At 51.2% G+C, this 57,671-nt stretch carries 52 protein-coding genes (2 of these 52 running past the window's edge); 12 read left to right on the top strand and 40 right to left on the bottom strand.

Annotation, left to right across the window (positions count from 1 at the left end):
- Window positions 1-21: the 5' portion of an ABC transporter substrate-binding protein gene (locus ACO0LM_RS08370; RefSeq protein ID WP_423036037.1), read on the bottom strand. 1,179 nt of this gene lie to the left of the window's left edge; the window shows 21 of its 1,200 coding nt (coding positions 1-21); the start codon lies at window positions 19-21; its stop codon lies off the left edge, out of view.
- 138 nt (window positions 22-159) lie between these two features.
- Complete coding sequence (locus tag ACO0LM_RS08375) at window positions 160-1,794, bottom strand: benzoate-CoA ligase family protein (protein WP_423036039.1); 1,635 nt, start codon at window positions 1,792-1,794, stop codon at window positions 160-162.
- A 219-nt stretch (window positions 1,795-2,013) separates the two neighbouring features.
- Here ACO0LM_RS08375 and ACO0LM_RS08380 point away from each other — a divergent pair, with 219 nt between their 5' ends.
- Genes ACO0LM_RS08380 through ACO0LM_RS08395 form a run of 4 tightly spaced genes read left to right on the top strand, consistent with a single transcriptional unit; the run spans window position 2,014 to window position 5,426 of the window.
- Entirely contained in the window at window positions 2,014-2,934 is a 921-nt protein-coding gene (locus tag ACO0LM_RS08380) for a branched-chain amino acid ABC transporter permease (protein ID WP_423036041.1), read from the top strand.
- 19 nt (window positions 2,935-2,953) lie between these two features.
- The gene (locus ACO0LM_RS08385) at window positions 2,954-3,925 is read left to right on the top strand and encodes a branched-chain amino acid ABC transporter permease (protein WP_423036043.1); all 972 of its coding nucleotides are present in this window, start codon (window positions 2,954-2,956) and stop codon (window positions 3,923-3,925) included.
- Window positions 3,922-4,719 carry an ABC transporter ATP-binding protein gene (locus tag ACO0LM_RS08390; protein WP_423036045.1) on the top strand — a complete coding sequence of 266 codons (798 nt, stop codon included), beginning with the start codon at window positions 3,922-3,924 and terminating at the stop codon, window positions 4,717-4,719. The genes ACO0LM_RS08385 and ACO0LM_RS08390 overlap by 4 nt, the downstream gene beginning before the upstream one ends.
- Complete coding sequence (locus ACO0LM_RS08395; RefSeq protein WP_423036047.1) at window positions 4,716-5,426, top strand: ABC transporter ATP-binding protein; 711 nt, start codon at window positions 4,716-4,718, stop codon at window positions 5,424-5,426. Before ACO0LM_RS08390 ends, ACO0LM_RS08395 begins: the two co-directional genes overlap by 4 nt.
- Window positions 5,427-5,461: 35 nt before the next feature.
- Here ACO0LM_RS08395 and ACO0LM_RS08400 read toward each other — a convergent pair whose 3' ends face one another.
- From ACO0LM_RS08400 to ACO0LM_RS08435, 8 genes are all read right to left on the bottom strand, one after another.
- Window positions 5,462-6,574 (bottom strand): hypothetical protein, encoded by a 1,113-nt coding sequence (locus ACO0LM_RS08400; RefSeq protein ID WP_423036049.1) that lies wholly within the window; start codon window positions 6,572-6,574, stop codon window positions 5,462-5,464.
- A 61-nt stretch (window positions 6,575-6,635) separates the two neighbouring features.
- A complete protein-coding gene (locus tag ACO0LM_RS08405; protein WP_423036051.1) occupies window positions 6,636-9,017 on the bottom strand; it encodes a hypothetical protein in 2,382 nt (793 codons plus the stop codon).
- Window positions 9,018-9,264: 247 nt separating this feature from the next.
- Complete coding sequence (ftsB, locus tag ACO0LM_RS08410) at window positions 9,265-9,591, bottom strand: cell division protein FtsB (protein ID WP_423036053.1); 327 nt, start codon at window positions 9,589-9,591, stop codon at window positions 9,265-9,267.
- 80 nt (window positions 9,592-9,671) lie between these two features.
- Entirely contained in the window at window positions 9,672-10,955 is a 1,284-nt protein-coding gene (eno, locus tag ACO0LM_RS08415; protein ID WP_423036055.1) for a phosphopyruvate hydratase, read from the bottom strand.
- 367 nt (window positions 10,956-11,322) lie between these two features.
- A complete protein-coding gene (locus tag ACO0LM_RS08420; protein WP_423036057.1) occupies window positions 11,323-12,966 on the bottom strand; it encodes a CTP synthase in 1,644 nt (547 codons plus the stop codon).
- A gap of 107 nt (window positions 12,967-13,073) precedes the next feature.
- On the bottom strand, window positions 13,074-14,024 hold the full coding sequence (locus ACO0LM_RS08425) for a lipid A-modifier LpxR family protein (protein ID WP_423036059.1): 951 nt from the start codon (window positions 14,022-14,024) through the stop codon (window positions 13,074-13,076).
- 73 nt (window positions 14,025-14,097) lie between these two features.
- The gene (locus tag ACO0LM_RS08430) at window positions 14,098-14,907 is read right to left on the bottom strand and encodes an alpha/beta fold hydrolase (protein WP_423036061.1); all 810 of its coding nucleotides are present in this window, start codon (window positions 14,905-14,907) and stop codon (window positions 14,098-14,100) included.
- A gap of 12 nt (window positions 14,908-14,919) precedes the next feature.
- Window positions 14,920-15,216, bottom strand: a complete 297-nt coding sequence (locus ACO0LM_RS08435; protein ID WP_423036063.1) for a hypothetical protein — start codon at window positions 15,214-15,216, stop codon at window positions 14,920-14,922.
- 82 nt (window positions 15,217-15,298) lie between these two features.
- Between ACO0LM_RS08435 and ACO0LM_RS08440 the strand changes: the two genes are divergently transcribed.
- From ACO0LM_RS08440 to ACO0LM_RS08450, 3 genes are read left to right on the top strand one after another with little or no spacing between them, the layout of a single operon-like run.
- Entirely contained in the window at window positions 15,299-17,188 is a 1,890-nt protein-coding gene (locus tag ACO0LM_RS08440; RefSeq protein ID WP_423036065.1) for an ATP-binding protein, read from the top strand.
- Window positions 17,189-17,240: 52 nt separating this feature from the next.
- Complete coding sequence (locus ACO0LM_RS08445; protein WP_423036067.1) at window positions 17,241-17,927, top strand: potassium channel family protein; 687 nt, start codon at window positions 17,241-17,243, stop codon at window positions 17,925-17,927.
- Between the two features lie 43 nt (window positions 17,928-17,970).
- Window positions 17,971-18,432 carry a hypothetical protein gene (locus tag ACO0LM_RS08450; protein ID WP_423036069.1) on the top strand — a complete coding sequence of 154 codons (462 nt, stop codon included), beginning with the start codon at window positions 17,971-17,973 and terminating at the stop codon, window positions 18,430-18,432.
- 201 nt (window positions 18,433-18,633) lie between these two features.
- On the opposite strand, the gene ACO0LM_RS08455 is transcribed toward ACO0LM_RS08450, so the two are convergent.
- From ACO0LM_RS08455 to ACO0LM_RS08465, 3 genes are all read right to left on the bottom strand, one after another.
- Window positions 18,634-21,174, bottom strand: a complete 2,541-nt coding sequence (locus ACO0LM_RS08455) for a DNA internalization-related competence protein ComEC/Rec2 (protein WP_423036071.1) — start codon at window positions 21,172-21,174, stop codon at window positions 18,634-18,636.
- Between the two features lie 15 nt (window positions 21,175-21,189).
- Window positions 21,190-21,996, bottom strand: coding sequence for a TatD family hydrolase (locus tag ACO0LM_RS08460; protein WP_423036073.1), 807 nt, complete (start codon window positions 21,994-21,996; stop codon window positions 21,190-21,192).
- Window positions 21,997-22,072: 76 nt separating this feature from the next.
- Window positions 22,073-22,912 carry a hypothetical protein gene (locus tag ACO0LM_RS08465; protein ID WP_423036075.1) on the bottom strand — a complete coding sequence of 280 codons (840 nt, stop codon included), beginning with the start codon at window positions 22,910-22,912 and terminating at the stop codon, window positions 22,073-22,075.
- 146 nt (window positions 22,913-23,058) lie between these two features.
- Here ACO0LM_RS08465 and ACO0LM_RS08470 point away from each other — a divergent pair, with 146 nt between their 5' ends.
- A complete protein-coding gene (locus tag ACO0LM_RS08470) occupies window positions 23,059-23,805 on the top strand; it encodes a transcriptional regulator (protein WP_423036077.1) in 747 nt (248 codons plus the stop codon).
- Window positions 23,806-23,815: 10 nt separating this feature from the next.
- On the opposite strand, the gene ACO0LM_RS08475 is transcribed toward ACO0LM_RS08470, so the two are convergent.
- The 3 genes from ACO0LM_RS08475 to ACO0LM_RS08485 all read right to left on the bottom strand — a co-directional run bounded on the left by ACO0LM_RS08475 (window position 23,816) and on the right by ACO0LM_RS08485 (window position 26,796).
- The gene (locus ACO0LM_RS08475; RefSeq protein WP_423036079.1) at window positions 23,816-24,778 is read right to left on the bottom strand and encodes an N-acetylmuramoyl-L-alanine amidase-like domain-containing protein; all 963 of its coding nucleotides are present in this window, start codon (window positions 24,776-24,778) and stop codon (window positions 23,816-23,818) included.
- Between the two features lie 241 nt (window positions 24,779-25,019).
- Window positions 25,020-25,514 (bottom strand): ribonuclease E activity regulator RraA, encoded by a 495-nt coding sequence (gene rraA, locus ACO0LM_RS08480; RefSeq protein WP_423036081.1) that lies wholly within the window; start codon window positions 25,512-25,514, stop codon window positions 25,020-25,022.
- A 55-nt stretch (window positions 25,515-25,569) separates the two neighbouring features.
- Entirely contained in the window at window positions 25,570-26,796 is a 1,227-nt protein-coding gene (locus tag ACO0LM_RS08485; protein WP_423036083.1) for an MFS transporter, read from the bottom strand.
- Between the two features lie 181 nt (window positions 26,797-26,977).
- On the opposite strand from ACO0LM_RS08485, the gene ACO0LM_RS08490 reads away from it, so the two are divergent.
- Window positions 26,978-27,763 (top strand): AraC family transcriptional regulator, encoded by a 786-nt coding sequence (locus ACO0LM_RS08490; protein ID WP_423036085.1) that lies wholly within the window; start codon window positions 26,978-26,980, stop codon window positions 27,761-27,763.
- A 90-nt stretch (window positions 27,764-27,853) separates the two neighbouring features.
- On the opposite strand, the gene clpB is transcribed toward ACO0LM_RS08490, so the two are convergent.
- Window positions 27,854-30,451 (bottom strand): ATP-dependent chaperone ClpB, encoded by a 2,598-nt coding sequence (gene clpB / locus ACO0LM_RS08495; RefSeq protein WP_423036087.1) that lies wholly within the window; start codon window positions 30,449-30,451, stop codon window positions 27,854-27,856.
- Window positions 30,452-30,561: 110 nt separating this feature from the next.
- Between clpB and ACO0LM_RS08500 the strand changes: the two genes are divergently transcribed.
- Complete coding sequence (locus tag ACO0LM_RS08500) at window positions 30,562-31,110, top strand: hypothetical protein (protein WP_423036089.1); 549 nt, start codon at window positions 30,562-30,564, stop codon at window positions 31,108-31,110.
- Window positions 31,111-31,152: 42 nt separating this feature from the next.
- Here the strand turns inward: ACO0LM_RS08500 and pip are convergent, their stop codons facing one another.
- Window positions 31,153-32,118 (bottom strand): prolyl aminopeptidase, encoded by a 966-nt coding sequence (pip, locus tag ACO0LM_RS08505; RefSeq protein WP_423036091.1) that lies wholly within the window; start codon window positions 32,116-32,118, stop codon window positions 31,153-31,155.
- 331 nt (window positions 32,119-32,449) lie between these two features.
- Here pip and ACO0LM_RS08510 point away from each other — a divergent pair, with 331 nt between their 5' ends.
- Complete coding sequence (locus ACO0LM_RS08510; protein ID WP_423036093.1) at window positions 32,450-33,487, top strand: phytanoyl-CoA dioxygenase family protein; 1,038 nt, start codon at window positions 32,450-32,452, stop codon at window positions 33,485-33,487.
- A gap of 22 nt (window positions 33,488-33,509) precedes the next feature.
- Here ACO0LM_RS08510 and crcB read toward each other — a convergent pair whose 3' ends face one another.
- The 16 genes from crcB to ACO0LM_RS08590 form a co-directional block, all read right to left on the bottom strand.
- Window positions 33,510-33,893 (bottom strand): fluoride efflux transporter CrcB, encoded by a 384-nt coding sequence (crcB, locus tag ACO0LM_RS08515; protein WP_423036095.1) that lies wholly within the window; start codon window positions 33,891-33,893, stop codon window positions 33,510-33,512.
- Window positions 33,890-34,378, bottom strand: coding sequence for a molybdopterin synthase catalytic subunit MoaE (gene moaE, locus ACO0LM_RS08520; protein ID WP_423036097.1), 489 nt, complete (start codon window positions 34,376-34,378; stop codon window positions 33,890-33,892). The genes crcB and moaE overlap by 4 nt, the downstream gene beginning before the upstream one ends.
- Before the next feature lie 3 nt (window positions 34,379-34,381).
- The gene (gene moaD / locus ACO0LM_RS08525) at window positions 34,382-34,639 is read right to left on the bottom strand and encodes a molybdopterin converting factor subunit 1 (RefSeq protein ID WP_423036099.1); all 258 of its coding nucleotides are present in this window, start codon (window positions 34,637-34,639) and stop codon (window positions 34,382-34,384) included.
- A gap of 18 nt (window positions 34,640-34,657) precedes the next feature.
- Complete coding sequence (glp, locus tag ACO0LM_RS08530) at window positions 34,658-35,863, bottom strand: gephyrin-like molybdotransferase Glp (RefSeq protein ID WP_423036101.1); 1,206 nt, start codon at window positions 35,861-35,863, stop codon at window positions 34,658-34,660.
- A 258-nt stretch (window positions 35,864-36,121) separates the two neighbouring features.
- Complete coding sequence (locus tag ACO0LM_RS08535; RefSeq protein ID WP_423036103.1) at window positions 36,122-36,652, bottom strand: glycine zipper 2TM domain-containing protein; 531 nt, start codon at window positions 36,650-36,652, stop codon at window positions 36,122-36,124.
- Between the two features lie 188 nt (window positions 36,653-36,840).
- Window positions 36,841-38,190: a DUF3422 family protein gene (locus tag ACO0LM_RS08540; RefSeq protein ID WP_422980964.1), complete on the bottom strand. Its 1,350-nt coding sequence runs from the start codon at window positions 38,188-38,190 to the stop codon at window positions 36,841-36,843.
- A 57-nt stretch (window positions 38,191-38,247) separates the two neighbouring features.
- On the bottom strand, window positions 38,248-39,189 hold the full coding sequence (locus ACO0LM_RS08545) for a LysR family transcriptional regulator (RefSeq protein ID WP_423036105.1): 942 nt from the start codon (window positions 39,187-39,189) through the stop codon (window positions 38,248-38,250).
- 249 nt (window positions 39,190-39,438) lie between these two features.
- Window positions 39,439-40,455 carry a galactofuranose ABC transporter, permease protein YjfF gene (gene yjfF / locus ACO0LM_RS08550; protein WP_423036107.1) on the bottom strand — a complete coding sequence of 339 codons (1,017 nt, stop codon included), beginning with the start codon at window positions 40,453-40,455 and terminating at the stop codon, window positions 39,439-39,441.
- On the bottom strand, window positions 40,452-41,522 hold the full coding sequence (locus ACO0LM_RS08555; protein ID WP_422982486.1) for an ABC transporter permease: 1,071 nt from the start codon (window positions 41,520-41,522) through the stop codon (window positions 40,452-40,454). Before ACO0LM_RS08555 ends, yjfF begins: the two co-directional genes overlap by 4 nt.
- Before the next feature lie 98 nt (window positions 41,523-41,620).
- Window positions 41,621-43,162 carry a sugar ABC transporter ATP-binding protein gene (locus tag ACO0LM_RS08560; RefSeq protein ID WP_423036109.1) on the bottom strand — a complete coding sequence of 514 codons (1,542 nt, stop codon included), beginning with the start codon at window positions 43,160-43,162 and terminating at the stop codon, window positions 41,621-41,623.
- 143 nt (window positions 43,163-43,305) lie between these two features.
- Window positions 43,306-44,283: an ABC transporter substrate-binding protein gene (locus tag ACO0LM_RS08565; protein WP_423036111.1), complete on the bottom strand. Its 978-nt coding sequence runs from the start codon at window positions 44,281-44,283 to the stop codon at window positions 43,306-43,308.
- Window positions 44,284-44,570: 287 nt separating this feature from the next.
- Entirely contained in the window at window positions 44,571-45,314 is a 744-nt protein-coding gene (locus ACO0LM_RS08570) for an ABC transporter ATP-binding protein (RefSeq protein ID WP_423036121.1), read from the bottom strand.
- Complete coding sequence (locus tag ACO0LM_RS08575; RefSeq protein WP_423036123.1) at window positions 45,304-46,062, bottom strand: ABC transporter permease; 759 nt, start codon at window positions 46,060-46,062, stop codon at window positions 45,304-45,306. Before ACO0LM_RS08575 ends, ACO0LM_RS08570 begins: the two co-directional genes overlap by 11 nt.
- A 16-nt stretch (window positions 46,063-46,078) precedes the next feature.
- Window positions 46,079-46,543, bottom strand: coding sequence for a cupredoxin domain-containing protein (locus tag ACO0LM_RS08580; RefSeq protein ID WP_423036125.1), 465 nt, complete (start codon window positions 46,541-46,543; stop codon window positions 46,079-46,081).
- A gap of 13 nt (window positions 46,544-46,556) precedes the next feature.
- Window positions 46,557-47,159 (bottom strand): SCO family protein, encoded by a 603-nt coding sequence (locus tag ACO0LM_RS08585; protein ID WP_423036127.1) that lies wholly within the window; start codon window positions 47,157-47,159, stop codon window positions 46,557-46,559.
- A gap of 85 nt (window positions 47,160-47,244) precedes the next feature.
- Complete coding sequence (locus tag ACO0LM_RS08590; RefSeq protein WP_423036129.1) at window positions 47,245-48,276, bottom strand: ABC transporter substrate-binding protein; 1,032 nt, start codon at window positions 48,274-48,276, stop codon at window positions 47,245-47,247.
- A gap of 143 nt (window positions 48,277-48,419) precedes the next feature.
- Between ACO0LM_RS08590 and ACO0LM_RS08595 the strand changes: the two genes are divergently transcribed.
- Window positions 48,420-48,599: a hypothetical protein gene (locus ACO0LM_RS08595; protein WP_423036131.1), complete on the top strand. Its 180-nt coding sequence runs from the start codon at window positions 48,420-48,422 to the stop codon at window positions 48,597-48,599.
- 113 nt (window positions 48,600-48,712) lie between these two features.
- Here the strand turns inward: ACO0LM_RS08595 and ACO0LM_RS08600 are convergent, their stop codons facing one another.
- From ACO0LM_RS08600 to ACO0LM_RS08625, 6 genes are all read right to left on the bottom strand, one after another.
- Entirely contained in the window at window positions 48,713-49,807 is a 1,095-nt protein-coding gene (locus ACO0LM_RS08600; protein WP_423036133.1) for an SGNH/GDSL hydrolase family protein, read from the bottom strand.
- 118 nt (window positions 49,808-49,925) lie between these two features.
- The gene (locus tag ACO0LM_RS08605; protein WP_423036136.1) at window positions 49,926-52,364 is read right to left on the bottom strand and encodes a beta-L-arabinofuranosidase domain-containing protein; all 2,439 of its coding nucleotides are present in this window, start codon (window positions 52,362-52,364) and stop codon (window positions 49,926-49,928) included.
- Between the two features lies 1 nt (window position 52,365).
- A complete protein-coding gene (locus ACO0LM_RS08610; RefSeq protein ID WP_423036137.1) occupies window positions 52,366-53,430 on the bottom strand; it encodes an arabinan endo-1,5-alpha-L-arabinosidase in 1,065 nt (354 codons plus the stop codon).
- A 90-nt stretch (window positions 53,431-53,520) separates the two neighbouring features.
- Window positions 53,521-55,092, bottom strand: coding sequence for an alpha-N-arabinofuranosidase (locus ACO0LM_RS08615; protein WP_423036139.1), 1,572 nt, complete (start codon window positions 55,090-55,092; stop codon window positions 53,521-53,523).
- A 40-nt stretch (window positions 55,093-55,132) separates the two neighbouring features.
- The gene (locus tag ACO0LM_RS08620; RefSeq protein WP_423036141.1) at window positions 55,133-57,067 is read right to left on the bottom strand and encodes a glycoside hydrolase family 97 catalytic domain-containing protein; all 1,935 of its coding nucleotides are present in this window, start codon (window positions 57,065-57,067) and stop codon (window positions 55,133-55,135) included.
- Window positions 57,068-57,229: 162 nt separating this feature from the next.
- Window positions 57,230-57,671, bottom strand: the 3' portion of a protein-coding gene (locus ACO0LM_RS08625) for an SDR family NAD(P)-dependent oxidoreductase (protein ID WP_423036143.1). It continues 326 nt past the right edge of the window; only the last 442 of its 768 coding nucleotides appear in the window; its start codon lies beyond the right edge, outside the window; the stop codon is at window positions 57,230-57,232.

The raw sequence follows: 57,671 nt of genomic DNA on the forward strand, positions 1-57,671 counted from the left end.
CTCCTTCGGGTTAATGGGCATGGGCGAAACTTCATAATAGGACTTACGCAAAATTGTTCCAGCAAGGCGTAGCGACGAAGACAGTACTTTAGTACACGGCTCCTAGGAGAGGGGCTGCAACGCTTTGGGGCAGTTTTGCGTAAGTCCTATAAGTGATATTTAGCTGGCAGCAGGAATACGCAACTTATAGCGTTGCAATTTTCCGGTTTCAGTTCTGGGTAAACTCGTCATGAATTCTATGGCGCGCGGGTACTTATAGGGGGCAATGCTATTTTTGACGAAATCCTGGATTTCCTTGCTCAATGCTGCCGATGCCTGCGCATCTGCTTTCAAGACCACAAAAGCTTTGACGATCTGGCCACGCTCTTCGTCAGCCAGGCCTATGACTGCACATTCTGCAACCGCTGGATGTTTCAGCAAAACCTCTTCCACTTCCGGCCCGGCGATGTTGTAGCCGGCAGAAATGATCATGTCATCGGTGCGGGCGCGATACCAGAAATAACCGTCTGCATCCATTTCATAGGCATCACCTGTCAGGTTCCAGCCTTGATGCACATACTTCTTTTGCCTGTCGTCGGCCAGGTAGCGGCAACCTGTCGGCCCCTTGACTGCCAGGCGGCCAACCACGCCGGGGCCAGCGATGTCACCCTGTTCGTCAAATATGCATGCCTGGTAACCTGGTATGGGCTTGCCGGTCGCCCCTGCCCTGGTGGCATCGCCGGCGGCAGAGATAAAGATATGCAGCATTTCGGTTGCACCTATGCCGTCTATCATGACCAGGCCCGTCGCTTGCCGCCAGGCTTCACGTGTTGATGCAGGCAAGGCTTCGCCAGCGGAGACAGTTTTCTTCAGACTGGACAGATCGAAATTCCTGGCCAAGGGTGCCATCTGGCGATAAAAAGTCGGTGCTGTAAAACACACTGTGGCCTTGAAATCGGCAATGGTTTTCAACAAGGATTCTGGCGTCAGTTTTTCCAGCAAGACCGCTGTCGCACCGACGCGCAAGGGGAATAACAGCAAGCCACCCAGGCCAAATGTAAATGCCAGTGGCGGCGTACCGATGAAGACATCATCTTGCGCAGACTTCAAGGTAGAACGCGGAAAACAATCACAGATTGCCAATACATCCCTGTGAAAATGCATGGTGCCCTTGGGCATGCCGGTAGTGCCAGAGGTAAAACTGATCAGGCAGACATCTTCGGCCAGGGTATCGACAGCAGCAAATTCAGGTGATTTGTCAGCCATCAGCGCTTCCAGACCGTCGTCACCCTGATGATTGAAGTAGATGACCTGCGTCAATATAGGATTGGCTTGCACCGCCAACTCCATCTCTTCGCGCAGATTGTCCGAACACAAGGCAGCAGCGATTTCAGCCTTATTGGCAATCACACCCAATTCTTTTGCACGCAATAGCGGCATGGTGGGAACAGCAATGCAACCCGCCTTGATGACGGCCAATACACTGGCCGCCATCATGGGGTTATTGGCACCGCGCAACAAGACCCTGTTACCAGCTTGCAAATGCATATCTTCCAGCAAGACATGGGCAATGCGATTGACGGTTGCCAGCAAATGGGAATAGGTCCAGCTTTCAGTCTGGTTACGAATGGCGATACTGCCTGCATGGTCAGATGCACACATTTTGTCGAGCAAGTCGGCGACACAATTCAGTCGTTCAGGATATTGTAATTCAGGCAAAGAAAAAACCAGTTCAGGCCATTGCTCGCGTGGAGGCAGATGATCAAAAGCAAAGGTATCCAGGTGGGCAGATACTGGTCGGGCAGTTGAATTCATTTCTTCTCCGGCTTAGGGTGTGTTGCAGTAATCAATATTGATACAGTAAACCCTGAAAACACCAAACTACTTTAAACCTAAACTATTTTTTGGTAAAGTGTTTTTTCGTATCAAAATTCAGATTTCCATAAAGAAAATATCTGCACTTGCGACATGTATAGTATATTTTAGACCTAAAGTAATTTCATATCTGTATCATCAGGAATTAGGGATCAGGGAATGAACATCACGCTTTTACTGGAACATGGCTTAAACGGCCTGCAATTTGGTCTCATGCTTTTCCTGCTGGCGGCGGGCCTGACGCTGATCTTTGGCATCATGGATTTCATCAATCTCGCGCATGGCTCTCTGTATATGGCGGGTGCCTATTTTGCTGCCAGCTTTACCGGCCTGACAGGTTCTTTCTGGCTGGGCTTGCTGGCGGCGGTGGTGGCGACCGCACTGCTGGGGGTGATACTGGAGCTTGTGATTTTCCGGCACTTATACCAGCGCGATCATTTGTCCCATGTGCTGGCGACCTTTGCATTGATACTGATATTCAATGAAGGCGCGCGCATGATCTGGGGCGCGCAGCCGCTGATGCTGAATATACCGCCGCAACTGGCGCAACCAGTGGAGTTGCTGCCTGACTTTTTTTATTCTTCTTTCCGTCTGTTCATTATCGCCACCGGGCTGGCTGTTGCTGGTCTGCTGTATTTTGTCGTCAGCAAAACCCGCATCGGCATGCTGGTGCGGGCCGGCGCCTCGAACCGTGAAATGGCGATCACCATGGGCATCAATATCAAGCTGGTATTCACCCTGCTGTTTGCCTTTGGCGCAGCCCTGTGCGCCATCGCGGGTGCCCTGCTCGGTTCGATACTGGCGGTACAGGTGGGCATGGGCGAAAGCATCCTGATATTAGCGTTTGTGGTTATTGTCATCGGTGGCATAGGCTCGATACGCGGGGCACTGGTAGGCGCATTGCTGGTGGGGCTGGTTGACACCTTAAGTAAAACCTTGCTACCCGGTGCATTGAAATTGTTGATGCCGCTGGAGATGGCCGCCAACCTCGGCCCTGCCCTGGCATCAATACTGATTTATGTATTGATGGCAGCCGTGCTGTTTTACAAACCCCAGGGCCTGTTCCCTGCACGTGGCTAAATAACAAAAAAGGGCGATCATGCAGAGCAGCCTACATCACACTATTTCGCGCAAGTCCGGCATTGGCATCCTGTGTCTGCTGATTGCCTTCCCCCTGCTGGCGACTTACTTCGCCCAGGAATTTTATATAGGTTTGTTAAGCCGATTGATGATTTTCGCCCTGGTGGCCAGCAGCCTGAACCTGATACTGGGTTTTGGCGGCATGATCAGCCTGGGGCATGCTGCCTTCTTTGGCAGTGGTGCTTATGTGGTGGGCATACTGATGCAGCATGGAGTCACATCTGCCTGGATCAGTTGGCCGGCGGCGATGCTGACTGGCTTTGTGCTGGCACTGGCAATAGGCAGTGTCTCACTCAGAACGCGCGGCGTGTACTTCATCATGATCACGCTGGCATTCGCGCAGATGCTGTACTTTCTGTTTGTGTCATTAAAAAATTATGGCGGTGACGATGGTCTAAGTCTGGCGCAACGTTCAGTCACTGGTCTGGATATGACAAATGACAGTCATTTTTACTATCTGGTGCTGGCTATTTGCGCCGCATTTCTGTTCATCCTGTACCAGCTCATCAATTCCCGTTTTGGACGGGTGATTCAAGCCATCAAGGAAAATGAAACGCGTATGGAAGCCATAGGCTACCCAGTGTTTCGCTACAAACTGCTGTGCTTTGCGATTGCCGGTAGCATCGCCAGCCTGGCCGGTGCCCTGCTGGCAAACCAGAACATGCTGGTCAGCCCGAATCTTTTACACTGGACCCAATCCGGCAGCCTGATGGTGATGGTGATACTGGGTGGTGTTGGCTATCTGTCGGGCGGCATCCTGGGTGCCGTGGTCATGCTGATGCTGGAAGAAACTCTGTCTGGCTACACCATACACTGGCAACTATATCTGGGCATTATCTTGCTGCTGGTCGTCATGCTCTTGCCGAATGGTCTGGCCAGCGTGCCGCAAAAATTCATGCCAACAAAAAAACCACAAGGGGATCAGGCATGAGTGTTTTGCAGCTAAATGGCTTGGTCAAACGCTATGGCGGCCTGGTGGCGACCAATGAGCTGAGCCTGGATATATTACCCGGCGAAATCCATGCCATCATAGGCCCGAATGGTGCAGGCAAGACTACACTGATACACCAGATATCTGGGGCCATTGCCCCCAATCAGGGGCAGATCATTTTCAATGGTGTCGATGTTACCGCCCTCAGCATGCATGAACGGGCCAAGCTTGGGTTGGCACGCTCTTACCAGATCACGAATATCTTCCCGTCATATACTGTCATCGATAACCTGAGCCTGGCGCTACAGGCGCACTCTGGCAGCAGCATGCGTTTCTGGCGCAAGGCGATAGATGACAAGGCACTTTTTGAACAAGCCCGGCAACTAGCCAGCGATATAGGACTGGCACAAGTATGCAACAACAAGGCCTGTGAATTAGCGCATGGTGAGCAGCGTCAGTTGGAACTGGGACTGACGCTGGCAACACAACCCAAACTGCTGTTGCTGGACGAACCCATGGCAGGCACAGGACATGAAGAATCAGGCAAGATGCTGGGGTTGATTGCAGCCCTGCGCGGCAAGGCTGCCGTGATTTTGATCGAGCATGATATGGATGCCGTCTTCAAGCTGGCTGATCGCATTTCTGTTTTGGTGGCAGGTGCCATCATTGCGACCGGCACGGCAGAACAGATACGCCAAAATCCGGAAGTCAAGAAAGCTTATCTTGGTGATGAAATGAGCGGCAATGAAATGATCGGTGACAAGCTAAGTGCGCCACTCAAGGAGTTTGCATGAAGACCATACTGGAAGTCGAGCACATCGCCACCGCCTATGGTCATAGCCAGGTCTTGTTTGGGATAGACCTGCACATCCGTCAGGGTGAAGTTGCCAGCCTGCTGGGTCGCAATGGCGCCGGCAAGACCACGACCTTGCGTTCGATACTGGGCTTGACGCCAGCGCACAGCGGCAATATCAGTTTCATGGGGCAACGCATAGAAAAAATGTCGACGGATAAAATTGCCAGGATGGGCATTGCCCTGGTGCCGGAAGGCAGGCAAATATTCCCCAACCTGACCGTCAAGGAAAACCTGGTCGCCTTTGCCGCCAATCGCAACAACAGCAAGACACCGTGGAGCCTGAAAGAAATTTACCAGCTCTTTCCACGGCTGGCAGAACGTGCCGGCAATATGGGCAATCAGTTATCTGGTGGTGAACAGCAAATGCTGGCTATCTCACGCGCATTGATGACCAACCCGCACCTGCTGATACTGGATGAAGCAACGGAAGGTTTATCGCCACTGGTGCGCGAAGAAATCTGGGCCTGTCTGAGAAAACTACGTGATCAGGGACAAACCACATTGGTCATCGACAAGTATGTAGAAAAACTCATCCCCCTGGCCGATCAGCACAACATCATGGAGCGCGGCAAGATAGTCTGGCATGGCAATAGCGGAAGCTTGACGCAGTCACCAGAGACCTGGCAAAAATATGTGGGCGTGTAAAAAAATTTAAGTGCCGCAGATTTAAGTGCCGCAGTTCAGAACTTGTAATGTACTTGCGCACCCACACCAAGCACTTTGGCACTACTCAAATTCGGATTATCTGTCTGCAAATGCACCCCCACGAACTGATTACTCCAGCCTATACCAACTGATTTATAGCGCGTATCAAAACTGGCTTCAAAGCGACCATAGGCTGAGTCATTGGCGACACTCAGGGTCGGCAGATTAACGCCATAAAAATGCCGGACTTGCGCGGCAAATTCCCACTGCTGGCTTTGGTAGGCAAGGCGCGCTGTATGTGTTTGCGGCACCGAGACTGAGCGGGTCCTTTGGCGGTTTACGCCTTGCAGCAAAGGCTGATAGTTCAAATAGCCCTTGTTGTCATATCGCACGACGGCAGAACTCAGGCTTTGCTGCAGTTCAGGCAAATTCTGCCAAGCCAGACGGTTGAATGCATCTTCAAGCTGGTATTGCATGCGCCAAGCCGGATTGATTTGCCAATCCATGGCCATACCGGAGCTATAACCTTTGGCCTCAGGTTCAAATTGCTGAAACAGGTATTGGTAGCGGCTATTGACATCCAGTTCGGTCGCAGAAAAACTGTAGTGCTGATTATCGACATAACTGGCAGCCCCTGTTGCCTGTGCCGAGCGGTATTGCGGCTTCATGTAATACACGACACTGGCAAAGAAGCGCGGCTGATACTCACCACCCAGGCTGAACCAGCGCCCTGCCCGCAAACCAAAGCCTGACCAGCTTTCCATCTGCGCCCCAAGTTGGTAGCTGACTGCCTGTTGCGGCAAACCACTCTGCTTATACGCTTTCACAAATGCCAGGGTAGATGCGCTGGCTTTCAACATGCCTTCCTGACGGGCCTCCAGATTCAAACGCCATTCTTTATAAGACAAGCCCAACTCTGCACGGTAGCGACGCAGACTTACATTTTGACCTTCTTTAGGCGAAAAGTCTCCACTCCAGTCTCCCTCTATTTTGCGGCTAGGCATAAAATCTGACGCTTCCCACAGATCAATATTGGCAAAGCTACGCCAGCCGTCATCGTTCTTTTGCGGCAACAGTTCATCCATGGCATAGGCCTGATGAGCAAGCAAAGCCGTGCCTAGCACTAGGGTCAGTCTGGATAAGAACATGGAATACACTCAAAAAAATAGCCCGCTGAGATACAGCGGGCATACTCTGAAAAAATTCAACTTACTTTATGGATTCAAAACTGCCATCGACATAACTGATGCGGCCTGCCTTCAAATCCAGCCAGCCGACCTTGGCACCATCTTTCAGGATGTCAGCCACTTGATTGCTGCCATACAAATCAAAGGACACGCCAGAAGCACTGCTGACACGCAGCACTCTGGTCTTGCCCGGACTCTCCGTCAGATTGGCATTAATGACATTACTGCCATCATCATATTGCGCGAAAATACCGCTGGTATTGAAAGCATCACTACTACCACTGACGTTCAGCATCAACGGTGGGCGATCAGGTAGCTGTATCACACCAACAATCGCGGCTGAGGTGCGGGCAAAATTGCCTGCAGATTCAGGTTTGCTATTGTCAAAGCTGGTATAGCCAAAACGTTCCACGCTTAACTTGCCGTTAAAAAATTCCAGTGCGCTAGCCAGGCCTGTGCTATTGCTGATCACGCCGGTAAAATCGACCCGGTTTGGCGCATAGTTCAGCCCATTTTTGTCGACAGAGGCATTCGACAGCTTCAATTCTCCATGCACCTTGCTCTTGCCTGCTTCACCTGTAATCAGCAGGGCGAATTCCTTCGCGCCAAATTTAGCCAGCTTGCCGCTGCTGTCCAGGCTCACTTTGGCATAGGAACCCTTTTCTATGGCCAGTCTGGAGCTGACCTGGCTTGATACATAGGACTTGAGTTCACCACTAAAATCATATCGATAAAAACCGTCAGCTGTGTCATTGCGATCCACACGCAAGTTCCAGCTTTCAAAGTCAGTCAGCAATTTGCCACTGCCGTCGGTACGCGGTGGCATCAAGCCATCCACCATCAGCGCAGTCACATTCTTGCCTTGCATGGCATAACTGATCTGGCCGGTAAATGCATTCGTGGAATAGCCGCTGATGACCGTTGCATTGGCATCATTGGCTGGTATCCTGATGAAATCAAATTTATCCTGATTCCAGCCAAACACAGTCTTTTGCTGTACCAGTTCAGACTTGTAACTAAACTTTCCTGTATCACCGGCGACAGGTTCCAGCCACACGCGGTCAATGATTTCTACCCATTCCACCTGATAGCGATAACTGGCTTTAAAGGTACCCGGCAGCACGACACGAGAAAAACGGCATTCCAGGCCCAGCGCTTCTGCTGGCGTGCGCGCAACGTTCTCCTGGTCACGCATGACGCTGCAATCACCCAGATTACCCACATTCTGATAACCACTCCATAAGGCCGTGGCACCATAAAACAAGCCATTAACCGATGTATCCTTGCTGGTGCCAGCCTTGAACTTATTAAATTGATCGATGCCTTCCGTTAGCGTTTTCGACCAGATCAACAAGTCCTTGTCCATAGGTGCACTGGCTTTTTCAAAGTCAGCCTTGACTGCATTCAGACGCATGTCGATGGCGCCGTTTTGCTGCCCGTTCGTCAGCGAGTAAATATTGTTGCGCAGGCTGGAAAAGAACTGCCGGGTTGCCGCTACCTTGTCTGTCTCGGGAGGAGGTGCCGGCAAATTGCCACTGATGAAAGTGCTGACCCCGTCCACCGAGGTTTTACCAGATTTATTGACATTGTCGTTAGCAGTCACTTTTTCCAGTGCAGAACGCAATGCAAGGCGCACATCTTCATTGAACAGAAAGGTATTGCCCTCAAGCTTGCCGGCATTGGCGATCTGGCTGACGACACAGACAACACGCTTGCCCTGGCTATCAGCATTGCATGAAAATGCCTTGTCCAGCGCCAATTGAGAAATGGCCGTCAGGCTGAGGGCCTGCAGTTTTTCATCGACATACGCATCCACCGCGTTATCGCTGGTAGTCTGAACCACCGCTACCCTTTGCGGATCGAAACCCAGCAGCGCCTGCACACCAGCCCTGGCACGATCAATATTGCTGGCAGTCAGGCCACCGGCTTTTTCTGCGGCCTGCACAATCAATTCTGTCAAAGGTGTAACACTGCCCCAATACACGAGTTCAGGATTGGCACCCTGCCTGACCACGCTGCGCAATTTCAACTCATCAGGAAAAGGCAAATTGGCCTGAGTAGCTTCGTCATACATGAAGGCGCCAGGTGCCGTACCGACTTCAATCAAAAAACTGGAACTGCCAGCAGGAATGGAAATCGTGTAGCCGCCATCACTACCTGTAGTGGTATCGGCAAAAGCTGCGCCCACTTTTTTACCGGATGCATCAAGTGAAAAAGCTTGCACACGTGCGCCAGTAATTCTGCCTTTTGCTGCCAGACCATTGAACTGGCGACTGCTATTGGCAGCTATCGCAGAGGTCGCATTGGATGCCGTCGGGGTGGACGATCCACCACCACAGGCGCTCAGAGCCAATACCAGCACAAGCAGGCTGGTAGCAATAACAGGACGATTGATTTTGTTCATGAGTGAATGCCGGATAAGAGTCCGTCGCACAGGCAACTAATTAAGCGGCAGCTGCATTCATGGCTGCGCAAAAGAACTTGTAACGAACTGTAAAAATAAAAGAATTGCGATTCTAACATTGAAAAAAGCGTCTTGTCGCCTAATCAATCAAGAATCATTGCAAATAAGCTTGCAAATAGATTGGACAATGAATGCGAAAGAATGTGATTGACGCGAGTTGAACGCAATATCACTTCAAAAAGCCTGCTTAAGGCTTCGGTGTTTCCTGAACAGGGTGATCAGGCTTGTTTGGCATGACGGCATTCGAGTCCAATATCTGGACGAAAATTTCGTTCTTCTTGATCATACCCAATTCAAAGCGGGCACGTTCTTCGACGGCATCGGTGCCGTTTTTCAAATCCTGCACTTCAGATTCCAGCTTGCCGTTGCGTTCTTTCAGTTTATCGTTATTGGCCTTGACTTGCGATACCTGCCGGTCCAGTTCCCAAACGCGCAGCCATCCTCCCTTACCCAGCCACAAGGGGTACTGGATCAGCAGCAACAACGCAGCAAAGGAAAGAGCTATTAAACGCACAGGCGTAAGGCTATCGGTTCAAAACTGGTCACTCAGAAGAAAAAAGGGGAACGGCGTTCCCCCTTTTTCACAAAACTAAATTACTTCAGGTTGTAGAAGGCGTCACGACCAGGGTAGCTGGCAATTTCACCCAAATCTTCTTCAATACGCAGCAATTGATTGTACTTTGCCATACGGTCAGAACGAGACAGCGAACCGGTCTTGATCTGCAGGGCATTGGTGCCAACGGCGATATCTGCAATCGTGCTGTCTTCCGTTTCACCGGAGCGATGCGAGATCACTGCTGTGTAACCGGCACGCTTGGCCATTTCAATTGCGGCAAAAGTCTCGGTCAGGGTACCGATCTGATTGATCTTGATCAGGATGGAGTTGGCGATACCTTTTTGTATGCCTTCTTTCAGGATCTTGGTATTGGTAACGAACAGGTCATCACCAACGATCTGGATTTTCTTGCCCAGTTTTTCAGTCAGGATAGCCCAACCGTCCCAGTCACCTTCCGCCATGCCATCTTCGATGGAGATGATAGGATATTTGTCTACCCAGGTAGCTAGCAGGTTGGTGAAATCGGTGGAAGACAGGGTCAGACCCTCGCCTTCCAGATGATATTTACCGTCTTTGTAGAATTCGCTGGCGGCGCAATCGAGGCCAAGTGCGATTTGTGTACCTGGTTCATAACCGGCCGCTTCAATCGCCTGAATAATCAGTTTGATCGCTGATTCGTGGTTATCAACCGAAGGGGCAAAACCACCTTCGTCACCGACCGCTGTCGTCAAACCCTTGTCATGCAGGATTTTTTTCAGGGCATGGAAAACTTCTGCACCGTAACGAACTGCTTCACGGAAAGTTGGCGCACCCACCGGGATAATCATGAATTCCTGAATATCCAGATTATTATCAGCATGTGCACCACCATTGATGACATTCATCATTGGCACTGGCAATTGCATGGCACCAGAACCGCCGAAATAACGGTACAGCGGCAGACCTGCTTCTTCTGCAGCGGCTTTTGCTACTGCCATGGAAACGGCCAGCATGGCATTCGCACCGAGGCGACTCTTGTTTTCAGTACCGTCCAGATCAATCAGGGTACGATCGAGGAAAGCCTGTTCATTGGCATCCAGACCCATGATGGCTTCGGCGATTTCTGTATTGATATGTTCACAGGCTTTCAACACGCCTTTGCCCAGATAGCGGGATTTGTCGCCATCACGCAACTCTATCGCTTCGCGGGAACCGGTTGATGCACCAGAAGGCACAGCAGCACGACCCATGACACCGGATTCCAGCAGGACATCACATTCAACAGTTGGGTTACCGCGTGAATCCAGGATTTCACGACCGATAATGTCAACGATGGCACTCATTCAATTCTCCTAAAACAATCAATATTGCGAACAAAGTAAAAACGAATCTGACTTGTGTCTGCGTCTGCTGACCGGATACGGCCTGCAGGCAAATAAAGCTGCATATGATTTTTGATACTGGCAAGATGATGGTGCAGGTAATACACCACCAACTTAGAACCTGTTTACGATCTTAGTGGGCTGTTAAATTCCACTAGTTCGATAAATTCGACAGAACCTTACTTTTTACCTCCCCGCTCTGGTAAGCAGGGAGGTGACTTCCATCACACGACAAATCCAGAACCGGATTCCAGGAACCCATCTTTCTGACCACGCAATCACATTGCACACACTGCGTCACACAGCAACAACGTGGCCAACAACTACTTCAATCCTTGCTGGCCAGCGCATTTTTATGCGCAATAGCTGCCTTGGCAAACGAGATAAACAAAGGGTGGCCATCCCGCGGCGTGGATTTGAATTCCGGGTGGTATTGCACGCCTAGGTACCATGGATGTACGTCACGCGGCAATTCCATGATTTCACACAAATCTTCTGTCGGTGTACGGGCAGAAACGATCAGGCCGGCAGCCTCTACGCGACCAAGGTAATGGTTATTTGCTTCATAACGATGACGATGACGCTCGGTCACGACATTGCCATAGATTTCTGAGGCCAGTGTACCGGGGCGAATAGCGCAGGTTTGCGCACCCAGGCGCATAGTGCCACCCAGATCAGAATTTTCGTCGCGTGTTTCCACTTTACCGTCATGGTTTTGCCACTCATTGATCAGGGCCACCACAGGCTGTTCGGTTTCCGCATCAAATTCGGTGGAATTTGCCACGCTCAGACCGGCCTTGTTACGTGCATATTCAATCAATGCGACCTGCATACCCAGGCAGATGCCCAAGTAAGGGATCTTGCTTTCACGGGCATAACGGGCTGCCATGATCTTGCCTTCGACACCGCGCTTGCCGAAACCACCCGGCACCAGGATGGCATCGTATTTTTCCAGCGACTTGGTACCATGGGCTTCAATTTCTTCAGAATCCACGTACTCGATATTCACCCGGCTTTCGGTATGGATACCGGCATGGCGCAAGGCTTCTGTGAGGGATTTATAGGATTCTGTCAGGTCTACATATTTGCCGACCATACCGATAGTGACTTCTTCTTTCGGGTTTTCCAGCGCATAGATCAACTTGTCCCACATGGTCAGGTCGGCTGGTTTTGGTGACAGGCCCAATTTATCGCAGACGATTTTATCCAGGCCCTGATCATGCAACATCTGTGGAATCTTATAGATGGTGTCAGCATCCCATACAGAAATCACGGCCTCTTCAGGCACATTGGCAAACAGCGAGATTTTGGCACGCTCATCATCCGGGATAGGACGGTCAGCACGACACAGCAAGGCATCCGGGAAGATACCGATTTCGCGCAGTTTTTGTACGCTGTGCTGGGTAGGTTTGGTTTTCAGTTCACCGGCAGCGGCAACATAGGGGACCAGTGTCAGATGAACGAAGGCCGCTGCATTGCGACCGGCACGCAGACTCAATTGACGTGCTGCTTCCAGGAAAGGCAGGGATTCGATATCGCCAACAGTACCACCGATTTCAACCAGAGCAACATCTGCACCGGCAGCGCCACGATGGATGAATTCCTGGATTTCATTGGTGATGTGCGGGATGACCTGCACAGTCTTGCCCAGGTATTCGCCACGGCGTTCTTTGCGGATAACGGATTCATAAATCTGGCCAGTAGTGAAATTATTCACCTTTTTCATTTTGGCCGTAATGAAGCGCTCATAGTGACCCAGATCCAGATCAGTTTCGGCACCATCGTCGGTAACGAATACTTCGCCGTGCTGGAAAGGGCTCATGGTACCTGGATCAACGTTGATATACGGATCCAGTTTAAGCATAGTGACTTTGAGGCCGCGCGATTCGAGAATCGCAGCGAGAGAGGCAGCGGCAATGCCTTTGCCCAATGAGGAGACTACGCCCCCCGTAACGAATACAAACTTAGTCATTGCAGAAGGTGCCGAACGGCACAAGCGGGAAATTCGAATTATACATCACTAAGCCGTGAATGCGCGAATTCCCGCCAGCAAATCAAGGGAAAACAGGATGCCTGCTTTTACATGGCATAAAAGAATTGCAGTCTGGCAAAATTTTGTGCGCCCTGTCCATTACTTAATTCCCGGATTTCATTACTGCGACGGATGATGGAGGCAGAAAGCCCATATTGGTCATTACGCCACAGATAACCAATTTCCACTTCCCCCACCATGGTTTTGGGGCTGACTGCGTTCGCCTGTTTGTTGAAATAGCCACCCTGTATGCTGGCGTTATAGGCAACTGCCTTCACTTCTGTACGCAGGAAACCATAATTCGCCGCCTGCTCGGGCAAGGTATTCAGGCTACCGGCACGGAATAACAATTCGGCACCGGCATCGGTAAATATATTGCCGAAATGGCCTTTGAAACGAGGTGCCACATCAACGCCACTAAAAGGCAGCAAGCGCCCTGGTGAAAATTCACCGGTCAATACCATCCCCCATTCATTCCTGACCTGGGTACTCCAGCCTTGTGGCAAGGGTTGATTGATGAGACGGTGCAAATGCGTCTGTGACCATTCGCCGCCAGCGCAAGGGCCCAGGCAACCCAGGTCCAGGCCCAGTTTCAGGCTTTTGCCGGTCGCTTCGCTTTTTTCGCGGAACATGCCTGCATATAGCCAGCCAGCATAGGGATGGTCTATTTTTGCAATCTGGCGTGGCAAGAGTTTGATGTCCGAAGCAGTATACAAATCCTGCCCAAAGCGCCAGCCATACGTCAGCGACTGCAAGGCATCTGCCTGTGTAGTCGTCTGTCCTATGCGATTGCCGCTGGTATAGAAACCGTCATCTTTTTTTAGCAACAGGCTGTCATTGTCGATATCAAGCTGCAAGACGGTCTTGCCAGTTTGCCTGACCTGCTTGAATTCATCCCAGGATGGCATGCCAGCATCGGCCAGTACCGGACGGGCCAACAATGCGGCCAACAGCAACGAGAACTTGGCAATGCCAGCGATATGCGGTGAATAGCTCATGAATAAGAAAACCTTAGAAAAACTGCACAGGGGTGCAAAAACTAGTCGAATCAGGGCCGCTCACAAACCCGGCTTACTTTAAATGAAAGCCGGTAATCATGGAATGCACGGCCGCAGCCGTAGCTGCCGGCACTTCCAGCGGGATCAAATGCCCGCCTTCTATTAATACGTAATTATCACCCATTAATTTTTTGGTCGCTACCGGCCCTGCCTGACGGCATTCTATGGATTCGGTGCCACCGACAAAACCTATGGGCATGGTGGGTGGTCGACGCAACAGGCGCCCCAAACCATGTGGCAAGCTACGATAGATGGCAGTTTCAACTTCCCGCGTAAAACGCAGGGTGACGCCTTCAGGATGGGGTTTCAAGCCTGCCCGCATATAGTCACGCAAGACCTGGGGTGGCCAGATGGCAAACATTTCCTTGGAAGCGAAATGCTGATAGGCCTCTTCTTCATTCTTCCAGATATGACGGCGTTTTTCTGAAAAACGGGCGGGCGAAAACTTCCTGTCCAGCCCCAATATTTTAAACGAACGCAAGAGCATGGCACGCCAGCCCGCCAACACTGGCGAATCCAGCACCACTACACAACGCACCAGATCAGGCCTGGCGCGTGCCGCCATCAGTGACAAAATCCCGCCCAGAGAATGACCGACCAAAATAACAGGCTGCGAATACGACTGCTGCAAGGTGTCGATCAGTTCCTGCACCAGATGCTTCCAGCCATCCCTGACGGGATAAGCAGGGTTATGTCCTACCATATCGGTCGCATGCACATCATAATGACTGCGCAAATGGTCCAGGAACATGTTGTAGGTACCTGAAGGGAAGCTATTGCCGTGGACAAAATGAAGCAAGGGTTTTAGGGTAAGTTCGCTCATAACTGCAAGTCATTACCGGTCAAACCAGTAACGCGCATTTTCCTGTCTGAATTGTGAAGTCGTCAATGATGCGCCAAATTGTAATGTGATTGCACCTGATTCGTCGCTTCTTAGACGTTTTATTCCAAAATCAGCATAGCGCGCATACACCTCTGTCTTGGGATGATGGTAGCGGTTCAGGTACCCGACCTGGAAAACCGCAAGTGCCGGATGCACCGCTTGCGGGAATGCCGGTATTAAAAGGTTGTTGTCATATCGTACATGTTCAAATTCGGTTATTCTTGTGCTTTGGAAGATCAGGCCCACCAAGTGAAATCAGCCATAGTTTTGCATTTCCCATCTTAATGGGTCTGAGATTAATGCAAAGATAGGCAAACAACGGTACATAAAAATGGACATCGAAACCTCTAGTGCAATTAAACTATTTTTCCCCAATCCATCTTTGGCACTTGTCTATTTTGAAGCTATCGCAAATGCCTTGGATGCAGGTGCTACTGAAATCGAAATAATCGTCTCAATCCAAGCCTTTACAGCGTCCGAGACACTAAACATTACGATTAAAGATAATGGACGAGGTTTTACAGACGAGAGCTTCGAGAGATTTAAGACATTGCTGAAGCCAAAAGATGGCTTTCACAAAGGGATTGGCAGGCTAGTTTTTCTGAATTATTTCGAAAGTGTCGCAATTACTAGTGAATGGGGAAATTATCGAAGAACTTTCATATTCAAAGAGAAATTCGATGGCAGGTCAGAAATTAAAAAACTAAATAGCCCACTCAATAAGAATAATACCAATTTAGTTTTCAAGAATTTCATCAAAGACAAGGTCAAATCCTATGACGATTTGAGGCCAGGAAGCCTCAAAGAAAAAATAATATCCCACTTCCTGTTGACGTTAAATCTCTTACGCGACAGAAATTTGGATTTCAAGATCAGCATTAAGCTCGACACTCAAGAAAGCAATTCTCAAAAGGAATTCTTCTCAAGCAATGTCACCATTTCATCCAGCGATCTCCCAATAATGGAGCACAAACGAATCTTGGATGAAACCGTTGATGCGCATTCACATATTGACATGTATTTTTACGTAAAATCTGATACTTCGTCCGCAGCGCATCTGCAAACGGCTTTAAGTATCGATGGCAGAACAATTACAATAAACCTCTTGGAGTCATCATCGATCCCTTATGGAAACTCTGCTGTCTTTATTTTTTCATCGGAGCTCTTTGAAGCGAGCGCGGACACATCAAGGCAAAAACTTATTCTGTCTGAAGGAATTTCAGAAAGTGCGCTTAACTCAACTTTGCGCCGCGAAATTGGATTAATCTTAGCAGAGAGAATCCCAGAAATTTATAAGAAAAATGAAATCACAGAGAAGAAATTTGAAAAACAATTTCCTCATCTGTTAGGTTATTTTGAACGCTCCTCAATTGGCTTAATTAATAGTGAAGATGCATTAAACACCGCACAACAGAAATTCTTCAAAGTCCAGAAGGAGATTTTGCAGTGTGAAAATATGACCGATTTGATTTATGAAAAGTCTTTGGAAGCATCCGCACGGACATTAACAGAATATATCCTCTATCGCGAAAAAATTATCGCAAAAATGAAGGCGATGACCTCAGACAACACCGAAGATGAAATACATAATCTAATTGTTCCTCGGTGGGAAAATTTTCATCAAGATTCCATTGTCAACGACATATATCAAAACAATGCTTGGCTACTCGACGACAAATTCATGACATTTCGCACAATATTGAGCGAAGCGCGCATGGGAGAAGTAATTGCTGCCATTAGCCTGGGTGATGAAAAAGTCTCTGGTGAAAATGGCCGACCCGATATCGCGATGATATTCTCATCTGACCCAAAAAACTCTACACCTGTTGACGTAGTAGTTATCGAAATCAAAAAGAAAACCGATGATGAAAAAGAAAACCAGTATGCAATTAATCAGCTTTTAGAGCGCGCCCATAAGCTTGCCGAACACTGTCCCAATATACAACGAATTTGGTACTATGCGATTCTACAAATTAGTGATTCGTTCGCAAGAAGTTTGAGACAACAAAAATGGGCAACCCTCTTTTCTAAGGGGAAAGTCTATTATCAGGAATTTCCTACGGAACGGTCCAACGGGACGATAGTACCAACTCCAATCTTTGCAATGTCATTCGATGCAATAGTTTCTGATGCGCAATCTCGGAATCATACTTTTTTGGAAATTCTACGATCAGCGATGAAACAAGAATCTTATCGCCTGACTGACATGACGACAAAGTAAGTGCTCTAACATTACCTTTTTAAATTCGGTAGTTATTAATCAGAAAAATAAAATGAAATCCTCTCAAGAAAATATTGCAATAAAGACATCTTTTTTATTTTGGATTTCTCCAACATTTAAAATTGCAGAATTAACTAAAAACAAATTCAGAAAAAATGGCGACTCTGAGGAAAAGTTGGCAACTATCATTACCAGATATAACCTATTATATCTTTCGGTCACATTAGCTTTCGCTTTTGTAATAGGCATTGTTCTGTACCCGGGTTTTCTCGATGTAGCACAAGCAATTATAATAAAGAAAATTTTCCTGTATATCGTTGGTCCACTTATTTTTTCTCGCGCTGCAGAAATTTTTATCGCCTTTCTTCGCGATGCGGTTTCTAAAATGGACGGAAATAAGTCGTCAACCAATCTAACCTATGGTAAACGGCTTGAGCTTGCGTTGAAAAGTTACGTAGAACTCTTAGTTGGATTTGGTCTTCTTTACTACATTCTTCCTGATTGTTTTTTTAAGGGTGGCGAAGGAAACTTCCAATTTCAGTCGATTATCGAAGCCATATATTTCAGTGGCGCAACCATGACAACTTTAGGGTATGGAGATATCAGCCCAAAACACTGGGTCACACAGATACTTGTTATTTTTCAGCTTTTCTGTGGTATGACGCTGGCCCTTGTATCGTTTACAGTATATACAAGCTTGGGGTTGGCCACGAACAAGAACCAGTGCGACGAAGGATAACAATTCATGACCACATACATGAACCACTAATAAGGAGCATTAATTGCCTACTAGAGAGAAAATAATAATTGAAATCTCGACCCAAAAAGAGGATTTCCATGCTGCTGATTTTTCACATTTTATGTACCTATTTAGGGCCATGTATGTTGCGGCGCTCGACCAAATTTTTAGTGCCTCCTACGTATCTTCCAGCGAAATTAATTCAGGAGAAATAGATCTTATTGTTGCACGAATAGAATCTAAATATAAACATGGCATTAGCCGACCCGATCTTGCCAATCTAGCACTCAAGGAACTGCCACCCGAACATGATCTCGACATCGCCGACATTCATCGCAGAAATCCCATAGATATAACATTTGTTGCGGTGCCGCTTGCAATATTTGTTGTAGCAGTTATCGCGACAGGAGCATGGACACTTTCCGGCGGCAATCTCAAATTTCCGGGTTTAGAAACTTCAATTAAAAATATTCGTAAAAAATTGAATCTACCCGTGAGGCGGTAACACTCGTTGTCAGGACAAGTCTGAGCTACTGCAAGCTAGGCATTTTCCAATGCATACTTGGCAGCGGTGATCCTTAATGAAGTAATATCAATTAGCGAGCGATTTAGAAATACTTATTTACCAAATGAGGAAAAATTCAATCTAGCTTAGGCTAAATTTTTTCTAAATAAAAAGTCACCCCATTCACATATCTGCAAGTCATTACCGGTCAAACCAGTAACGCGCATTTTCCTGTCTGAATTGTGAAGTCGTCAATGATGCGCCAAATTGTAATGTGATTGCACCTGATTCGTCGCTTCTTAGACGTTTTATTCCAAAATCAGCATAGCGCGCATACACCTCTGTCTTGGGATGATGGTAGCGGTTCAGGTAACCGACCTGGAAAACCGCAAGTGCCGGATGCACGGCGCGTAAAAATGCCGGTGTGGATGAAGTGCCGCTGCCATGATGCGGTGCCAGCAAGACATCGGCGGGCAGTTTTTGTGGAATCATGTTGACCAGTTCATCTTCCTGAATTGCCTCAATATCGCCTGGCAACAGCATGGAATACCGGGCCGTCGATACCCGCAACACACAACTGCGTGCGTTCGGCTTCCATTTGTTGCTGTCATAACTGGCAGACACAGGTTGCAGTATTTCAAAGTGCACACCATCCCAATCCCATTGTTGCCCTGCTTCACAACGCTGATGTTTGCTGGCTGCCTGAACGATGGGGCTATCCAGATGCAATGAACTTCTTACCACATCCACCGGCAATTGCTTAAGTATAGTGAGTGCGCCGCCGGAATGATCGCTGTCATTGTGCGACACCATCATGCCATCCAGCTTATTGATGCCACGTGCATGCAGATACGGCAAAATCACCCTGCTGCCACTGTCCGATTCGGGCGAATACGTGGGGCCGGTATCGTAGAGCAGGCGATGCTGCGAGGTTTCCAGCAACAGCGCCATGCCCTGCCCAATATCCAGCGCAGTCACTTGCAATTCCCCTTCAGCCGGTGTTGCCGGTGTCTGAAAAAACAGTGGCAGACAACACAGCACACCCAGCCAGCGCATGGGCCAACCCCTGGGTGCCAGCAACCAGACTGCACCCAGCATGGCCAGGCAAAACATCCAGAATGACGGTAAAGGCGCATTCCACACCGCCAGCGGATAAGCACTCAGATAAGTCAGCAAGCGGGCCAACAGATCAACAAAAACATGGGCAAGTCGCAATAGCCAGGCTGACAGAGGAGCAGGCATGACACTGCCCAACAGCGCCAATGGTGTCACAATAAAACTGACCAGCGGTATCGCAATCGCATTTGCCAGTGGACTGATCAATGAAATTTGCCCAAACAAGAGCATGGTCAGGGGAACCAGGCCAACCGTCACGGCGTATTGCGTCAGGCCCGCTGTCCGCAATACATCCGGCAGCGTTTCAAACAAGGTCTTACGTAGGGCAGTGGTATCTTGCTCAGCCTGCTTTTGATGCAGATAACCATCACTGGCAAACACGATCATGGCTACAGCAGAAAAAGATAACCAGAAGCCTGGTGACAATACCGCCCAGGGATCAAGCACAACCACACTCCCCAGCGCCAGACAGAGTATCGAAGAAAACTGGCTTATCCGCCCATGCCAGACCGCCAGCGCCACCACGATCAGCATGAACATGGTTCTTTGCGCTGGCACCCCAAACCCGGCCAGCGCAACATAGAGCAGCGCCATGGCAGCACCCGCCAGCGCCGCTGCTTTTTGCGCCGGCAGGCGCAAGGGTAAAGGTGTGGCCATGCTGAAGAAAAAAGAATGTCGCCACAAGTAATAAATCAATGTGGCAAACAGGCCGGCGACCATGGTGATATGCAGGCCGGAGATACTGATCAGATGACCGATACCGGCACGATTAAATACGGTCCAGTCGGATTGGGGAATTTCCCGTTGATCTCCCACCACCAATGCCACCAGCACCCCCGCATACGGATGGTCTGGCAGTGCGGCATGAATACGGTCACGCAAACGGGCTCGCCACAACTCGATCACATTCCCCACACTCCAGACAAAGGCGTCGAGCCGCCGGTTTTTCACAACCTGGGTTTCTGGCCGGACCGTGCCAGTGGCGCGCAGTCTTTGCTCTAATAACCAGGCTTCGTAGTCAAAACCGTAAGGGTTGGCATTGCCGTGCGGGCGCTTCAGCCGCACCCGCAATTGCCAGCGTTCGCCCGGCTGGATATCTGCCGCCTTTCCTGCGGCATTGCTATCGGCATCCTGACCATCGCTATCAGCATTGTGATCAACACCGTGACCTACACTTTGAGCTGCACTTTGACCTGTATTTTGACCTGCACTGCGGTCCATGCCGCGTTCACTGCCATACCAGGACAAAGTCAGTTTGGAAGGCCAGTCTTTGTGATCCGCCATACCGTCGGTAATGACCTGCTCAACAGCAAAATTAAAACGTACGCCCTGCTCAAAACGAAATGGCAAACTATCTACCGTACCAATCAGCACGATGTCTTTGTTTTCCCATTCTACGGGCAAAGATTCACTCAGATATACTTGGGCAAAACCGCTGGCCCAGACAAAGCCAAGCACGACAGCCAGACTGGTGCGTGCGGGTAAACGCAGGCGTTCGGAAGACGAAAATCGGTATGACAGCATGCAGGCGCAAGTCGATACGCCAGCGACTATCAGCAGTGAGGTCCAACTCAATAAACGCGCCTGTTGCTGCAATAAGGCGACGCCGACTACCAGGCCCAACATCACCGCCCGCACGATTTATGCCCTTTGCATGCGAGGCAAGATATCCAGCGCATTGGCACTGGTGGCAGCCGCCAGTTGCGCCTTGTCCATCTGACGCAATTCTGCCAGCACGTTGCCTATCTGCGGCAATTGGGATGGACTGTTGGCACCGGCAGTCAGCCAATGGGGTGGGATATCTGGCGCGTCGGTTTCCAGGACTATGCTCTCCAGCGGTAGTTCGCTTGCCAGACGCCGTATTTGCAAGGCACGGGTGAAGGTCATGGCACCGCCGAAGCCCAGCTTGAATCCCAGGGCGATAAATGCCTCTGCCTGTTGCTGGCTGCCGTTGAAGGCATGGGCTATCCCGCCACGGACTTTGATACGACGCAAGTGCTTGAGTATGATGTCTTGCGAACGGCGTACATGCAGCAAGACCGGCAAATCAAAATCGCGGGCAATTTTAAGTTGCTCAACATAGAAATATTCCTGTTTTTCCCGCAGCGGACTTTCGGTCAGGGCAGGCACAAAATAATCCAGGCCGATTTCACCTATGGCGACCAGTTTTTGGTCGGCATCTTCGCCAGCCATCAGACTATCGACTTTTTGACGCAAGAGCAGCAAGTCTTCTTCTTTGGACGTGGGAACATACATGGGATGTATGCCCAGCGCATAAAAACAGTCACTACGCTGCTGGCCAAGCTGTATCACCGTCTCGAAATTGCTTTTATGCACGGCTGGCACCACGATGCCTGTCACACCAGCCTGGGCAGCCTGTTCGGCCACCTGTAGCGAGGTGCCGCCAAATTCAGCGGCGTCGAGGTGACAGTGTGTATCTATCCACATAAAATCAGTCAGGGTTGGTTTAAAAATGAAACTGCCAATCTTCCCCTGCGATTATGAAGCAGATTGCCAGAATCCTTCAGTTTTTTGTATTTCCCTGCGTCAGAACATCGCGCCTGCTCTGTTTTGAGCGCAAATCAAACACGATCAAACCGGCTGCTGCCGCTGCCAGCAAATGTTTGAGGCTATGACCGCTGACGATGTGCAAGGCACGTAGTATTTCAGCGTCCAGCAGCTCAGTCACTTTTGCAACTACGTACAGCAGCATGGCACAACCAAACAGTAACCTGGTCTGGCGTACGCTGCCCCATATGGCCTGCCATACGGGTATCAGTATCAGACTCAAGAGCTGTAGCAGCAAATAAGGGCGCAAATCACCCGAGTGCTGCCACCACAATACAGAGGCAAAACCGGCGAACAAGAGCACTGTCAGTTCGGTCAAAGCACGCCTGGCATCCATGCCGGGCAGATTGTCGGCCCGCACTCCCGCCAGCAGGCTGCAACAAGCCAGTGCTATCGGCAGACGGTCCCAAAACAGGCGGGCATCGTCCGGGGCCAGATGATAATAGCTTGACCCTATGGTCGTTGCCAGCAAAGCCAGCACAAACACGCAAAGGGCAGGAAAAGCCCTGTCTGCACCACCTTGCCTGAATTGTTCAATCAGCACCACCACACCGGCTAGCGCTACCAGGGCAAAACCGATATTCGACAAGACATCTATGGCATGCGAGATGCCCATCCATGCCGATTGATCAGCAAAATCATGATAATGCGCGAATTGCAAAATGGGCCCGTGTACCAGCATGGCGACTACCGCGAGCGCGATAATTGCCCAGGGCAAGGCAGTTGTCAATTGAGATGGACGTAAGGTATGCGATGCATGCACGGTATGAACTGTACGAACTGCAGGGGTTTCCATTTATTTCACCTGTTCTTCAGTAGCAAAGCAGCTAGCTTGCCCAGAAGGATAGAAAAATGAAACTCCTTATCGAAAAGTAGCGAACCATACTGACAAAAGTATTATTTTCTGCCACCATTCATTCTCTTATCGAGATAACGACGATCATGACTGAAATCCGGCAAATTCTGAACAGCATCAAATTCCAGCTTAAACAGCAAGGCAAGACCTACCGGGATGTTGCACTGGCGCTGGATTTATCCGAAGCCAGTATCAAACGGCTGCTCAGTGTCGAGAATGGCGCCTCTATGAGCGTAGAGCGGCTGGCGCAGTTGTGTCATTTCCTGGGTTTCAGCCTGATGGAAATCACGCAGGAAGCCAATGCCAGCAATGCGCGCATCCATACACTGAGCGTGGCGCAGGAAAAAGAACTGGTGTCTGACAGCAAACTCTTACTGGTCGCGGTATGTGCCATCAACCACTGGCAATTTGAAGATATCTTGCGGGTGTATCAGATCAGTGAAACCGAATGTCTGAGCAAGCTGCTGAGGCTGGACAAGCTACAACTGATCAGCGTATTACCGGGCAACCGCATACGATTGAATGTCGCCCGTGACTTTGACTGGCTGGTCCACGGCCCCATACGTGAATATTTTCGCGAAAGTGGTATGCCGGATTTTCTGAAAGCCGCATTCCATCAGGAAAATGAATCCATGTATTTCCTGCATGGCATGCTGACTGAACCGGCAATGCAGAAATTTCATGCCGAATTGCGCCAGTTGAAACAGAGTTTTGCAGAGCTGCATACAGAAAGCCTGGCCAGCCCCTTGAAGAAAAGGTGTGGCACTGGCCTGCTCATGGCAATGCGGGAATGGGAACCTGCCAGTTTTACGGCTTTGCGCAAGAAGCATTGACAGGATTTCACTAATGCCCGTCGATAGTTGCGGGTTTAGGCAGGCTGACTGAAGCCGGGATGACGATATCATCACGCAGGCGCAAGAATTTAAAGCCAAGCAGTTTTCTTGGATTGGCAAGCTTACTGGTCCTGGTGCGCTCATGAGTGCGGTTGATGAAGGCATCAAAACTTTCTTCCCTGACTTGCGGCTCGGCAGAGTTCAGGAAATTTCTCTTGCCGTCGGCATCAATCACCACCAGGCCGACATGGGTGACAGACTGATAGCCGTCCTTGTCAGACACAACGTTGACGAAATCACCATTCTGCAACTGCGACAATACGGCATTCACCTGAGCCGTTTTGACATAAGCTTCGCGGCTGTTCTGTACCGGGATATTAGTGACTGTATGGTGCTGTTCCTTGAGGAACTTTGCCCTGTCCACAATGATGTCAAAGCTACTGGCCGCGCCAGGCAACAGATTGCCAGAGACATCCTTGAGCAGCCAGGCATTATTGATATTCCAGTCTACTTCGGTGTAATGATTGCGGGTCGCTACACCGATCTGACCATCCTTGTATCGTATGCGCTGCAATATCCAGAAAAACTCTTCCCATGAACGGCTTAATGCCATGGCATAGGTATGTTCAACAAATACCAGGCAATCGCTATGCGTCAGGCTATACATGGGTAAAGTGTCATGCAGCTCGAAAGGAAATTCACCCAGCAAATTCAGGCGATAAGGCTGGCCGATATTTTTCCTGGCGATGATGGCTATTCTCTGACGCAGGTCTGGCACGCTGGCATGCAGAAAAGCCAGGTACTTATCAAGCTCTTGCGGCGTCATCTGGTGGATTTTTTTTGCCGGGAAAGGATCAATTTCCAGCTTGCCAGCAGCTGATGGGACAGCGACTCTATCCTGCGCCTGCGATGGCGCGGCGAAGAATAGCGCGGCTACCGCCAATGACAGTGGTGAAAATAAGCGAGAAAACATAGGCAGGTAAAAGGAAATGAGTTCTACTCAGACTTATACCATAGGAAAAGGTTCCAATAAAAATAAACGCATCGCCACCTGTGTGACCATGCATTTCCTGCCTTCGCCCATGATCGACTAATGATACTGAAATAGGACTTACGCAAAATCGTCCCAGCAAGGCGCAGCGACGAAGACAGTACTTTAGTACGGCAAGGAGCTGCAACGCAGCTGGGGCGGTTTTGCGTAAGTCCTATGAAATTCAGATCAATGCATGCCTGGCGACCAGCACGCCATCTATATCCGCATAAATCCAGTCGCCCGGATGAATCGCGACACCGGCGATATTGATCAGCAAGTTTTTCATCCCACCACCGTGTTTGGCGCTGCGCAAAGGCATGGATGCCATCGCCCGCACACCGATGTTGCACTGGTTGATTTCATCGACATCGCGGATACAGCCATGCACAATGATGCCCGACCAGCCATTTTTTTCACCCAGTGCAGCCAGGTTGCCACCCACCAAAGCACAACGGAAGCTGCCACCACCATCAATCACCAGGACCTGGCCGTTTCCCGGTGTCTCCAGCGTAGACCTGACCAGTACGTTGTCTTCAAAGACTTTCAGTGTCACGGCCTGTCCACTGAATTTGCTGGTTTTACCAAAACGCATGAAGATGGGTGGCACCACAGACAACTCATTGGTGGCGATCTTGCCCTCATTGGCATCACAGATATCACAGGTCGCAAAGCTCATGATTTTTCCTCAGTTGAACTTGGTTAGGATGAGGTCTTATTCTAACCAGCAACGCTCAAACTGCCAATGCACGCGTCTTGGTTCCGACATTGACGGCCGTCAATATTGCTAACACCTGGAACACGCCTATGCAGACAAAAATCCAGGAAGGATGATGCGCATCCATGATGGCACCAAAAATCAGCGGCGCCACAGCCAGACCGGAATCCAGGCCCGAATAGACAACGCCATACACACGGCCAGTCGCATTCTTGGGTGCGGCTGCCCGTATCAGCAAATCACGTGAGGGACCAGCAACGCCCGATCCAAAACCTATCGCTGCCATCAACACGATGGCTATCGGCACATTCACCACGCCACTGGCCAATATCAGGGAAAATATTCCGGCGAAGCTAAAGGCCAGGGTGATCGTCCTGTCATGTTGCGATGTTTTTGCTACCAGAAAGCCGCCCCACAGCATGCCGGCAGCAGACGCCAGCATATACCCGGTGTAGGCAGTGGTCGCTTCACTCAATTTCATGCCATACATATCGCGCAGACCGGAAGAAGAAAAACTTTGTATGCCCCCTAATGCCATCGCGGTCATGAAGAAAAATCCAAAACACATCCATACAGCCGGTATGCGCAAGAAATCCGTGCTGCCACCTGCCGTTTTCACGCCCGAAGTGTGTGCATTGTGGTGATGTACTGGCTCGGTATGCAATAAATCACGATAGACAAACAGAATCGCCAACACGGCAAACGGCAGAAAAGCGGCACAAAACAGTGCAGTGCGCCAGCTCGTCAAGCCAGCGATGGTTACCAGAAACACCGGTGCAGTCGCCCAGCCCAGATTGCCCGATATGCCATGCACAGAAAACGCATAACCCAGACGCGCCGTGGAAACCTTCTTGTTCAACAAGGTGTAATCCGACGGATGAAAAACGGCATTACCAACACCAGCCAGCATGGAGCCAGCCAGCAGCATCGCGTAATTTTGTGCAGACGACAATACCAGCGCAGCAAAGCCCAGACAGCTAATACCAAAGAACAAGACCGCCCTCGCCCCCAGTTTGTCGACAATAAAACCCGACAAGGCCTGACCGATGCCGGAAATGACAAAAAACACCGTCATCAACAGACCCAACTCGGCATAACTCAGGCTGAACGCATCCTTAATCCAGGGGAACAAGGGTGCCAGTATCATATGGAAAAAATGCGAAATACCATGTGCCAGCCCCACCAGACTGATCACCATGGCGTCCTGTCTGAGATTCACCGGTGGGCTTACTGCTGTAGTCATACCAAGTCCTTTCGCTATTGAATTGGCGCATATTGGCGCATGACAGCGCCCGACCTGATGAGTGTATGCAAAATCACTCAGTCTGATTTAAGATAGATAGACAAACTTTGTCGAAATTACGACAACTCAACAACAATAATTAATTGACAATACCCGTGACAATATCCGTGACAATCTCAGTATGGCAATAGAAATCCTGACCGACACCCGCCCGCAATCAGCGGACAAAAGCCCCACCCCGCAACGGCCGGTGCGCCTGGCGGCGCGCGACCTGCCGACTGAAGAAGTGATACGCACACATCATCACCAATGGGGGCAACTGACCTACACGCCGCAAGGCATGATGCAGATCCTGGCCAACGACAATACCTGGTTCGTGCCGCCATTACGGGCTATCTGGATACCGGCGGGGGTAGAGCATGAAGTCAGGATTATCGAACCATCGCAATTGCGCCTGCTGTATTTTCATGCTGACCATCTACCTTTCAAAGGCGACAATTGCCTGGTACTGGAGGTATCACCATTACTACGCGAACTGATCGCCGGTATGGAGCAGATCGATCACGCTGGCCCACGTGAAAATCATCTTGCTGCCGTCATCACGGATGAATTGCAGGCAGCCAAGCACCTGCCCATACGCCTGCCCATGCCGCGTGACAAACGCCTGAAAAGCCTGTGTGAAATATTGCTGGCCGACCCGGCATCCGGCCTGACACTGGAAGATTATGCAAGCCAGGTAGGCGCATCATCACGCACGCTGTCACGCCTGTTTGAGCAGCAACTGGATATGTCCTTCACCGCCTGGCGCCAGCAAATGCGCTTATCAAAAGCATCACCATTGATCACCAGCGGCCTGCCCTTGTCGCAAGTGGCGGCTGAACTGGGCTATGCCAGCCAGTCAGCTTTCTCTGCCATGTTCAAGAAAACATTTGGCGAATCACCGAGCAGTTTTTTTCGTCAAAAATAAAAAAAGGGCAACGTTTGCACGCTGCCCCAACTTGCTTCCTACATCCCTATAGACCAGCAACTGGTCTCAAAGTTCAATTTTTCTATTCAATCAAACACTGGCTTTGGTGAACACCAGTCCATGTTCTTTGGCGTCAATGGCAATCACATCCTTGGGTCCAAACTGGCCTTGCAATATCATTTTCGACAAGGGGTTTTCAATTTCCTGCTGAATGGCGCGTTTTAATGGCCTTGCGCCGTACACCGGATCAAAACCAGCCTCGGCGATCTTGTGCAAAGCGGCGTCGCTGACCTGCAAGCCCATGTCCATCTGATGCAGACGCTGTTCCAGCGTTTTCAACTGTATCTTGGCGATTGCACCGATGTTTTTGGCATCCAGTGCATGGAACACCACGATCTCGTCTATACGGTTGATGAACTCGGGGCGGAAATGAGTTTTCACTTCACCCATGACAGCCATCTTGATCACTTCGGGATCACTGCCCTCCATCGCCTGTATCTGATGCGAGCCAAGATTCGACGTCATGACGATCACGGTGTTTTTAAAATCCACGGTGCGCCCCTGCCCATCGGTCATGCGGCCATCATCCAGCACCTGCAGCAAGACATTGAAGACATCGTGATGGGCTTTTTCCACCTCGTCCAGCAAAATCACGCTATAAGGCTTGCGACGTACTGCCTCGGTCAGATAACCACCTTCTTCATAGCCGACATAGCCCGGTGGCGCACCGATCAGGCGGGCGACCGAATGTTTTTCCATGAATTCACTCATGTCGATGCGGATCATTGATTCTTCCGTATCAAACATAAAACTCGCCAGCGCCTTGCACAGCTCGGTTTTACCAACACCAGTTGGCCCCAGGAATAGGAAGGAACCATACGGACGACCCGGGTCGCCCAGACCTGCACGCGAACGGCGAATCGCATCGGATACAGCAACAATCGCTTCATGCTGACCGACCACGCGCTGATGCAATGCGTCTTCCATTTGCAAGAGTTTTTCACGCTCGCCCTGCATCATGCGCGATACCGGAATACCGGTGGCGCGCGAGACGATTTCGGCAATTTCTTCGGCACCGACCTGGGTGCGCAACAATTTCATCTTGCCATGGTCTTGCTGGTTTTTATCTGCCTGGGTATCGGCCTGTTTCAGTTGTGCTTCCAGTTCAGGCAAGCGGCCATACTGCAACTCGGACATGGTTTGCCAGTCACCCTTGCGCCTTGCATCATCCATTTGCAGGCGAATTTTTTCTATCTCTTCCTTGATATGGGTGCTGCCCTGCACGCTGGCTTTTTCTGCCTTCCAGACTTCTTCCAGATCGGCATATTCACGGGCCAGTTTGTCGATTTCTTCTTCGATCAGCACCAGACGTTTTTTCGAGCCTGCATCCTTCTCGCGTTTGACAGCTTCCTTTTCTATCTTTAACTGTATCAGGCGACGGTCCAGCTTATCCATGACTTCCGGTTTGGAGTCGATTTCTATCTTGATCTTGGCAGCGGCCTCATCAATCAGGTCAATCGCCTTGTCTGGCAAGAAGCGGTCGGTGATATAACGGTGCGACAACTCTGCCGCCGCGACGATGGCCGGGTCAGTAATGTCGACCCCATGATGGACTTCATATTTTTCCTGCAGACCACGCAAAATCGCTATCGTCGCTTCGACGCTGGGTTCATCCACGATGATTTTCTGGAAGCGACGTTCCAGTGCGGCATCTTTTTCTATGTACTTTCGGTATTCATCCAGAGTGGTGGCGCCTACGCAATGCAATTCACCCCGCGCCAGTGCGGGTTTCAGCATATTGCCGGCATCCATCGCGCCCTCGGCTTTGCCAGCACCAACCATGGTGTGTAATTCATCGATAAAGACGATGGTCTGGCCTTCATCCATGGCGATTTCTTTCAGCACGGCTTTCAGGCGTTCTTCAAATTCACCACGGTATTTGGCACCCGCCAGCAAAGCTGCCATATCCAGCGACAAGACGCGTTTGGATTTCAGACTGTCGGGTACTTCACCATTGACGATACGCTGCGCCAGGCCTTCGACGATGGCGGTTTTACCGACGCCAGGCTCACCAATCAGCACCGGATTGTTCTTGCTGCGACGCTGCAAGACCTGGATGGCACGACGGATTTCATCATCACGCCCGATCACAGGGTCAAGCTTGCCCAGACGGGCGCGTTCGGTCAGGTCGAGGGTATATTTTTTCAGGGCTTCACGCTGGCCTTCAGCATCCTGGCTATCTACATTGCCACCACCGCGCACGGCAGCAATTGCCTGTTCCAGCGCTTTGCGCGTCAGGCCGTTTTCCCGCGCCAGCTTGCCGGCTTCCGATTTATCGTCTGTCAGGGCCAGCAAGATCATTTCGCTGGCCAGGAACTGGTCGCCGCGCTTCTGGGATTCTTTATCCGCCAGGTTCAGCAAGCCCACCAGTTCACGCCCTGCCTGTACCTGGCCGTCCGTGCCAGACACCTTGGGCAATCTGTCCAGGGCCGATTTCAAGGCATTACCAAGCGCAGTCACATTCACACCTGCCCTTTGCAGCAGCGAACGGCTACTGCCATCATCCTGGTTAATTAATGCCAACAATACGTGCACAGGCTCTATGTATTGGTTATCATTGCCAACTGCCTGGCTTTGCGCGTCGGCGAGGGCTTCCTGCAATTTAGTGGTTAATTTGTCGAGCCGCATGACTCACTCCTGAAGAATTATTTAGTTTCTCAATTTGGGGCAGCAAAGCCAATTTCAAGAATATTAAAAAAACAGATGCACGCTTGTTTGCTTTACATCAAAAGAAAGACATGGATTTACAACAATTACAAATAAGTTACCTGCCAGTTCAGGACAGACTACTGGTCAAGTTTTCCTTTGCCGAGAAATCAGCCAGCGCCAGGCAAGAGATTCACCTGCTGTTTACCCGTCGGCTGACCATGCAATTCTGGCCGACGCTGCTGGAAGCCATGGCCAAACAGGTAAAACTGGGCAAGCCAGCGGCTGCCCATGCCAGTGCAGAAATGGTACAGATGGAACATGAAGCTTCTGTCGCCCAGATGAAGGATGGCGGCAATTTTGATGCCCCTTTCCCCAGCAAGGTCGAAAGCTGGCCCTTGGGCGAACAGGCTTTACTGCCGGACGATATCCAGTTTCACGTGCATGCCACCGCCGCCTTCCGTATGGAATTCATTGTCGCTGATGGTAAAAACTTTGAAGTGGCGATGGGACGCCGCCTGCTGCACGGCTTTTGCAAGCTGTTTCAGGATGCGGTAGAAAAAGCCGATTGGGGATTTACGCTGGAAATGCTGGGCGGCAGCAGTACATCCGAAGATGCACCGCCGCGCCTGCTTAATTGATACCCTCGTGATACTTATTGATGCTTATTGATGAACTGAGGCTTACTCAAACCTGCCGCTTTGCCGGAATTGCTCGGTAGCGCGCACCAGCGCTTCCGCGATCCCTGGTTCTGACCCGGAATGCCCGGCATCTGCAATCATTTGCAGGCTGGCTTCCGGCCAGGCCTGATGCAGGCGATACGCACTGACTGGTGGACAGACGACGTCATAACGGCCCTGCACGATCACTGCCGGCAGGTGGCGTATGCGCTCAATGTCCTGTATCAGTTGATCTTCACGCATGAAAGCCGCATGGAGCATGTAATGCGCTTCGAGCCGACCCAAGCCTATACAGATGGCATCTGATTCAAAGTCGGCTATGGTGTCGGGCTGCGGTTTAAGGAAAATACAAGAGCCTTCATAACGACTCCAGTTACGGGCAGCCTCGATATAGACCGCCGGATCATCCGAAAACAGGCGCTTCGTATACGCTGTCAGCAAATCGTGGCGTTCTTCTGCCGGTACTGCTTCAGCAAAACGCTGATGCACTTCGGGGAAGAAGAATTTCATGCCATTCACAAACCATTCCACTTCAGCCTTGGTGCACAGGAATATACCCCTCAGTACAAAGCCCAGGCAACGTTCAGGATGTGCCTCACCATAGGCCAATGCCAGTGTCGAACCCCAGGAACCGCCAAAGACCAGCCATTGTTCTATACCCAGCATGACGCGGATTTTCTCTATGTCATTGACCAGCAAGGGCGTTGTATTGTCACGGTATTCTCCCAGTGGCAGGGATTTGCCAGCGCCACGCTGATCAAACAACACGATGCGGTAGTGGACAGGGTCAAAAAACCGCCGGTGAGTGGGCGAAGTGCCTGCACCGGGGCCGCCATGCAAGAACAGCACCGGCTGCCCTTGCGGATTACCGCTTTCCTCCCAATACAGGGTATGGGTGTCATCCACCTTCAGCATGCCACTGCGGTTTGCCTCGATGGCTGGGAATAAGGGAAAAGTATCAGCAGTCATAGATGAATGATATAAATTTGTCCAAAAGTAAGATGATTAGGACTTACGCAAAACCGCCACAGCTGCGTTACAGCTCCCGCATTTAGCAAGATTCGGTACTATTCGTACTGTCTTCGTCGCTACGGTGTAGTTGGGGTTTCAGACAACATGTTGTCTGCCAACGTAACGAACCTCCCTTGCAAGGGAGGTTTCCGAAAGCGATAGCCTTGCTGGGACACTTTTGCGTAAGGCTTAATGATTATACTCAGAATGTCAAGAATGAGCATGTTGACATCAATTTGCTATTTTTTACACAGTTTGCGATGATATTTCTTTTTTACGCCTATTCGTCATGCCCCTGACCGACGCCCATACAGACCTGAATGACCCGGATGCCCCGGTGCGCATCAAGCTGCCGCATCTGAAAAACTATTGGTCACGCATGATGGCCGCGCGTCGCGGAGAAAAAATCGACCACCACACTGATTTTCACACCGACCGGCTGATGCTGCATACCCTGGGTGTCGGCCTGGAACAGGTTACGCAATTCATCCTGAATGAAGCACCTGATTTCGCCCAATTTGAAGCCTGGCTCATCCACACTGCAGGCATGCCTTCGGCAGACAAGGTGGCGCGCATCAATGCCCTCACCCAGCAAACGGCGCAAGCTGCCAGCGTATTGGCATGGCAAGCAACACTGGCCAGCATGCCGGACGTGCTGTCCGAAGATGATTTGCACCATTGGGATGAACAGGGTTTTGTCATACTGCGGGAAGCCGTGCCTGCGCACGATAGTGCAGCGGCAGCACAAGTGATCTGGGATACATTGAACGCGAGGGAAGATGATGTTGAATCCTGGTATCACGGTAAACATGCAAACATCATGGTGCAACTATTCCAGTCCCAGGCATTCGATGCCAACCGCCGCTCGCCGCGTATTCATAAAGCCTTTGCACAATTGTGGCAAACCACAGATTTATGGGTCAGCACCGACCGTTGCGGCTTCAATGTCCCGGAAAGGCCGGGGCACAGATTTCGTGGGCCAGACCTGCACTGGGATACGAGCCTGCATCAACCCATTCCATTTGCCACGCAAGGAATTTTATATTTGACGGATACGCCACCCGAACAAGGTGCACTGACGCTGGTACCCGGCTTTCATCGCAGGCTGGATGCCTGGCTGTCCAGTCTGCCGGCTGACGCCGATCCGCGTGAACAGGACTTGCATGCGCTGGGTTCCACGTCGGTAGGTGGCAAGGCCGGCGATATGGTGATATGGAATCAGTTACTACCGCATGGCAGTCGCCCCAATCGGGGGGCCAAACCCCGCATCGTGCAGTACATCAATATGCTCCCCAGCACCTTGCCGATTCAACAGACCTGGCGTTGAACAATAGGAATAGTAAGCAATACTAAGCAAACAACGCCCGATAAGTGGCAAAACCGGCAAAGCAGCAAACAATGGAACCGATCAGGTGTGCACCGCTATGCATGAGGGCCCAGCCATAGTCGCCGCGATGCAGCAAGCTCATGGCTTCGGCTGAAAACGTGGAGAAAGTGGTCAATCCCCCCAGGAAACCCGTCACCAGAAACAAACGCCATTCAGGTGACAACTGTGGATAGGCAGAAAAAAAAGCCACGCAAAAGCCGATGACGTAACCACCACCGAGATTGGCGATCAGCGTGCCCAATGGCAATAAGGGATAGGTGGTATTCAGCCACAAACCCAACACCCAGCGCAGCCAGGCCCCGAAAGCGGCACCCAGGCCCACTGCTAATGTACCCAGCCAGGTCATGCCTTGCCTCCGGCATCCGTGTCCATGTCCGTTCCTTGTGTCCATTTTTGTAAAGCCTGATCATCGGTTTCCCTGGCATCTACCCAGCGCGCACCTGCCGGCGTCTGCTCTTTTTTCCAGAACGGTGCCTGGGTTTTAAGGTAATCCATGATGAATTCGCAAGCCGCAAAAGCCTCGCCACGGTGGCGCGACGCCACGATCACCAGCACTATCTGGTCCAGCGGCATGAGTGCCCCCACTCTGTGAATGACCAGTACATCCATCAATTGCCAGCGTTGCTGCGCCTGCTGCACGATCTGTTCCAGCGATTTCTCCGTCATGCCGGGATAGTGTTCAAGTTCCATGGCCTGAACGGACTGCCCCTCATTCATATCGCGCACGACGCCGACAAAGCTGACCAGGGCACCAATGGCCGGTTTGCCCTGACGCATTAGTGCCATCTCTGCATTCAGATCAAAGTCTGCAGTCTGTACCCGTACTGTCATCGGTCAGCCCCCGGTCACAGGTGGAAAGAAAGCGACCTCTGCCCTTTCACTAATGCGCTTGTCAGGCTCACACATTTGCTGGTTGAAGGCCATGCGCAAGGCACGGTCAGGTGCCAGCACGTCTGCCCAGACATCACCACGCTGTATCAGCCATTGCCTGACATCGCCCACGGTCTGCACCTCTGGCGGCACCTCGACCTCTTGTGAAGACAAACCCAGTTTTTCGCGCACGCTGGCAAAAAATCGTAATTGAATATGCATAATCAATCTGAAAAAAGCTTAGCCCATCAGGCTACTGAAAGGAATGAATTTGACCACATCACCGGCATGAATACTTTGACCTGGTGCAAGGTCAATCAAACCGTCACCCCAGACTGTCGAAGTCAACACGGCAGAACCCTGGTTGGCAAATAACTCCAGGCCCCCTTCGGCATTCATGCGAGCACGCAGGAATTCATTGCGGCGGTCTGGTTTCAACCAGTCGAAATCGGCACGCACAGAATACGACTGTGGGCTAACTTTTTGCACGCCCTGCATACGCAGCAGGAAGGGACGCACGAATAACAAAAAGGTCACGAAACTGGATACCGGATTACCAGGCAAGCCAATAAAGAATGCCTTGCCCACTGCGCCAAAAGCCAGCGGTTTGCCAGGTTTGAGGGCAATCTGCCACATATCCAGGCGGCCTTCTGCTTCAACAGCTGGCCTGACATGATCTTCTTCCCCGACCGATACACCGCCAGAAGTGATGATGACATCATGTTCCTGGCTGGCCAAACGCAGTGTGGAGCGAGTGGCATCCAGTTTGTCCGGTACGATGCCATAGTCGGTGACATCGCAACCCAGGTCTTGCAATAAGGCTGTCAGGGTAAAACGGTTGGAGTTATAAATCACCCCTGGTTTCAAGACATCGCCCGGCATGGCCAGTTCATCACCGGTAAAAAATACCGCAACCCTGGGTCGGCGCAACACAGGCAACTGCGCCAGCCCTACCGAAGCTGCCAGGCCCAGTTCCTGCGCCCTTAACCTGGTGCCGGCAGCCAGGATAGTCGCGCCTGTAGCAATATCTTCGCCCTGCCTGCGTATCCATTCGCCAACCCTGGGCTGGTGCCTGATGGTCACAAAATCACCGTCAGCGACACATTGCTCTTGCATGATGACTGCATCAGCACCTGCAGGGATAATGGCACCGGTAAATATGCGTGCAGCAGTACCCGCTTCCAGCGCTTCGCCGATATAACCGGCGGGAATGCGCTGGCTGACGCGCAGGCGTGTTTCGGCATCCACACAATCAGCGGCACGCACGGCATAGCCATCCATCTGGGTATTATCCAGCGGCGGCACATTCAACAGGGAAGTCTGGCTCTGCGCCAGCAGCCGGCCATTGGCGGCCAAGGTAGCGACTGTTTCCACATCCTGTATGGGACGGACAGCAGACAATAAAAATTCCAGCGCCTCAGCCACAGTGAGCATAGGTTTTGACATGAAGTATTCCCGGATTGAGCAAATTGTTAATTGTTAATTGCTATTAGGCGATATTGTAGCCTGTATGTTCCTATCCGGTGACTGCTGCCGGCATTCACAAAATGCTGCGTCAGGCAAATAACTATTTCACAAGAGAATGCCACGCCAGGACAGACATATCTGCAAGGTGTTAACAAAACAAAACCCCCGGCACTACATGAAGTGCCGGGGGTGAATATATGTTTTTTATCAACTATACATCAAGGGCCATGACCAGACTCAGGGGGCCAGTGCCAATTGCCCGTTCTGGAAAGTGACCCTGATCCTGTCACCCATGCGGTAATAATTATTCGGTTCCACCAGCACGGTGCGCTGCTCGCCATTTTGCAGGCGTACTGTCAGTTCCATCTTGTTTTTGGGTGTGGACGAACGTTCCATTTCATTGCCAACCAGGCCACCGGCAATCGCACCGCCTATGGTTGCCAGATCACGCCCATTGCCCTTGCCAACCTGATGCCCAAGAACACCGCCTATCAGCGCACCAACTGCCGCACCAGCACCGGACGAACCACCGCTGCCGACATTGACTTCACGTATGCCAACGATAAGGGCCGTATCCACATACGCATTCTGATTCGGATAAGGCGTCTGATTCTGCCCATATGCTGGATACTGGGTCGGATGTTGCTGGTACTGGGTGGGGTACTGGGTCGGATATTGACCCTGTGTATTGGCAGGATAACGCTGCACCGCACATCCTGCCATCGAGCAAATGAGTGCAATGGAGGTCAGGATAGTAAGCTTGCGCATGATGTACTCCGAAAAAGGTAATGTACTCAATCAACGCGACAGGCAATAGTTTGTTGACGCGACAGGCGTAAAAACAAAGCCTCGTAACAATCCCTTGCATTTCGGAGACATGCTTTAAATACCTTAATAAATACCTTACATCGTTTGCAACTATGTAAACTTTATCAATATAAGCAAGCCCGGCTTGTTCAATGCGCATGCATTTTCTTGTGCATGCGTCGCAGGCTCAGCCATACTGCCCCCACTACCAACGGCACCATGATCCCGGTGAACAGGTCAGTATTCAGATTGACACCAGTCTGCTTGATGGCTTTGCCGACATAGGAAAACAAGCCGGTCACATAATACGAAATGGCAGCTACCGACAGCCCTTCTACCGCCTGTTGCAAGCGCAATTGTTGTGCGGCACGGGCATTCATGGATTGCAGTATCTGGCGGTTTTGTGCTTCCTGCACGATGCCCACGCGGGTACGCAATAGATCATTGGTATTTGCAATTCTTTGTGCCAGCGCTTCTTGCCGGTTAAGCATGGCAACGCAGGTATTCATGGCTGGCGTCAAACGTCTGTCCATGAATTCTTCTATGGTGGGAATGCCTTCTATCCGGACCTCACGCAATTCTTCTATGCGCGCTTCGATGATCCTGAAATAAGCCTGGGAAGCAGAAAAACGATAGCTATTGTCCAGCGCCAGTTTTTCTATGCGTGCAGCCAGTCGCATGATCTGGTCCAGCAGATCATGGACTGATACACCGTCCTGCTCTGGTGCTTTGCCCTTGGCTGGTTCACCTGCCTTGACCATGGCTGCCGACAAGGCAACCAGTTCATTTTCTATGCTGTTCAGTGAAGCTGCTGCCTGATGGGCATAGGGCAGGCCCAGCAAGGCCATCATGCGATAGGTTTCGATTTCCAGTATGCGCTGCACCAGGCGTCCTGCCTGCATCGCCCGCATGTCGATATCACGTATCACGAAACGGCTGAAACCATCCGCCTGAATGACGAAATCCGACCACAGTTCGCCCCCTAGCATGACATGGCTGCCAGCCAGCACATTGCCTTCAAACACCCGCGCCAGACTACGCGAAAACTGCTCGGTACTTTCACCGTTGCGGCACAAGGCAACATGCGCTGCCACCAGCATTTTCCCCTGCAGGCGCAATAACCATTCACCCGGCAACTGGGTTACCGGCATGTGTTCAAACATCTCACCCAGGGCCGGTACTTCCGCCAGGCTTTCGGCAAAGGTATAGGTGGCAAATTCGGCATGACATTCCCACTTCAGGCGAAACCGCCCAAAGTCGTGATAAAAATATTTGGCCGTACCCGCCGGTGCCGCCACGGCAAAATGGGCGCACAGTGCCGCCAGCAAGGCATGTTGTTCATGTGCAGTGGATGTGGCTGCCTTGCTTTCAGCACCGGAATACACGGCAAGATGCGATATGCGTTCGGGTGCCTGTAATTTCAAAAAAGGACGGGAATGGATTTCCGAAGCAAGCGGAACCCGCAATTGATGATTAAGTGTGGAATAAATGATGGACATGAACGTCGGGAAAGTAAGCGTCAGCAATAATTAACGATAAGCATAGAGCGTGCCAGATCAATACAACTCTGCGGCCACGGCGCGTACGGCCTGTAACAACAGGTCGGCACCGGGTGACAGCAAATGGTCACGCTGGCGGATAATGCCGAAGGCATCCATCTTGCATGGTAATTCTATTGGCAAGATACTCAATACATTCAGCGAAGCATAGTAACGTGCCACATCCACCGGCATCACATGCAGGCTATCCGTCTGCTGTAATAAGGCAGTGATCAGCAATAAGGCCGTGGTATCGACCACATTCACCGGTGGTTCCAGCCCTGCCCGCCTGAACATCATGTCGAAGCGGTGGCGCAAGACGCTGCCTTGCAACGGCAATATCCAGGGACGGGTATTCATGTCTTGCAATTGTAGATTCGGGTGTTCCAGTAAGGGGTGGCCGATACGGGCCACGACACAGGCGGGTTCTTCGGTCAACTCTTCATAACTGAGGCTGGCACTGTTTTCCTGATCAAGGATACGGCCTATCATGAAATCCAGGCTGCCGCGCTGCAAGCGCTCCAGCAAGATATTGCTTTGCTCCATATGCACGCCTATGCGCAGTAACGGAGCCTGTTGCTTGATGCGCGCAATCGCCTTGGGCAGCAAGGCCATGCCCGGTGTCATGATGACACCCACTTCCACCTGCCCCAGCAAACCAGACCTGAGGGCGACAATATCATCATGGGCAAGTGCCAGGCTGTTCAGCGCCATGCGTGCATGACGTATCATGGTTTCGCCAAAGATGGTGGGTTCCATCCCACGTGGCAGGCGATCAAACAACTGCACGTCGAGCATTTCTTCCAGGTCCTTGAGTTGCTTGGACGCTGCTGGCTGCGTCATGTGCAGGGCTTCGGATGCGCGATGGATATTGCGATGCTCATCAAGTGCAATCAACAGCAATAATTGCCTGGTCTTCAGACGTGCGCGCAAAAACCAGTTGGGATTGGGTGTATCCATAAATGAGCAATGCCGTAATCAATATTGAATTCGCCGGGGGCATGTTGCCACATATTTTTCTGGATGTTTGATATTCCCAAAATATATTATGACGTACTGACCTGGAACGCCTCCCTTCAAGAAGAGAGGAATGCGTTCTCGCAAGCCCCGCATGATTCTAGCGATATTTCATCCGGACGTATGCTTTGTTTCAACTTTTCGCGTTTCTGTAACAACACACTGCTTATGCTGAGTACCCAATCTTCAATATCAAGCCTTGCCAGCTATTGCAGTCGCCGCCGGTGCTTTTGCAGCACTGATCACCATGATCCTTTGCACCAGGCAGAATACAAACAACAAGCTGCCTATGACGATCTTGGTCCACCATGAGCTTAGTGTGCCGTCAAAGGCAATCAGGGTTTGTATGGTGCCCAATACCAGCACGCCGGTCAGCGCACCGGCCACATAACCGACACCACCGGTCAGCAGGGTGCCGCCGATGACTACGGCAGCGATAGCGTCCAACTCTGTGCCCTGTGCATGCAGACCATAACCGGATAACATGTAAAACGAAAACAATAAACCAGCCAGCGCCGCACAAAAGCCACTGAATGCATAAATCATGATCTTGGTCCGGGCAACCGGCAAGCCCATCATCAAGGCGCTTTGCTCATTCCCACCTATGGCATATACCGCGCGCCCAAATTCACTATAGTGCGCCAGATAAATCGCCAGGCCCAGCATCAGCAAGGCAATCACCACACCCGGCGAAACAAAGACATCAAGAAATGCCAACTGGCTTTGCGACATGCTGACAAACCACGGATCATCAATGGTGATGGAATTGATACTGATCAGATAGCACAGGCCACGCGCCAGGAACATGCCAGCCAGGGTGACGATAAATGCCTGCAGTTTAAAGAAATGAATCATGGCCCCCATTACGGCACCAAACAGGCTGCCCAGCAGCAATACCAACGGCACGACTACAATGGGTGGCCAATGCCACATCTGCAGCATCCAGGCCGTGATCATGGTGCTCAGGGCCAGTACCGACCCGACCGACAGATCGATACCGCCCGACAAAATGACGAAACTCATGCCGATGGCGATCACCAGCAAGAAGGCATTATCGATGAGCAGGTTGCAGATCACCTGCAAGGACAAAAACCCGGGATAAGCCACGCCCCCCAGCACCAGCATCAGCAATAACAGGCCCACTGTCACCAGCGAGATGAAATACGCGCCCTGCGTGAGCTTGCGCAAAGTATGGAAAAAAGAAATCATGTCGGGGAAGTCGTATTGTGCTTGGAAGGACGTTTGACGCGTGCCACGGCACGTTGCCAAATGACTTTGAATTCGGCGGATTGCGACAGGCACACCATGAATACGACGATGGATTTGACCACCATATTCACCTCTGGCGGCACGCCCATGGCATAAATCGTATACGTCAGTGTCTGTATGATGAGTGCACCGATCACGCTGCCTATCAGGCTGAACTTGCCGCCATTCAGCGACGTACCGCCCAGCGTCACCGCCAGAATGGCATCCAGTTCCAGCAAGAGTCCGGCATTATTTGCATCAGCACTTTTGATATTGGCGCTGATCATCAAGCCGGCAACACCGGCGCACAGGCTGCAAAACAGGTAGACGAAAAATATCAGGGCAGCGGTTCTGATGCCGGCCAGCCTGGCAGCCACCGGGTTGATGCCGATAGCCTGTATAAACAGGCCCAGTGCCGTTTTGCGCATGATCAGCGCGGTCAGCAAAAACACCAATGCGACTATCGTCAATGAAAACGGCAAACCAAACAAATAGCCGCTGCCTATGAAAAAATAAGGCTGGTAATACACAGTAACGATTTGCCCATCTGTCAGCAACTGCGCCAACCCACGTCCTGCCACCATCAGTATCAGCGTCGCCACGATAGGTTGCAGGCCCAGCAAAGCCACCAGCGCGCCATTCCATACGCCACACAACACCGCAGCACCCAGGGCTGCACACAGGGCCCACACCATGGGCGTGTTACTGACATATTCGGGCGTGCCGTTTTTCATGCTCAGCGTACCACCTATCAGCATGGCGGCAACCGTACCAGACAATGCCACCACGGCACCAACAGAGATATCAATGCCACGGGTAGCAATCACCAATGTCATGCCCACCGCCGTCAACATCAATGGTGCGGCACGGTTCAGGATATCAATCACGCTGCCATACAGATGGCCGTCTTGCAGCCTCAAATGAAAGAAACCGGGAATCAGCAGCAAATCAATGATGCACAGCACCAGCAATGCCAGTATGGGGCGGGACAAGGGATGCTGCAGCAAGATGGATAATCTGTTTTTCATGGACAAAGTCGGTACAGGACTGGATAGCGTTGGTGCAGCTTGTGCTGGTAGTGCTGAAGATAGCACATCGGGTACATCGGCTTTTGCTGACAGTGTCATCACGCGCCCCCTGCTATGACTTCCAGAACGGATGTTTCATCCAGTTCACCTCTTGCATATTCGCCGCAAATCTTGCGGTCACGCAGGACCAGCATGCGGTCACTGCAACGCAAGACTTCCGGTAACTCGGACGAAATGAACAAGACTGCCAGGCCCTTGCGGCACAGGGTGGAGACGAAATCCATGATTTCCTGCTTGGCTTTCACATCTATGCCACGGGTAGGCTCATCAAGTATCAGCAAACCTGGCGATGTCAACAGCCAGCGCGCCAGCAACACCTTTTGCTGGTTACCACCAGACAGCGTGCCTATCGGGGTATCGATATCGGCGGTTTTAATGCCCAGGCTTTGCACATATTCCAGCGCCAGCGCCTGCTGCTCCTTCATGGGCATGGCACGTAAAATACCGGTCCTGGCCTGCAAGGCCAGCATCATGTTTTCACGCACAGACAAAGACAATATTGCGCCTTCATGTTTGCGGTCTTCAGAGCAGAAAGCAATACCGGCAGCAATCGCATCCCTGGGGGATGAAAAATGCTGGTCCTTACCGCCCATGCGGATATGACCGCTATCAGCCTTGTCGGCACCAAACAGCAGGCGCGCCGCCTCGGTACGGCCAGCACCCAGCAACCCACAAAAACCGAGTATCTGACCGGCATTAATTTTTAAATCCATGGGCAGGATGGCCCCCTTGCGGCCCAGGCCATGCGCTTCCAGAAAAGTGACTGCTTCATTGCTTGCGGATGTCGTTCTGCTCGCGTCATCCATGCTGGATTGCAACTGCTCGGCCTCGTCCGGTGCACCTATCATTTTATTCACCAGTGCCAGCCGCGACAGATCCTGGCACAGGTATTCACCTTCCAGCATGCCATTGCGCAGCACCGTAATGCGATCCGAAATCGCATAGGTCTGTTCTAAAAAGTGGGTAACAAACAGGATGGCCATCCCCTGTTCACGCAAGCGTTTCAACACGCTGAACAGTAACTGCACTTCAGCTTCGTCCAGGCTGGAAGTTGGCTCATCCAGTATCAAGACCCTGGCCGACACACTGATAGCCCGCGATATCGCCACCATTTGCTGTATCGCCAGGGAATAATGTGCCAGCGGTGCTGTCACATCGATATCAATATGCAATTGCGCCAGTATGGCTGCCGCTTGCTGGCGCATGCTGCGCCAGTCTATGCGACCGAAACGTTTGGGATAGCGACCAATGAAAATATTTTCAGCGACCGACAGATTGGTGCACAGATTCACTTCCTGATAGACGGTACTGATACCCAGGTCTTGCGCGTCTGAGGTCGATTGCGGCTGCACCGCCTTGCCATCCAGCAAAATGCTGCCGCCATCTGGCGTATAGACACCGGTCAGCACCTTGATCAGGCTGGATTTTCCGGCACCGTTCTGGCCCATCAGGGTATGTACTTCACCGGCAAACAGGCGCAAGCCAGCCTGGCTCAGCGCTTTCACGCCGGGGAAACTCTTGTCTATGCCACGCAGTTCCAGCACAGGCGTGGCAGATGCTCCGTTATCGGATACGCTCATAATCATCAACAGGTTGGGGTACTGCAAAGGCCGTACTGTCTCCTGTCCTGCTAACCTAAGTCAGGCATACAGCGGGCAGGCAACGCTGGAAGGCGAAAAATATCTCCCCCTCCCCGCGCATTTTCAGCAATGGCCTGCAGGCTTCAGTATTTGCGATTTGGGAATTCTTTGGCCGCAACTTCAGCCGGGAATACGCCTTCTTCTGTCGTAATCCGCTTGGGTACCGGCTTACCCGCCAGCACATCACGCGCCACCTGCATCAGTTGCGGGCCCAGCAAAGGGCTGCATTCCACCGTGACATTGAGCTTACCAGCGATCATGGCTTCGAAAGCGCCTTTCACACCATCAATCGAAATAATGATTATGTCAGTACCCGGCTTCAGGCCGGCTTCTTCTATCGCCTGTATGGCACCGATCGCCATATCATCATTGTGTGCATACACCACATTGATGTTCTTGCCCTGTGATTTAAGGAAGGCTTCCATCACTTCCTTACCCTTGGCACGGGTAAAGTCACCGGTCTGGGAACGGATGATCTTCAACTTGGTATTGCCAGCGATGGCCTGTTCAAAGCCATTCTTGCGGTCTATCGCCGGGGCAGAACCCACGGTACCCTGAAGTTCAACGATATTCAGGCTGCGGTCTGGAGTTTTTTTGGCCCGCTCCAGCAACCAGCGACCAGCGCGACGGCCTTCTTCAACAAAATCGGAACCAATAAAGGTCACATACAGCGAAGTATCGGTGACGTTAACAGCCCTGTCAGTCAAAATAACCGGTATTTTGGCAGCCTTGGCTTCGCGCAGGACAGTATCCCAGCCGGTTTCGACCACGGGTGAAAAAGCGATTACATCCACTTTTTGAGCGATAAAGGAACGGATGGCCTTGACCTGGTTTTCCTGCTTTTGCTGGGCATCAGCAAATTTCAGGTTAACCCCTTCTTTTTTGGCCGCATCCTTGATGGACAGGGTATTGGCGGTACGCCATTCACTCTCGGCACCCACTTGCGAAAACCCCATTACGATAGGTTTGGCTGCCAGGGCAGATGCACTACCCAATCCGGCTATGGTGATAATGGCAAGCTGGATTGCATTGCCCACGAACGATCTACGGCTGAATGTCATGCTGGTCTCCTGAGTATTGGTTGTACCCTGCTATGTGCCCTGCTGTGTTTGAATGCATGAATGCATGGCTACAGATTCAACGGGCCTATCTTATCTGCGTAGTATAAAAGAAACAGGTATAGCCATCCAATGACTTATTTCTAGGTTGCGATACTGTTTTTGATATCTCGAAAAAACCCACTACATGACTGAGAGCCCTCAGAAATAACATGCGGCAATCAATCATAGGTGCATTAAGCGCACGCAGACTGACAAGCCTTATTGACAGCCCCATTCACCATTCGCTCCTATAGAACGCCCAACTCACCCAGAATTTTCTCTTTCAATTCCTGCAATACAGGGTTCGACAGCTTGCGCGGATGTGGAAATGGTACGTCGAAACTCGCCTGTATCACGGTCGGGCGTGGAGACAGCACCAATATCCTGTCAGCCATGAACAGGGCCTCTTCTACATCATGCGTGATCAATAACACCGTATGGCGCTCTTCCGTCAGGATACGTAATAGTTCAGTACGCATGCGCAGATTCATTAAAGCATCGAGCGCCGAAAATGGTTCATCCATGTACAGAATTTCTGGTTTGACCACCAAAGCGCGTGCTAACTCTACGCGCTTGATCATGCCACCGGAAAGTTCGTGCGGATAACTCTTTTCAAATCCTTTCAGACCAACCATCGCGGTATAGTGATCGGCCAATGCGGCCTTATCGCCAAGACCATTTCCGTTTAAGCCAAACATCAGATTTTGTTGCACCGTCATCCATGGAAACACCGAGCCATGCTGCGAAATAACAATACCTTTAGCGCTTGGGCCATGGCGTTCTGCACCATCTATGCTGACGCTGCCGGAATCAGGTTTTTCAAAACCTGAAATAATTTTCATCAGCGTCGATTTACCGCAACCGGAAGGCCCGACGATGGCAACAAATTCACCATCGGCGACGTTCAGGCTGACACCACCCACCACAGGCAAATTAAGTTTTCCCGACGTAAAACTTTTTTTGACATCCTTGACGACGATCTTACCGTCCATAACGCCACCTGACTGATTTAAGACTTTCCAGAAAGCGCATCAAGCCATCTAACACCAGGCCGATAACACCAATAATCAACATGCCCGCGATCACCAGGTCGTAGCGATTGCCTGCATTGCGTGAATCCATAATCAGGTAACCAAGGCCCGAGCGCAAGGCGATCATTTCTGCCGCTACGACCACCAACCAGGCAACACCCAGCGCAATGCGCATGCCAACGATAATTTCTGGCAGCACGGCGGGAATGATGATTTGACGGAATAGCGTAGATCGCGAGACGCCAAAATTTTCAGCCGCGCGCAGATAGCGTTTTTCTATGGTATGAACGCCTGAAGCGGTCTGCACTATCATGGGAAATACCGAGGCAAGAAAGATCAGAAAAATCGGTGACACATTACCCACGCCAAACCAAAGTATTGCCAGCGGTATCCAGGCTATCGGCGAGATGGGACGCATGATCTGAAACAGGGGATTGAGGGTGCGGTAAGCACCTTCCACGCGCCCCATCCACAAGCCCAAAGGCAGCGCAACCAGGCTCGCCAGCAAAAACCCCGCGCCCACCCGCAACAGGGAAGCGACAATATGTTCCCACAGCGTGCCGTCTGCCGCCAGTTCCAATGTGCCTGTGACTACCTGCAAAGGCGTAGGGAAGATCACGCTTTCAGTCTGCACTACCACCACCCACCAGAGCGCAATCAGGCTTGCGATCAGGGCGAGTGGTGCCAATATTTTCTTGAGTTTTTCCATATGGGTTTTTCAGTTTCTACGACAGATTTCTCGATAGTATGATGGCGTTAAACTTGTTCCAATACCATTGCAGCCGCCAGCGCAAGCGTGCCCAACCTTGCTCTGGCATCGCTGCAACGATGATGCTCATTTGCCCGCTGGCGTGCGCCGAGCATTCAAACTGGTAATCCGATGCCAGCGCAAACGGTAATCGAAAACTCTGTCCCGGCATGATCAGCACAGGGCCAAAAATTTGTGGCACATCATCCAGATTTTTCAGCAAGAGCACATCGTTCACGCCTAAAGTCAGATACACTTTGGCGGGCAATATGTCCACCTTGTCGCCCGCCATACGGCGCGCCCAGGTTCCCTTGGGTATCGCGAAAAGTTCATCACGCGTGGAAGATTGAATAGTCGCAAATGCGCCCCAGCCCACCGCACCGCAAACCATCATGAGTAAAAACAGCACAAGCCAGAAGCGCCACTGGTGGAGTAATTTCATGTTCGGCACCGGGCTATTTCTTTTGTGTGCTCAACAAAACACGCACGTCGTGCGCGACGTCATCGACACTACTGCCAAACGGCATCATACTGCGCAGACTACCTTGTCTGTCTATCAGATATAAGTATGACGAGTGCGACATGGTGTAGGCAGTCTTACTTCCTGGCACCATGTTTTTACTGGCGCTGATGCCATAATCTTTACGTACCCGTGCTAACTGTTCAGGGCTGCCGGTAGCACCAACAAAGCTGGGATCAAACGCGGCCAAGTATGGCTTCAGGATAGCTGCAGTATCGCGTTCAGGATCAACCGTCACATACACAATCTGTACATCGGCCGCCAATGCGCCAAGTTTTTTGCGCACCTGCGCCAGCATAGCCAATGAGGTAGGGCAAACGTCAAAACAAGAAGTGTAACCAAACTCAAGCACGACCAGCTTGCCGCGATAGCGACTCAGCTTAAGTTCCGTGCCATCTGATCCGCGCAAAGAAAAATCGGGGGCGATGCGTGGCGGATCAAATGCCCCGCCCTTCAGGGTGGCATCTTCTGCGGCATTCGCCATATCAATACTGCTGGAAAACAGAAGGAAAAACAGGGCGAAAAATGCTGCTTTCAATTGATAATCCTTAATGATGCAAAGCTTGCGATGGCAGAACTTAGTCAGCTCTGTATCAATTCTTGTTCAATTTTTTAGCCCATACTTAAAGCGTAATTACGACAGGCTTGATGTTCTTGACGAAACTTTCGTCAACATAAGATTCGTAGGCAATCGGGCGCTTGATGGTACTGGCTTCGAGCGAGAGCTTCATCAGATCATCGAACTCCGCCTTGATCATGCGCAAATCGCCATAGGTCACGCGGTCGGCCGGGTTTTCCATCACGAAGCGGATGATATTCGGATCTTGATTGAAGAATTTGCGCCCGGCGGCAATCGCCACCGCCTTGTTGCGGCTGACGGGCCCGGTGTCTAGCCAGGTACCGGCGGCCTGTACGTAATTCACCAGTTCTTGCACCAGCGGGCGGTTCTCTTTAATCAGCTCTTCACGTACTGTCAGTACACAACAAATATAGTTACGCCATTCGTCGCGCGTCATCGCCAGCGGCCGGGCATAACCTGCCCTTTGTGCAGCAGCACCGAAGGGCTCGCCGGTACAATACGCATCCACCGCTTTGGCATACAGGGCGGCTGGCATATCGGGCGGTGCCATCTCTACAATCTCGATGTCTTTGGGCGTCATGCCATCACGCGCCAGCATTTTGCGCAGGAATAAAAAATCGACGGCGAAGCGGCTAGGGATGGCAATACGCTTGCCTTTAAGATCAGAAAAACGTTTATGTGCAGAGTCGGTACGCACCATGATCACGGCACCGGAGCGATGGCCCAGCGAGACAATCTTCAGCGGTATTTTCTTATCGACCAGATCCATCACCAGCGGTGCCAGCATATACGCTGCCTGTATGCGCCCTGTCATCAGAGATTCTTTAATTTCTGGCCAGCCACTATATTTGCTGTATTCGAACTCAAACAAGGGGCCGCCTGCTTTGCTGCCACTACTGTTATTGGTCGCGTTGGCAACGCAAGCGATAGGCAAGGTCAGATTACAGGTGACAGGCAAGCCACCCACTACGATGGATTTGCTGGCAGCAGAGGCAAGCTGCGGTGCGGCCAAAGGCAAGGCAGAAGCCAAGCCTGCACCAAGCAGCTGCCTGCGCCGAAGGGCATGCGAAGTCAATCTATTTTCCTGAGGCATTTTTTCTACCTTCCTTGATATGCCGGTCTGACAGCGATGTGAATATGCTTCTATTTCGGAAGGAAACAGTCTACATAAGAAGCATGATTATATAGCAAGTGCCCCTTTCACCTGGCAGATTTTGCGTGGATTCCGCCGCATCAACAATGGCGCAAAACCATCAAAATGCTGGTGATTTAGATACTTATTTTGAAATAATTGGTTCGCAGCATAACAGGCGATTCCTCAGCCTGTTTTTCGATACAGGCGAGAACCCGGTGGTGATTGGTTTGGTTTATTTTTGGCGCAACACCAGGGCGTGTTGACCTGGTGAACGCCTGATGTGAAAACGTGGAAACACTACTGACCAGAAATACCGTGCAAGAAGTATTCTCGACAATCCCGGCATCAAGACTTCGCCTGCCATAACTAGTCATGGCTACCAGTGCATTTTTTCCTTGAGAAATGCGCTTAACTTGTCGGCATTGCGGATGTGCTGCGCTACGCGTGGATGGGCAGCGTAGCCAGTAAATTCGAAGAATATGGTATCTATCCTTTCTTCCGGATTGGCCTGTTTGAGACGGGCCACAGCACTGCTGACGTAGCCTGGCCATTTCGAGCCTGGCCTCATCGCATCCATGCTACCCAGTGCACACACGAAATAGGCAGATGGATAAATGGCCCGAATGGTCTTCACAAAATTCATATACGCCAGCACCCGCTGCTCATCATCAGGTTCCGGCTGCAAGCGATGTTCACGATCGATCAGCCAGGCGTCATTCTGAAACAGATTGATGACGACGACATCAGGCGTCCAGCGTGAAAAATCCCAGCGGCTATCATTTTTTCCTACCGCACTGAGCTGGTTGTAAAACTGCGGCATGGTGAATGGAAACCAGCTGATCATCAGGCCTATGCCACTTTGGGAAGTAACGTGCAATTCAGCATTTACATTACGTGCCGTAATAGCGTCATAGGTCATGAAGTTATTTTTATCTTTTGGGAAATGGTCGGGGCCATTGTCGGGCGCCTCATTGCCAGCCCCACTAGTTATGGAGTCGCCAAAAAATTCTATGCGCCGGGTTGGCCGCGTTGGCGGTATCAAAAGTGCCTCAGACTCGGCTAATTCCAGTCCCTTGAATACCGTGGCTCCCTCCTCCCCTTCAGTACGTTTAGTCAGCAGAAACTTATGTGGACCATTCTTTAAGTTGGTAGTGATGACATATTTTCGCTCCCCTTGTTGTGCCTGGATAATCAGGGGATGGGTATAGTCATCATCAATAAAGACATTGAAATAATTATGACCAAACTGGTCATCGAGCGTCACGGCGATCGATGGGCCGGTAAAGTTGGCGGCGATACTGGTGCCTGGCCAGCTAAGCTGCGGTGCCTGGCGGTTGCTGAAATCGACCCGCCCTGTATATTGCAGCTTGGGATCTGAGGCGGGAATGAAGGTGCCAGCCCACACAGCGGGTGCATTCAGCGCACCAAGAAAAAACAGCGATGCGATTTTCAGTACAGGCAGTAATTTCATATAAGTCCGTTTTGCATTTTATTGGAGCGGCTTTAGGGTGTGTTGACCTAGTGTAGTGCTGCACTAGGTACAGCCGCGAAATTTTACATCACTACTTTCAATAAATTTTATGAAAATATTATTTACGCAAAAGTCGCAAGCCGTATAAACCACCTGCAATCGACCCTGGCTGTGCAACAAAACGTACTGTCAGCTTGCCTGCTGACTTGGCCACGATATCAGCCGCAAGCGGTATGTCCAGATCATAAATATCTTCGGCATGGTCGGCAGTGAGCACCAATGTCTTGAGCAAATGGTCGTTGATATAAATATCAAATTTTCGCCCCGCATCGGTCCTGGCGAAACTGAGGCGCAAGCTGCCTGCCTTGCCGTCCTTGTCATTCAATTCGTAACTGAACCAGCCGCTGGCATGACGCCAGTGCCGTCCCAGGTGAATACCGGCATCAGCGCCATCAGCTTTAAAGAAATGATCAGATTCAGGTTGTTGCTCACCCGGTGCGACCTGGTCTATGGTCTGCGCATCCAGGGCCAGGCGTCCGGCTTCGGCGGCTGCCGCTTCGGAGCGGCGGTTAGCAAAGTTCTCTACACTGGTTTGTGGCCAGTAAATCGTGTATCGCGCTTCGTGCAGGCGGAAGAAGGGAAGCAGTGTGACATCTTGCACACCCTGCACACCCCGCGCACCCTCCTTACCTTGCCCGGTCATCATCACTGGCGCCGTAAATTGCAAGGGCTTGCCTTTGATTGGCTTGATCTTGCGCATGAAATTATCCACGTTGTCCACCAGCACAGGTGCGGCTTCCAGCGGACATACCGGTCCTTTCGCAATATGTCCCATGCGGCTATCGTCAGCGAAGAAATTCAGGTTTTCATTGGCAAACAGACTGGTTTTTGCAGCAAGTACAATAGGACCATGCAAAATCGCATAATAATTGCTGGCATCAGGCATGCGTTCCAGCGTAGTGGTCATGGGCAGGCTGATATCGACCTGGTCACCTTTTTTCCATGTCCGCCTGATATCGATATAGCTGCCCGGTGTGGCAGTAACCCTGACCGCCAGATGATTGACGCGCAATTCCAGCTTGCCGGCAGCCACCCATGCCGGGTAGCGGATTTTCAGCGTGAAGTCCTGCCCCTTCTGGATGACAATGCGCGTGCGCCCCTGATCCGGGAAGTCTGTGCTTTGCGTCAGTTCCACCTTCTTTTCGCGCCAGTTCAAGCTTGAAGGGATAAACAGATTGACATACAGGCTGTCGGCATCATGGGCATAAATAAATTCGCCATACTTGGCATGACTTTCTATGCCGGACCCCACGCAACACCACATCGCCTGCTCCACCTGTGAATACACGCGATAATGATTGGGGCGCATGGGCGTGAAATACACCAGCCCACCCGTATCCGGATGCTGTGATGACAGGATATGGTTATACAGCGCACGCTCGTAATAATCGCTGTAGCTGGCTTTCGGGTCACTCAAGAACAAGAGCTCAGTCAGTTTCAGCATATTGTAGGTGTTACAGGTTTCCGGTCCTTCCACTTCATTGATCATGGACGAGAAATTCTTATCGTCATGAAAATGCTCCTTGACGCTGTTGCCACCTATGGCCACCGTGCGATGGTCATGCACCACCTGCCAGAAAAATGCTGCTGCCTGTTGCCAGTCCTGTTGCCCGCTTAAGTCACCTATACGTTTGAAACCGATGACTTTGGGGATTTGGGTATTCGCATGCAGGCCATTGAGTTTGTCTTCCTTGCGCAACAAGGGCTGCAAAATCGCCTGGTGTGAAAAACGTATTGCCAGGTCCAGGTATTTCTTGTCGCCGGTCATTTCTGCCACGTCGGCAAACACTTCATTCATGCCGCCATGTTCACTGCGCAACATGGTTTGCATTTGCTCCTGGTTAAGGTACGTGGCAAGCTGGCCTGCCCAGTCTGCCAGTGCGATCAGCATCTGGCGCGCATCCTGATTACCGGCATAGCGATAGGCGTCACGCAAACCGGCATAGGTTTTATGCAGGTTGTACCAGGGTACCCATTTACCATTGACCGAAAAATTATCCGCCTTCAGCTTGCCATTTGTGATGGCTTGCCATGCATCTGCCCCACCGGGAATACCACCCAGATACCCTGTATGTTGCGCTTGCTGGCATTTTTTTAGTTCTGCGACAAAATAACTCAGCCGCTCAAGCACCTGCGTGTCGCCAGTGGACGCATACATCAGCGCCAGGGCAGACAAATAGTGCCCGCCCATATGCCCGTCCAGCCCGCTGGATTCCCAGTTGCCATAGCTGGTAACCGGCACCGGCAAACCGGCTTCGCGCCGGAAAGGTGCCAGCAGTTTGTCCGGGTCCAGTGCCATCAGATAATGCAAATTATTGGTTTGCGCCTTTAGAAAGGGGCTCGCCGTCAGTCGCACATCGGCCAGGGGGAACAACTGTGCAGCCGATGCCCAGCCAGACGCCAGCATCAACGACACGGCAAAACGTGCTGCAAGCGTCGATACAGGCTTCCTGTGCATCCACCTCACGAACAACTTGTCGAATCCGGGAATATTCATATTATTTGGCAGGCAGTTGCACGCTGCGATAAGTGTTGAGCTGGCCTGCATCCACCACCGGCCATAGGTCGACATCCCATTGCATGTCGAGAATTTTCAGTTTTTGCAGGTAATTGTCGGTTGTTTCATAGGCATGCAATACCAGGTAATCCTTGCCATCCATGTGATAGGCGCTATTGTGTCCAAGCGCCTTCCATTCCTGGTTGCCGGCTAAAAACAAAGAACCACCACCTTTCGCCATATCCTTGCCAGCCTTGTCCAGATAGGGTCCGGTCACGGTTTTGGAACGTCCAACGACCAGGTGGTAAGTGCTTTTTTCTTTTTGACAGCATAGCCCCCAAGAGACGAACAGGTAATAATAATCGCCTTTCTTGAAAATGAAGGGTGCTTCTATTTCTGCCGGCCCACCCGATCCATCCGGGGTCAACGCTGGCCTGGCACGCTGTGCAATCGCATGCCATTCTTGTGGTTCTGCCAAACCTGTCCATGCCTGGTTCAGTTTCACCAGCTTGATGCCTGACCAGAACGAACCAAAGGCCATCCAGGCCTGCCCCTTGTCATCAGTAATAATATTCGGGTCGATGGCATTCCATAAATCGCGTCCGGGTATGGACTGCAGGATCATGCCCTGGTCTTCCCAGCGATAGTCTGGCGAGCGTGGATTCAGTGTCTGGTTAACCGTGACACCAATGCCAGATGTCATTTGGCCAAAACTGGATACAGAATAATACAGATAGTATTTTCCATCATGAAACTGGCTATCCGGTGCCCAGATAAAACCTCTGAAGCCGGGTGCTGCCTTGCGTGCCCAGGTCGGCTCACCCGCAAAAATCCGCCCCTCAGGACGCCAGTCCTGCATATTGGTGGAACTATAAAAACTGATTCCGTGCCCGGTGCCGAACAGGTAGTAAATCCCTGCCTCTTTGGCCATCACCGGGTCATGCACAGATACTTCGGCAGCCATCAGTTGCAAATGCACAGACAGAAAAAATACAGCAAGCACACCGGCGATGAGCCTGAGCCCATAACCAGACCAATAGCCGTACCAATAACCGGGTCGCTTCATGGTATTCCTGCCTGTGGACATTTTTAGCCCTTGCATCCAAGTCTGGCAACAATCACCTGGCAAATCATTGCCAGGTGATTGACACTGCCGTTATTCAAGCGTCACGACTACCACCGCTTTGGCAGGGATATTCAAGGTCAGCTTACCCGCCTTGGCACTGGCATTAAAGCTGGCAGGTTGTACCGCCTGCGGTTGTGCAAAGGTATTGTGAGCATCCATGGCCTTGGCCGTCAATATGCGACCTTTGGCAGCGTTCAGCTTTTCACCAGCGACATTAATGTCAACACTGACATCCTTGTTGGGATTGGTATTGACCAGTGACAGATACAACTTGCCATCCTGCCCACGCGCAGCAGACGCACTGACTTCGGGGATGCTGGTGCTGCCAAAACTGTATTCAGGGTTATTTGCAATCGTCAAAGGCAAAGCTGTCGCATTTTGAAACGGCACATACATTTCAAATGCATGATAGGTCGGCGTCAGCAACATCTTGTCTTTTTCTGTCAATATCATGGCTTGCAAGACATTCACCATCTGGGCAATATTGGTCATGCGTACACGATCCGCATGGGCATGGAAGATATTGAAATTCAATGCCGCTACCACCGCATCGCGCAAACTGCTTTGCTGGTACAGAAATCCAGGATTGGTGCCAGGTTCCACGTCATACCAGGTACCCCATTCATCCACATCGAAGGAAATCTTGTTCTTCGGATCGTTCTTTTCCAGCTTGGCGACGTTGTTCTTGATCATCGTATCCATACGCAAGGTGTTTTTCAGCGTGGATATCCATTGATCTTCGCCAAAGCCGATAGCAAGTCCTTTCTTTTCCCATTTACCGGTAGGCAGGGTGTAATAATGGAAACTGATGCCATCGACCCGCGTACGAATGTTTTTAGACAGGTAATCAGTCCAGGTAGTGTCGTCATCATTGCCGCCGCTGGCGATGATTTTTGGCATGTAAGCCTTGGGGGCTTTCAGGAAACTGACGCTTTGATTGTACAGATTGGTGTAATGAGCCGCTGTCATGTTGCCACCACAACCCCATGCTTCGTTACCGATCGCGAAGAAATCGACCTTGAACGGCTTGTCATGCCCGTTTTTACGGCGCAGTTCTGCCAGTGTCGATTTACCGTCGCCGGTCATGTATTCCAGCCATTCCGCCATTTCCTGCGCTGTGCCAGAACCCAGGTTGCCGTTGACATAGGAATCCGCACCCAGCAAGTCAACCAGATCAAAAAATTCATGGGTACCGACGGCATTGCGTTCTTCCACATTGCCCCAGTTGGTATTCATCTTGACCGGACGACTTTCACGCGCACCGATACCATCACGCCAGTGGTATTCATCAGCAAAACAACCGCCTGGCCAGCGTACCAGCGGCACATGCATTTTCTTCAAGGCACCGATGACGTCATTGCGCCAGCCCTTGGTGTTAGGGATGGGCGAATCCGGCCCTACCCACATACCTTCATACACACCGGTGCCCAGATGTTCGGCGAACTGCCCGTAAATATTCTTGTTGATGACTGGCCCGGCTTTTTTTGCATCGATGCTGATACTGACTTCGTTCGCTGCATGAGCCGACATGGTCATGGTAGCAAAGGCAAGGACTACCGCAGAAAATACGCCTGCTTTAAAACTGGTTTTTAGTGTTTGCATTGTTGTCTCCTGATTTTTATAAGATGTTGCCAATATCAATTTATTCAAAAACTGCGACAAAGCCGCCCTGAGGCTTGATCGTGATCCGGGTTTCCTTCGCTGCCTGTACCGGTTGCTGCACAAACGCCCTGCTGCTGTCGCCGTCGGTCATCATTTGCGCTTTTCTGTCACCGATAAATGACAGATCCAGATTCAGTTGTTTGTCGCTGCCAGTCGCATTGATGCCGGCCACATACCAGGCTTTGCCAGCACGACGGGCAATCACCACAAACTGGCCCGGGTAACCATCCACAAAACGGCTGTCATCCCATGACACTGGCAAGGTCTGCAAAAAGCTTTTGACATAAGCAGGTACCGTTGCCATGCCTTCAGGTATTTCAGCAAAGTGCTGGATGCCAGACAAAAACAACACCGATTCCGCCAGTTCAAAACCGTTGCGGGTCTTGCGTTCTATCTTGGGGATATCGGCAAATACCATGGGGGTGAAATCCATGGGATCAAACAGATTGCGGGCAAAGGGCAGCATGGCCGCATGGGTGGCAACGGCATCCTGGTCTTTTTGGTCGAATGTCGTAAATTCCAGCCCCCTGACGGCTTCCATACTCATGAGATTGGGATAGGTGCGCGCCCAGCCACGTGGCAAGGTCGCTCCATGAAAATTCACCAGCAAGCCTGCATCTGCTGCATCTTTGAGGATAGCGATGTAATACGCAATCATGGACTGGCCATCACCGGCAAAAAAATCCACCTTGACGCCCTTGACGCCGATGTCGCGCAAACGGGCGAATTCCTGCTTGCGCTGGGCAGCCGTCAGCAATTGCCCTTTGGGGCTGTATTTGGTCGTATTCCAGGCACCAGAAGAGTTATACCAAACCAGTACGCCGACATTCTTTACTGCACCATATTCCACCAGTTGCCTGAGCTTTTCATAGCCTATTTTTTTATCCCAGTCGGCATCGATGAGCGTGTATTCCCAGTGCATGTCGGCGGCATAATCAATGAATTTCTTCTGTACTTCAAACGTCGTAAAATCATCCTTGAGCAAAGCCCAGCTCCAGGATGCATGGCCAGGCTTGACGATACCGGCATCAATTTTGATGGCCGGTGCAGCCAGGTCTGAACCCAGGCTTGAATTCATGACGCCAGGCAAACTGCCTATGCCGATAATGCGCCAGGGTGAACGCAAGCTATTGCTGCTTTCTGCCAACAACGCACCAGCAGTCTTGCCGTCAGTGAACACCTCTGCCGCCATGGGTGTGCCAAGCTTATAAACACCGCCTGCCGATGCTGCCTGCAAACGCGATGCATGCCAGCTGCCATCCATATCCGCTTCGGTCAGCACTACCCAGTTATCGCCGCTATTGAACAAGGCAGGAAACACCCACCCCGCCCTGGATGGCGAGGTAGTCCCTACCGGGATATTCATCAGATAATGTTCTTCGTAAGATGGATTGGTGTTACTCCAGCCGGTCTGTGCCACCGCGATAGGTTGCAGCCATGCCCTGGCTTTGTCGTCGAAGGCAAATGCAGTCGTTTCCTTGATGAATTTCTTGAATTTGACTGTCGGGTCGCTGACGATATAACGGAAAGCCACACCGTCATTTGACACCCTGAACACCACATCCATTTTTTGGTGGTGGGCATTTTCCAGCGTCAGCACCTGCTCATTGGCAGCATAGTGATTGATGCGACGTTTACCCACCAGCATCTCATAGCTATCTGTCACCAGCTTGACAGGGGACGCCTGCTTCAGCTTCAACTGTTGCGTAAAATCGGCGGCATCCAGTTGCAGGCCCAGCGCAGACGGCAGAATCACGGTTTGCTTGTCACGCGTCACGCTGTACACCAGTTGCTGTTGCGCTGACAGTTCTACTTTCAATTGCAAATGCTGGTCCGGGCTGGACAAGGTGCTTGCCGCAAAACTGGTGCCAGCCAACCAGCCAAACAGTACAACAAGGCTACATCTGATTATCATAGTCATTCCCATCTGAAGATAAGGCATGAGTTCACCCTGCCGCCCGTTTTTCCACAGGCGGGTCACGATGAATCGGAGACAACAGGTATTGCTAAACGCTATAAAGCCTTAGAACCAAGCCTTAGAACCAAGCTTTAGAACCAAGTCTTAGTGCCGCCGGGATCAGACCCAGCCACCATCGACGATAAATTCCTGCGCGGTACACATGGCGCCGTCATCCGCCGCCAGGAACAACACCATGGAGGCAATATGGGCAGGCATCAATTTGCTGGGTAGGCACTGGTTACGTTTGATTTCCTGCTCGGCCGTTTCATCCACCCACAAATCAATTTGACGCTGCGTCATCACCCATCCAGGTGACACGGTATTGACCCGTATGCCGTGTTCGCCAAATTCGCGCGCCAGGCCACGTGTCAAGCCGACGACTGCCGCCTTGGCCGTGGCATATACAGGGTAACCCGCACCCTTGATATGCCAGGAAATAGAGCTAACATTGATGATGGAACCTGCCCCTTTTTTCTTCATGCCAGGCAATACCGACTGGCAGGTAAAAAACATGGGGCGCTGGTTGATGGCGATACGTTCATTCCAGTATTCAACACTG

Origin of the sequence: Undibacterium sp. Di26W (assembly GCF_049340265.1) — a bacterium.
Classification (GTDB): domain Bacteria; phylum Pseudomonadota; class Gammaproteobacteria; order Burkholderiales; family Burkholderiaceae_D; genus Undibacterium.

Bases quoted from the DNA above. Each gene is read 5' to 3' on its own strand.
- ACO0LM_RS08420 (WP_423036057.1), bottom strand. From the start codon at position 12,966: ATGACTAAGTTTGTATTCGTTACGGGGGGCGTAGTCTCCTCATTGGGC.
- eno (WP_423036055.1), bottom strand. From the start codon at position 10,955: ATGAGTGCCATCGTTGACATTATCGGTCGTGAAATCCTGGATTCACGC.
- ACO0LM_RS08560 (WP_423036109.1), bottom strand. From the start codon at position 43,162: ATGAGCGTATCCGATAACGGAGCATCTGCCACGCCTGTGCTGGAACTG.
- yjfF (WP_423036107.1), bottom strand. From the start codon at position 40,455: ATGATTTCTTTTTTCCATACTTTGCGCAAGCTCACGCAGGGCGCGTAT.
- ACO0LM_RS08545 (WP_423036105.1), bottom strand. From the start codon at position 39,189: ATGGATACACCCAATCCCAACTGGTTTTTGCGCGCACGTCTGAAGACC.
- ACO0LM_RS08475 (WP_423036079.1), bottom strand. From the start codon at position 24,778: ATGTTTTCTCGCTTATTTTCACCACTGTCATTGGCGGTAGCCGCGCTA.
- ACO0LM_RS08620 (WP_423036141.1), bottom strand. From the start codon at position 57,067: ATGATAATCAGATGTAGCCTTGTTGTACTGTTTGGCTGGTTGGCTGGC.
- ACO0LM_RS08375 (WP_423036039.1), bottom strand. From the start codon at position 1,794: ATGAATTCAACTGCCCGACCAGTATCTGCCCACCTGGATACCTTTGCT.
- ACO0LM_RS08405 (WP_423036051.1), bottom strand. From the start codon at position 9,017: ATGAACAAAATCAATCGTCCTGTTATTGCTACCAGCCTGCTTGTGCTG.
- ACO0LM_RS08615 (WP_423036139.1), bottom strand. From the start codon at position 55,092: ATGCAAACACTAAAAACCAGTTTTAAAGCAGGCGTATTTTCTGCGGTA.
- ACO0LM_RS08580 (WP_423036125.1), bottom strand. From the start codon at position 46,543: ATGAAATTACTCCACCAGTGGCGCTTCTGGCTTGTGCTGTTTTTACTC.
- glp (WP_423036101.1), bottom strand. From the start codon at position 35,863: ATGTCAAAACCTATGCTCACTGTGGCTGAGGCGCTGGAATTTTTATTG.
- ACO0LM_RS08575 (WP_423036123.1), bottom strand. From the start codon at position 46,062: ATGGAAAAACTCAAGAAAATATTGGCACCACTCGCCCTGATCGCAAGC.
- ACO0LM_RS08510 (WP_423036093.1), top strand. From the start codon at position 32,450: ATGCCCCTGACCGACGCCCATACAGACCTGAATGACCCGGATGCCCCG.
- ACO0LM_RS08535 (WP_423036103.1), bottom strand. From the start codon at position 36,652: ATGCGCAAGCTTACTATCCTGACCTCCATTGCACTCATTTGCTCGATG.
- ACO0LM_RS08425 (WP_423036059.1), bottom strand. From the start codon at position 14,024: ATGAGCTATTCACCGCATATCGCTGGCATTGCCAAGTTCTCGTTGCTG.
- ACO0LM_RS08455 (WP_423036071.1), bottom strand. From the start codon at position 21,174: ATGTTGGGCCTGGTAGTCGGCGTCGCCTTATTGCAGCAACAGGCGCGT.
- moaE (WP_423036097.1), bottom strand. From the start codon at position 34,378: ATGACAGTACGGGTACAGACTGCAGACTTTGATCTGAATGCAGAGATG.
- ACO0LM_RS08490 (WP_423036085.1), top strand. From the start codon at position 26,978: ATGGCAATAGAAATCCTGACCGACACCCGCCCGCAATCAGCGGACAAA.
- ACO0LM_RS08470 (WP_423036077.1), top strand. From the start codon at position 23,059: ATGACTGAAATCCGGCAAATTCTGAACAGCATCAAATTCCAGCTTAAA.
- ACO0LM_RS08380 (WP_423036041.1), top strand. From the start codon at position 2,014: ATGAACATCACGCTTTTACTGGAACATGGCTTAAACGGCCTGCAATTT.
- ACO0LM_RS08570 (WP_423036121.1), bottom strand. From the start codon at position 45,314: ATGGACGGTAAGATCGTCGTCAAGGATGTCAAAAAAAGTTTTACGTCG.
- ACO0LM_RS08565 (WP_423036111.1), bottom strand. From the start codon at position 44,283: ATGACATTCAGCCGTAGATCGTTCGTGGGCAATGCAATCCAGCTTGCC.
- pip (WP_423036091.1), bottom strand. From the start codon at position 32,118: ATGACTGCTGATACTTTTCCCTTATTCCCAGCCATCGAGGCAAACCGC.
- ACO0LM_RS08440 (WP_423036065.1), top strand. From the start codon at position 15,299: ATGGACATCGAAACCTCTAGTGCAATTAAACTATTTTTCCCCAATCCA.
- ACO0LM_RS08385 (WP_423036043.1), top strand. From the start codon at position 2,954: ATGCAGAGCAGCCTACATCACACTATTTCGCGCAAGTCCGGCATTGGC.
- ACO0LM_RS08400 (WP_423036049.1), bottom strand. From the start codon at position 6,574: ATGTTCTTATCCAGACTGACCCTAGTGCTAGGCACGGCTTTGCTTGCT.
- ACO0LM_RS08555 (WP_422982486.1), bottom strand. From the start codon at position 41,522: ATGAAAAACAGATTATCCATCTTGCTGCAGCATCCCTTGTCCCGCCCC.
- ACO0LM_RS08465 (WP_423036075.1), bottom strand. From the start codon at position 22,912: ATGGAAACCCCTGCAGTTCGTACAGTTCATACCGTGCATGCATCGCAT.
- rraA (WP_423036081.1), bottom strand. From the start codon at position 25,514: ATGAGCTTTGCGACCTGTGATATCTGTGATGCCAATGAGGGCAAGATC.
- ACO0LM_RS08460 (WP_423036073.1), bottom strand. From the start codon at position 21,996: ATGTGGATAGATACACACTGTCACCTCGACGCCGCTGAATTTGGCGGC.
- ACO0LM_RS08605 (WP_423036136.1), bottom strand. From the start codon at position 52,364: ATGAATATTCCCGGATTCGACAAGTTGTTCGTGAGGTGGATGCACAGG.
- ACO0LM_RS08540 (WP_422980964.1), bottom strand. From the start codon at position 38,190: ATGTCCATCATTTATTCCACACTTAATCATCAATTGCGGGTTCCGCTT.
- ACO0LM_RS08445 (WP_423036067.1), top strand. From the start codon at position 17,241: ATGAAATCCTCTCAAGAAAATATTGCAATAAAGACATCTTTTTTATTT.
- ACO0LM_RS08395 (WP_423036047.1), top strand. From the start codon at position 4,716: ATGAAGACCATACTGGAAGTCGAGCACATCGCCACCGCCTATGGTCAT.
- ACO0LM_RS08610 (WP_423036137.1), bottom strand. From the start codon at position 53,430: ATGAAGCGACCCGGTTATTGGTACGGCTATTGGTCTGGTTATGGGCTC.
- ACO0LM_RS08500 (WP_423036089.1), top strand. From the start codon at position 30,562: ATGGATTTACAACAATTACAAATAAGTTACCTGCCAGTTCAGGACAGA.
- ACO0LM_RS08430 (WP_423036061.1), bottom strand. From the start codon at position 14,907: ATGAGCGAACTTACCCTAAAACCCTTGCTTCATTTTGTCCACGGCAAT.
- crcB (WP_423036095.1), bottom strand. From the start codon at position 33,893: ATGACCTGGCTGGGTACATTAGCAGTGGGCCTGGGTGCCGCTTTCGGG.
- ACO0LM_RS08600 (WP_423036133.1), bottom strand. From the start codon at position 49,807: ATGAAATTACTGCCTGTACTGAAAATCGCATCGCTGTTTTTTCTTGGT.
- moaD (WP_423036099.1), bottom strand. From the start codon at position 34,639: ATGCATATTCAATTACGATTTTTTGCCAGCGTGCGCGAAAAACTGGGT.
- ACO0LM_RS08390 (WP_423036045.1), top strand. From the start codon at position 3,922: ATGAGTGTTTTGCAGCTAAATGGCTTGGTCAAACGCTATGGCGGCCTG.
- clpB (WP_423036087.1), bottom strand. From the start codon at position 30,451: ATGCGGCTCGACAAATTAACCACTAAATTGCAGGAAGCCCTCGCCGAC.
- ACO0LM_RS08485 (WP_423036083.1), bottom strand. From the start codon at position 26,796: ATGACTACAGCAGTAAGCCCACCGGTGAATCTCAGACAGGACGCCATG.